Source organism: Arthrobacter sp. AB6 (genome assembly GCF_031844545.1).
Lineage (GTDB): Bacteria > Actinomycetota > Actinomycetes > Actinomycetales > Micrococcaceae > Arthrobacter.
Map to the genome: position 1 here is coordinate 167683 of NZ_JAUZVL010000006.1, position 44163 is coordinate 211845.

General features: G+C 66.9%; 40 protein-coding genes and 1 pseudogene (1 of these 41 only partly in view). 15 read left to right on the forward strand and 26 right to left on the reverse strand.

Annotated features, from left to right (window positions below; genetic code table 11):
- The 3 genes from Q9R30_RS07255 to Q9R30_RS07265 form a co-directional block, all read left to right on the forward strand.
- On the forward strand, window positions 1–68 hold the final stretch of the coding sequence (locus Q9R30_RS07255; protein WP_104998707.1) for a Fur family transcriptional regulator. Its footprint begins 418 nt before the window's first position; 68 of the gene's 486 nt are visible here — the last part of the coding sequence; the start codon falls outside the window, past its left edge; it ends in the stop codon at window positions 66–68.
- Between the two features lie 16 nt (window positions 69–84).
- Window positions 85–1581 (forward strand): catalase, encoded by a 1497-nt coding sequence (locus Q9R30_RS07260; RefSeq protein ID WP_311217178.1) that lies wholly within the window; start codon window positions 85–87, stop codon window positions 1579–1581.
- 128 nt (window positions 1582–1709) lie between these two features.
- On the forward strand, window positions 1710–2345 hold the full coding sequence (locus Q9R30_RS07265) for a DUF2461 domain-containing protein (RefSeq protein WP_104998709.1): 636 nt from the start codon (window positions 1710–1712) through the stop codon (window positions 2343–2345).
- 86 nt (window positions 2346–2431) lie between these two features.
- On the opposite strand, the gene Q9R30_RS07270 is transcribed toward Q9R30_RS07265, so the two are convergent.
- The 8 genes from Q9R30_RS07270 to Q9R30_RS07305 all read right to left on the reverse strand — a co-directional run bounded on the left by Q9R30_RS07270 (window position 2432) and on the right by Q9R30_RS07305 (window position 12031).
- On the reverse strand, window positions 2432–3037 hold the full coding sequence (locus Q9R30_RS07270) for a TetR/AcrR family transcriptional regulator (RefSeq protein ID WP_104998710.1): 606 nt from the start codon (window positions 3035–3037) through the stop codon (window positions 2432–2434).
- A 71-nt stretch (window positions 3038–3108) separates the two neighbouring features.
- Window positions 3109–4656: an amino acid permease gene (locus Q9R30_RS07275; RefSeq protein WP_104998711.1), complete on the reverse strand. Its 1548-nt coding sequence runs from the start codon at window positions 4654–4656 to the stop codon at window positions 3109–3111.
- A gap of 176 nt (window positions 4657–4832) precedes the next feature.
- On the reverse strand, window positions 4833–5240 hold the full coding sequence (locus tag Q9R30_RS07280; RefSeq protein WP_311217179.1) for a DUF779 domain-containing protein: 408 nt from the start codon (window positions 5238–5240) through the stop codon (window positions 4833–4835).
- Window positions 5240–6262 carry an alcohol dehydrogenase AdhP gene (gene adhP / locus Q9R30_RS07285; RefSeq protein WP_199775261.1) on the reverse strand — a complete coding sequence of 341 codons (1023 nt, stop codon included), beginning with the start codon at window positions 6260–6262 and terminating at the stop codon, window positions 5240–5242. The genes Q9R30_RS07280 and adhP overlap by 1 nt, the downstream gene beginning before the upstream one ends.
- 38 nt (window positions 6263–6300) lie before the next feature.
- Complete coding sequence (locus tag Q9R30_RS07290; RefSeq protein ID WP_311217180.1) at window positions 6301–7824, reverse strand: aldehyde dehydrogenase family protein; 1524 nt, start codon at window positions 7822–7824, stop codon at window positions 6301–6303.
- A gap of 123 nt (window positions 7825–7947) precedes the next feature.
- Window positions 7948–9297 carry a GAF domain-containing protein gene (locus tag Q9R30_RS07295; RefSeq protein ID WP_311217181.1) on the reverse strand — a complete coding sequence of 450 codons (1350 nt, stop codon included), beginning with the start codon at window positions 9295–9297 and terminating at the stop codon, window positions 7948–7950.
- A 230-nt stretch (window positions 9298–9527) separates the two neighbouring features.
- Window positions 9528–10982, reverse strand: a complete 1455-nt coding sequence (locus Q9R30_RS07300) for an FAD-dependent oxidoreductase (RefSeq protein WP_396136699.1) — start codon at window positions 10980–10982, stop codon at window positions 9528–9530.
- Between the two features lie 50 nt (window positions 10983–11032).
- Window positions 11033–12031, reverse strand: coding sequence for a DNA topoisomerase IB (locus Q9R30_RS07305; protein ID WP_311217182.1), 999 nt, complete (start codon window positions 12029–12031; stop codon window positions 11033–11035).
- A 105-nt stretch (window positions 12032–12136) separates the two neighbouring features.
- Between Q9R30_RS07305 and rarD the strand changes: the two genes are divergently transcribed.
- Window positions 12137–13177: an EamA family transporter RarD gene (gene rarD, locus Q9R30_RS07310; protein ID WP_396136701.1), complete on the forward strand. Its 1041-nt coding sequence runs from the start codon at window positions 12137–12139 to the stop codon at window positions 13175–13177.
- 40 nt (window positions 13178–13217) lie between these two features.
- Window positions 13218–14471 carry an FAD-dependent oxidoreductase gene (locus tag Q9R30_RS07315; RefSeq protein ID WP_311217184.1) on the forward strand — a complete coding sequence of 418 codons (1254 nt, stop codon included), beginning with the start codon at window positions 13218–13220 and terminating at the stop codon, window positions 14469–14471.
- Between the two features lie 93 nt (window positions 14472–14564).
- Here the strand turns inward: Q9R30_RS07315 and gabT are convergent, their stop codons facing one another.
- Both gabT and Q9R30_RS07325 read right to left on the reverse strand, forming a co-directional pair.
- Window positions 14565–15935 (reverse strand): 4-aminobutyrate--2-oxoglutarate transaminase, encoded by a 1371-nt coding sequence (gene gabT / locus Q9R30_RS07320; protein ID WP_311217185.1) that lies wholly within the window; start codon window positions 15933–15935, stop codon window positions 14565–14567.
- A 53-nt stretch (window positions 15936–15988) separates the two neighbouring features.
- Window positions 15989–17419: a gamma-aminobutyraldehyde dehydrogenase gene (locus Q9R30_RS07325; RefSeq protein WP_104999814.1), complete on the reverse strand. Its 1431-nt coding sequence runs from the start codon at window positions 17417–17419 to the stop codon at window positions 15989–15991.
- Between the two features lie 168 nt (window positions 17420–17587).
- On the opposite strand from Q9R30_RS07325, the gene Q9R30_RS07330 reads away from it, so the two are divergent.
- On the forward strand, window positions 17588–19024 hold the full coding sequence (locus Q9R30_RS07330; protein WP_104998721.1) for a PucR family transcriptional regulator: 1437 nt from the start codon (window positions 17588–17590) through the stop codon (window positions 19022–19024).
- A 79-nt stretch (window positions 19025–19103) separates the two neighbouring features.
- On the opposite strand, the gene Q9R30_RS07335 is transcribed toward Q9R30_RS07330, so the two are convergent.
- A complete protein-coding gene (locus tag Q9R30_RS07335; protein ID WP_311217186.1) occupies window positions 19104–20690 on the reverse strand; it encodes a CYTH and CHAD domain-containing protein in 1587 nt (528 codons plus the stop codon).
- 152 nt (window positions 20691–20842) lie between these two features.
- Here Q9R30_RS07335 and Q9R30_RS07340 point away from each other — a divergent pair, with 152 nt between their 5' ends.
- From Q9R30_RS07340 to Q9R30_RS07350, 3 genes are all read left to right on the forward strand, one after another.
- The gene (locus Q9R30_RS07340) at window positions 20843–22120 is read left to right on the forward strand and encodes an MFS transporter (RefSeq protein ID WP_311217187.1); all 1278 of its coding nucleotides are present in this window, start codon (window positions 20843–20845) and stop codon (window positions 22118–22120) included.
- A gap of 6 nt (window positions 22121–22126) precedes the next feature.
- Window positions 22127–22807 carry a FadR/GntR family transcriptional regulator gene (locus Q9R30_RS07345; RefSeq protein ID WP_311217188.1) on the forward strand — a complete coding sequence of 227 codons (681 nt, stop codon included), beginning with the start codon at window positions 22127–22129 and terminating at the stop codon, window positions 22805–22807.
- A gap of 113 nt (window positions 22808–22920) precedes the next feature.
- On the forward strand, window positions 22921–24171 hold the full coding sequence (locus Q9R30_RS07350) for an AI-2E family transporter (RefSeq protein ID WP_311217189.1): 1251 nt from the start codon (window positions 22921–22923) through the stop codon (window positions 24169–24171).
- A gap of 111 nt (window positions 24172–24282) precedes the next feature.
- On the opposite strand, the gene Q9R30_RS07355 is transcribed toward Q9R30_RS07350, so the two are convergent.
- Window positions 24283–24819, reverse strand: a complete 537-nt coding sequence (locus tag Q9R30_RS07355) for a hypothetical protein (protein WP_104998726.1) — start codon at window positions 24817–24819, stop codon at window positions 24283–24285.
- Window positions 24820–24974: 155 nt separating this feature from the next.
- Here Q9R30_RS07355 and Q9R30_RS07360 point away from each other — a divergent pair, with 155 nt between their 5' ends.
- From Q9R30_RS07360 to Q9R30_RS07370, 3 genes are read left to right on the forward strand one after another with little or no spacing between them, the layout of a single operon-like run.
- On the forward strand, window positions 24975–25265 hold the full coding sequence (locus tag Q9R30_RS07360; RefSeq protein ID WP_104998727.1) for a hypothetical protein: 291 nt from the start codon (window positions 24975–24977) through the stop codon (window positions 25263–25265).
- 3 nt (window positions 25266–25268) lie between these two features.
- Window positions 25269–26096 (forward strand): DUF1206 domain-containing protein, encoded by an 828-nt coding sequence (locus Q9R30_RS07365; protein ID WP_104998728.1) that lies wholly within the window; start codon window positions 25269–25271, stop codon window positions 26094–26096.
- Window positions 26097–26124: 28 nt separating this feature from the next.
- The gene (locus Q9R30_RS07370; RefSeq protein ID WP_311217190.1) at window positions 26125–27384 is read left to right on the forward strand and encodes an SRPBCC family protein; all 1260 of its coding nucleotides are present in this window, start codon (window positions 26125–26127) and stop codon (window positions 27382–27384) included.
- Between the two features lie 105 nt (window positions 27385–27489).
- Here Q9R30_RS07370 and Q9R30_RS07375 read toward each other — a convergent pair whose 3' ends face one another.
- From Q9R30_RS07375 to Q9R30_RS07405, 7 genes are all read right to left on the reverse strand, one after another.
- Complete coding sequence (locus Q9R30_RS07375; protein ID WP_311217191.1) at window positions 27490–28956, reverse strand: FAD-dependent oxidoreductase; 1467 nt, start codon at window positions 28954–28956, stop codon at window positions 27490–27492.
- A 98-nt stretch (window positions 28957–29054) separates the two neighbouring features.
- Entirely contained in the window at window positions 29055–30320 is a 1266-nt protein-coding gene (gene cobA / locus Q9R30_RS07380) for a uroporphyrinogen-III C-methyltransferase (RefSeq protein ID WP_311217192.1), read from the reverse strand.
- Between the two features lie 181 nt (window positions 30321–30501).
- Complete coding sequence (locus Q9R30_RS07385; protein WP_104998731.1) at window positions 30502–30951, reverse strand: SRPBCC family protein; 450 nt, start codon at window positions 30949–30951, stop codon at window positions 30502–30504.
- Between the two features lie 166 nt (window positions 30952–31117).
- Window positions 31118–32065, reverse strand: coding sequence for an ABC transporter permease (locus Q9R30_RS07390; RefSeq protein WP_104998732.1), 948 nt, complete (start codon window positions 32063–32065; stop codon window positions 31118–31120).
- Window positions 32055–32780 carry an ABC transporter ATP-binding protein gene (locus tag Q9R30_RS07395; protein WP_104998733.1) on the reverse strand — a complete coding sequence of 242 codons (726 nt, stop codon included), beginning with the start codon at window positions 32778–32780 and terminating at the stop codon, window positions 32055–32057. Before Q9R30_RS07395 ends, Q9R30_RS07390 begins: the two co-directional genes overlap by 11 nt.
- Window positions 32781–32808: 28 nt before the next feature.
- Window positions 32809–33969: an ABC transporter substrate-binding protein gene (locus Q9R30_RS07400; protein WP_311217204.1), complete on the reverse strand. Its 1161-nt coding sequence runs from the start codon at window positions 33967–33969 to the stop codon at window positions 32809–32811.
- A gap of 130 nt (window positions 33970–34099) precedes the next feature.
- Window positions 34100–35266 (reverse strand): RtcB family protein, encoded by a 1167-nt coding sequence (locus Q9R30_RS07405; protein WP_311217193.1) that lies wholly within the window; start codon window positions 35264–35266, stop codon window positions 34100–34102.
- A gap of 77 nt (window positions 35267–35343) precedes the next feature.
- Between Q9R30_RS07405 and Q9R30_RS07410 the strand changes: the two genes are divergently transcribed.
- On the forward strand, window positions 35344–35697 hold the full coding sequence (locus tag Q9R30_RS07410) for an SRPBCC family protein (RefSeq protein ID WP_311217194.1): 354 nt from the start codon (window positions 35344–35346) through the stop codon (window positions 35695–35697).
- 80 nt (window positions 35698–35777) lie between these two features.
- Here the strand turns inward: Q9R30_RS07410 and Q9R30_RS07415 are convergent, their stop codons facing one another.
- The 5 genes from Q9R30_RS07415 to Q9R30_RS07435 are packed head-to-tail and all read right to left on the reverse strand — an operon-like array spanning window position 35778 to window position 41535.
- Window positions 35778–37193 (reverse strand): GTP-binding protein, encoded by a 1416-nt coding sequence (locus tag Q9R30_RS07415; RefSeq protein ID WP_311217195.1) that lies wholly within the window; start codon window positions 37191–37193, stop codon window positions 35778–35780.
- Window positions 37194–38141: a sulfate adenylyltransferase subunit CysD gene (gene cysD / locus Q9R30_RS07420; RefSeq protein ID WP_104998738.1), complete on the reverse strand. Its 948-nt coding sequence runs from the start codon at window positions 38139–38141 to the stop codon at window positions 37194–37196.
- Complete coding sequence (locus tag Q9R30_RS07425; RefSeq protein WP_311217196.1) at window positions 38138–38866, reverse strand: phosphoadenylyl-sulfate reductase; 729 nt, start codon at window positions 38864–38866, stop codon at window positions 38138–38140. The genes cysD and Q9R30_RS07425 overlap by 4 nt, the downstream gene beginning before the upstream one ends.
- Window positions 38866–40611, reverse strand: a complete 1746-nt coding sequence (locus tag Q9R30_RS07430; protein WP_104998740.1) for a nitrite/sulfite reductase — start codon at window positions 40609–40611, stop codon at window positions 38866–38868. The genes Q9R30_RS07425 and Q9R30_RS07430 overlap by 1 nt, the downstream gene beginning before the upstream one ends.
- A gap of 54 nt (window positions 40612–40665) precedes the next feature.
- Window positions 40666–41535: a CbiX/SirB N-terminal domain-containing protein gene (locus Q9R30_RS07435; RefSeq protein WP_311217197.1), complete on the reverse strand. Its 870-nt coding sequence runs from the start codon at window positions 41533–41535 to the stop codon at window positions 40666–40668.
- 60 nt (window positions 41536–41595) lie between these two features.
- Between Q9R30_RS07435 and Q9R30_RS07440 the strand changes: the two genes are divergently transcribed.
- Together Q9R30_RS07440 and Q9R30_RS07445 are read left to right on the forward strand one after the other, a co-directional pair.
- The gene (locus tag Q9R30_RS07440; protein ID WP_104998742.1) at window positions 41596–42264 is read left to right on the forward strand and encodes a trimeric intracellular cation channel family protein; all 669 of its coding nucleotides are present in this window, start codon (window positions 41596–41598) and stop codon (window positions 42262–42264) included.
- Window positions 42265–42278: 14 nt separating this feature from the next.
- Window positions 42279–42704: a hypothetical protein gene (locus Q9R30_RS07445; RefSeq protein WP_311217198.1), complete on the forward strand. Its 426-nt coding sequence runs from the start codon at window positions 42279–42281 to the stop codon at window positions 42702–42704.
- A 121-nt stretch (window positions 42705–42825) separates the two neighbouring features.
- Here Q9R30_RS07445 and Q9R30_RS07450 read toward each other — a convergent pair whose 3' ends face one another.
- Together Q9R30_RS07450 and Q9R30_RS07455 are read right to left on the reverse strand one after the other, a co-directional pair.
- Window positions 42826–43416: a DUF559 domain-containing protein gene (locus Q9R30_RS07450; RefSeq protein WP_311217205.1), complete on the reverse strand. Its 591-nt coding sequence runs from the start codon at window positions 43414–43416 to the stop codon at window positions 42826–42828.
- Window positions 43417–43554: 138 nt separating this feature from the next.
- A pseudogene (locus tag Q9R30_RS07455) lies at window positions 43555–43761 on the reverse strand (type IV toxin-antitoxin system AbiEi family antitoxin domain-containing protein); the annotation flags it as partial.
- Between the last annotated feature and the right edge of the window lie 402 nt (window positions 43762–44163).

Genomic DNA, 44163 nt, shown 5'->3' on the forward strand with positions numbered 1-44163 from the left:
TCTGCCAGGACTGCCAGCAGTCCCAACAACTTCCTTCCAATCGTCCCTCTGAAGAAACACAGAAATAAGAGAAATAGGAGAACAATGACTGCCATTTCAACAACCCAGTCAGGTGCCCCCGTCACGTCCGACGCGCACTCCAAGTCAGTTGGTGCCGACGGTGCCATCATCCTGACTGACCACTACCTGGTGGAAAAGCTCGCCCAGTTCAACCGCGAGCGGGTGCCGGAGCGCGTAGTGCACGCCAAAGGCGGCGGCGCATTCGGTACGTTCACGGCCACCGAGGACGTGTCCAGGTACACCAAGGCAGCCTTCCTCCAGCCCGGCGTCGAAACCGAAATGCTGATCCGCTTCTCCTCCGTGGCCGGCGAAAGCGGCTCCCCGGACACCTGGCGCGATCCCCGCGGCTTTGCCGTGAAGTTCTACACTTCCGAGGGCAACTACGACCTCGTGGGCAACAACACCCCGGTGTTCTTCATCCGCGACGGCATCAAGTTCCCCGACTTCATCCACTCCCAGAAGCGCCTGCCGGGCACGCACCTGCGCGACGCCGACATGCAGTGGGACTTCTGGACCCTGTCCCCCGAGTCCGCCCACCAGGTCACCTGGCTCATGGGCGACCGCGGCCTGCCCGCTTCCTGGCGCGAAATGCAGGGCTACGGCTCGCACACCTACCAGTGGATCAATGCCGAAGGCGAGCGGTTCTGGGTCAAGTACCACTTCAAGTCCAACCAGGGCGTGAACTCCATGAGCAGCGAGCAGGCCGAACAGCTGGCCGGCTCGGACGCGGACTTCTACATCCGCGACCTCTCCGAGAACATCGAAGCCGGCAACTTCCCGTCCTGGGACCTGCACGTCCAGGTCATGCCGTACGAGGACGCCAAGACCTACCGCTTCAACGCGTTCGACCTGACCAAGGTGTGGCCGCACGGCGACTACCCGCTGATCAAGGTGGGCACCATGGAGCTGAACCGGAACCCGGAGAACTACTTCGCGCAGATCGAGCAGGCCACCTTCGCGCCCTCGAACTTCGTGCCCGGCATCGCCGCTTCCCCGGACAAGATGCTGCAGGCCCGCATCTTCTCCTACGCCGACGCCCACCGCTACCGCGTGGGCACCAACCACGCCCAGATCCCGGTGAACCAGCCCAAGAACCAGGTCAACAACTACAGCCAGGACGGCGCCGGACGTTACCACTTCAACGCTCCGTCCGTGCCGGTCTACGCCCCGAACACCTTCGGTGGCCCGGCTGCCCTTGAGCCGCAGAACCCGGCCGGCGGCTGGGAGAACGACGGCGAGCTGACCCTCGCTGCGCACTCCCTCCACGCCGAGGACAGCGACTTCGTCCAGGCCGGCACCCTGTACCGCGAGGTCTACGACGAAGCCGCCAAGGCCCGCTTCCTCGAGACCATCACCGGTGCCGTGGGCGGCGTCAAGCGCTCCGATATCAAGGAACGCGCCATCCAGTACTGGACCAACATTGACGCCGAACTCGGCGCCAAGCTGCGCGCCAACCTCGGTACCGCGGCCGCCCCGTCAGCTCCGTCCTCCGATGCTGAGGCTGCCAACAAGATCGGCTGATCCCGCTTCTGCCGGCTTCACTGCTTTGAGGGCACCCCGTCACGGTTTCCGTGGCGGGGTGCCCTACTTTTTGCACATACGGGTCGGCGGCCGTGTCCATCCCCGCGGAGGGTCCCTAGGATCGCTTCATGACAACTTTCCAGGGCATACCTGCCGGCGCCTTCGGGTTCTACGAGGAGCTTCAGGACAACAACAACCGGGAGTGGTGGCAGGAACACAAGGACAGTTACCAGTCCCTGGTCAAGGAACCGCTCTCGTCATTACTCGCAGGGCTGGAACCCCGGTTTGGGCCGGCGAAGCTCTTCCGACCGAACAGGGACATCCGGTTCTCCGAGGACAAGTCTCCCTATAAGACCGCCCAAGGCGCGGTGGCATCCGTCCAGGAGGGGGTTGGCTACTACCTGCAGTTAAGTGCCGGGGGCCTGCTGGTGGGCGGCGGATACCACTCGCATACGCCGGCACAGCTGGCCCGGTACCGGAATTCGGTGGACGCGTCCGGCACCGGCGAGTCCCTCCGGCAGATTGTGGAGGCTGTTGCCGCGGCCGGCTTTGCCGTGGAGGGGGAGAAGCTGAAGACGGTGCCGCGGGGGTATGCGCGGGAGCATCCGCGGGCCGAACTCCTGAAGCACAAATCCCTTTCAGCCAGCGTCAACCTTGGCCGGCCGGACTGGCTGGCCACCCCTGCCGCAGTCCAGCACATCGCCGGTCTGTGGGAGGACCTGCGGCCGTTAGTTGACTGGGTCAGCCGGCATTCTGCCCCTTGAGCGGAGCCTCCTTCCCGGATGAGGCTGCAGCCGGGCGGTGCCCCGTCTTTCCCAGCTGGATCTGTTCGTGCACGTGGTGGCGCGGATCAGCCCTGCCCGCCGCCGGCAGCGAGGCGCGTCTCCAGGTTGTTGAAGAAAACCGCCAGCATCAGCTCGAAGGCTTTGGTGGCCGCTTCCGGCTCATTCATGACCACGAAGTCGAACTGCAGCCCGTAGAAGGTGGACGTGAAGAGCCGCGCGTCAGTATCGGCAAACTCCTCCGGAATTCCCTGCACCATGAGCCAGTCCCGGGTTTTATGGTGGAGCATCCGGAAGTGCTCCTGCGACGTCCCCCTCGGTTCTGCAGCCACGATGTCCTGCGCCGTCGCTTCGAATTCCAGGCGGGTCAGGTGCCGATTCCGCTGGGCCATGGTCCACTGCCAGGAGTCCAGCAGGAAGTCCCGCCAGGCGGCGCGGTCGATGTCGCGCACATCGGTGTTGCGCATCCGGTCCAGCCGGGACTCGATCGAAACGACAATGTCGTTGATCAGCTGGTCCCGGCTGCCAAAGTGGTACACCAGCACATAGGCGCTCATCCCCAGGCCCTCAGCGAGGCTCCGGAAGGTGAGCTCGGCAAGCGTTTTGTCCATCAGGTAATCCAGGATCGCAGCCAGGAGCTCTGCCTTGCGTTCGGATCGTGTGGGACGGGCCATGTGATCCATCCTAGAAGCCGGACATGCAAATGCCCGCCCTGGCCAGGCCAGGGCGGGCATTTAGAGGGGCGTCAAGCGCGGGTGAGCTCGTCCTCGCCTTCGCGCGCTTTGTCAGCAGCCGGTCCGTTGACGGCCGTGCTGGCGTCGCCGAAGCGCTCGTTGAGGCGGGAGTGGCGCTGGCCGTAGGAGAAGTAGATCGCCATGCCGATGACCAGCCAGACAGCAAAGAAGATCCAGGTCTCCACTGCGAGGTTGGTCATCAGGTAGAGGCACAGCACGGCGGACACGATGGGCAGGACCTTGCCGAACGGTACCCGGAAGGCCGGCTTCAGGTCCGGACGCTTCTTGCGGAGCACCAGGATGCCCAGGCTTACCACCACGAAGGCGGACAGCGTCCCGATGTTGATCATTTCTTCCAGCAGGTCCACCTTGGTCAGGCCGGCCACCGTGGCGACGGCGGCCCCGCAGATGATCTGGAGGCGTACCGGCGTCGAACGCTTCTGGCTGGTCTTGGACAGTGCGCGGGGAAGGAGCCCGTCGCGGCTCATGGCCAGCACCACGCGGGAAAGGCCCATGAGGAGCACCATGATCACGGTGGTCAGGCCCACCAGGGAGCCGAAGGCAATGATCTTGGCCGCCGAGGTGTCCCCTACCGCTTCGAAGGCGGTGGTGAGGGTGGGGTTCTCGGCCTCGGCCAGCTGCGTGTAGGACACCATGCCGGTGAGGGCCAGGGATACCAGGATGTAGAGCAGGGTTACCAGGGCCAGGCCGCCGAAGATGCCGCGCGGCAGGGTCTTCTGCGGGTTCTTTACTTCTTCCGCGGAGGTGGCCACAACGTCAAAACCGATGAAGGCAAAGAAGACCAGAGCGGCGCCGGCGAAGATGCCGAGGGTGCCGTACTGGGCAGGGGCGGCACCGGTGAGGAAGCCGAAGAACGACTGCTTCAGGACGTCGGCGCCACCGTCGCCGCCGGTCGGCTGGGCGGCCGGGATGAACGGGGCGTAGTTTTCGAACTTCACGTAGGTGAAGCCCACCACGATGACAAAGAGGACGACGCCGATCTTGATCAGGGTGAAGATGTTGCCTACGCGGGCCGACAGCTTGGTGCCCAGGACCAGCAGCACGGTAAAGACGGCAACGATCAGGAAGGCACCCCAGTAGAGGTCGACCCCGCCCAGGGAGATCGCCGGCGGGATATCGGCGCCCATGAGGGCGAATACCTTGCTGAGGTAGATGCCCCAGTACTTGGCGATCACGGCAGCGGCGGTGAAAAGCTCCAGGATCAGGTTCCAGCCGATGATCCAGGCCAGCAGTTCGCCCATGGTGGCATACGTGAAGACGTACGCGGAACCTGCCACGGGGATGGCGGTGGCGAACTCGGCGTAGCACATGATGGCCAGCGCGCAGGTGACGGCGGCGATGGCGAAGGACAGGGTCACTGCGGGACCGGAGAAGTTGGCCGCAGCCTTGGCGCCAACGGAGAAGATGCCGGCGCCGACAGCAACCGCGACGCCCATGATCATCAGGTCCCAGGTACTGAGGGAGCGCTTCAGCTTGCGCCCGGGCTCATCGGCGTCAGCGATCGACTGCTCGATGGATTTGGTCCGGAGAAGGTTCATTGGGGGATCACAATCTTGGTTTCGGATGGAAACAGACCTATTAACGGTAGTGTCCATCCACTGGACGGGCCCAATTGTCCCGAATGGTGAGACGGTTACTCTGCCGAACTTTATTCCGGCAAAGCACTTGGGACCCTTCAGATGAAGGGTCCCAAGTGGTAGTTGGTCGAACGGGCCTAGGCAGGCCAGTCCATCAGGGCGGACCGGATCAGGAACCTTTTTCCTTCCGGTGCCTCGACCGAAAAGCCGCTCCCCCGGCCCGGCACCACGTCCACCGTCAGGTGCGTGTGGCTCCAGTAGCTGAACTGCTCCCGCGACATCCAGAACTCCAGCGGCTGTGGCTCCAGCCCGTCGGACAGGTCAAACAGGCCCAGCAGGACGTCGGAGCTGCCCGTGATGAACTCGCCTGCGGGATAGCACATGGGTGCGGACCCGTCGCAGCACCCGCCGGACTGGTGGAACATGAGCGGGCCGTGCTGGAGCCACAGCTTCCGCAGCAGCTGCACGGCCGCCAGGGTGAGCGCCACCCGGGAGAAGTCTTCCCCGGGCAGCGTCACTCCGGCGTCGAGCTTGTCCAGCGGCATCAGAACCTCAGGACCACGCGGCCGTCGATCTTTGCGTGCTTCATTTCGTCCAGGACGTCGTTCACCTCCGAGAGTTCCCGGACGGACACCGTGGGGTGGATCTTGCCCTGGGCGTAGAAATCCAGCGCCTCCTCCAGGTCCTGGCGGGTCCCCACGATGGAGCCGCGGACCGTCAGTCCCTTGAGCACAATCTCGAAGATCGGCGCGGGGAAGTCGCCCGGCGGCAGCCCGTTGAACACAATCGTGCCGCCCCTGCGTGCCATGCCGATCGCCTGCCCGAAGGCCGAGGGATGCACGGCGGTGACCAGAACTCCATGGCATCCTCCGGTTTCGCGCTGGATGACTTCCGCGGGATCCTCGTGCAGGGCGTTGACCGTCACCTCGGCCCCATGGGCTTTCGCAAGGGCCAGCTTGTCGTCCGCGATGTCCACCGCAGCGACGCGGAGGCCCATGGCAACGGCGTACTGCACTGCAATGTGCCCGAGGCCGCCGATGCCGGAAATGGTGACCCACTGTCCCGGCCTTGCTTCGGTCATCTTCAGGCCCTTGTAGACGGTGACGCCGGCGCAGAGCACCGGCGCCACCTCGACGGGGTCGGATCCCGCCGGTATGCGGGCGGCGAAGCGGGTATCCACGAGCATGTATTCGCCGAACGAGCCGTCTACGCTGTAGCCGCCGTTCTTCTGTGCCTCGCACAGGGTTTCCCAGCCGGTGCGGCAGTATTGGCAGTCCCCGCAGGCGGACCACAGCCAGGCGTTGCCCACCAGGTCCCCGACCGCCAGATCGGTGACACCCTCGCCCAGGGCCACCACTTCCCCAACCCCCTCGTGTCCGGGGACGAAGGGCGGCGAGGGTTTCACGGGCCAGTCGCCCTCGGCCGCGTGGAGGTCAGTGTGGCAGACCCCGGTGGTGAGGACCTTGACCAGGGCTTCCCCTGGCCCCGGGGAAGGAACTGCGATGTCCTGGACCTGCAGGTCCTTGCCGAATTCAGTTACTACTGCTGCTTGCATTGTCGTCGTCATTGGCGAAATCCTTGCGTCGGTGTAGCGGATAAGGCGTTTTAGAAGAAGCCGAGCTTGTTTTCGTTGTAGCTGACCAGCAGGTTCTTGGTCTGCTGGTAGTGGTCCAGCATCATGGCGTGGTTCTCGCGCCCGATGCCTGAGGACTTGTAGCCGCCGAACGCGGCGCCCGCCGGGTAGGCGTGGTAGTTGTTGACCCAGACGCGGCCGGCCTGGATTTCGCGGCCGGCGCGGTAGGCTACATTGCCGTTGCGGGACCAGACGCCGGCGCCGAGGCCGTAGAGGGTGTCGTTCGCGATGCCCATGGCATCGGCGTAGTCGCTGAACCTCGTCACGGCGACCACCGGGCCGAAGATCTCCTCCTGGAAGATCCGCATCTTGTTGTGCCCTTCGAACACCGTGGGCTGGACGTAGAATCCTCCGGCGAGGTCTCCCGGCAGCTCTGCACGGGCGCCGCCGGTCAGGACCTTGGCGCCTTCCTGCTTGCCGATGTCGATGTAGGAGAGGATCTTTTCCAGCTGGTCGTTGGAGGCTTGTGCGCCCACCTGCGTTTCGGTGTCCAGCGGGTTGCCCTGGATCATCTTTTCCACCCGGGCCACGGCGTCGGCCATGAAGGACTCGTAGATGTCTTCCTGGACCAGGGCGCGGGATGGGCAGGTGCAGACCTCGCCCTGGTTGAAGGCGAACAGCGCGAAGCCCTCCTGGGCCTTGTCGTAGAACGCGTCGTTGTCCTGCGCCACGTCATTGAAGAAGATGTTGGGGCTCTTGCCGCCCAGTTCGAGGGTGACGGGGATGAGGTTCTGGCTGGCGTACTGGCTGATCAGCCTGCCGGTGGTGGTCTCACCCGTGAAGGCGATCTTGCGGATGCGGGGGCTGGAGGCCAACGGCTTGCCGGCTTCAACACCGAAGCCGTTGACCACGTTCACCACGCCGGCGGGCAGCAGGTCGCCGATGAGTTCCATCAGGACCAGGATGGATGACGGCGTCTGCTCGGCGGGCTTGAGCACCACTGCGTTGCCGGCGGCGAGCGCGGGAGCAAGCTTCCAGACGGCCATCAGGATGGGGAAGTTCCACGGGATGATCTGGCCGACGACGCCGAGCGGCTCGTGGAAGTGGTAGGCGGTGGTGTCGTCGTCGAGCTGGGAGAGCCGGCCCTCCTGGGCGCGGACGGCCGAGGCGAAGTAGCGGAAGTGGTCCGCGGCCAGCGGAATGTCCGCGTTGAGGGTTTCGCGGATGGGCTTGCCGTTGTCCCACGACTCGGCGACGGCCAGCATTTCCAGGTTCTCGTCGATGCGGTCGGCGATCTTGTTCAGGATCGCGGCACGCTCGGCCACGGACGTCTTGCCCCAGGACGGTGCAACCTTGTGTGCGGCGTCCAGCGCAAGTTCGATGTCCTCCGCTGTTCCGCGGGCAACCTCACAGAAGGCCTTGCCCGTGACCGGGGTGATGTTTTCGAAGTATTGGCCCTTCACCGGGGGCACCCATTCGCCGCCGATCCAGTTCTCGTAGCGGTCCTTGAACGCGACCTTCGAACCCTCGGTACCAGGCTGGGCGTAAACAGTCATTGCTAGCTCCTTTGCTGTGCATGGGGCGGGGCCGGGTTATGGCCGCGCCGTTGCACTCAGCGTAGGAGCGTGAAGGTTGCAGTCAGGTTGCAACCCTGTGGCTCATGTCACAGGGGCTCGTTGTCAGGCGCGCAGTTCGGCTTCCAGCCGCTCGAGGTCGGCGACGACGGCGGCACGCTTGGGCGAGCGGGCAGGCAGCAGTTTCAGGGCGGCACGCCGGACCCCGACGTCGTCCCTCGCCTCCGGCAGCTCAGCGTACTTGAGCACCGTTTCGGCGCTGCCGTCCGTGAGGACGGCTTCCCTCATCAGGGACGAGACCCTGTCCCGAAGATCGATGATGCCGGGAGCCTCGGACTTAGGCAGCACGGCGCCGCGGTAGATCTCCAGCGCGATCCGGTGGGCGCCGCGCTGCAGGCAGTTAAGGACCTGACCGCTGTCCGGCACCAGGTCCAGGGGCAGCCTGTACGGCCGCGAGCCGGGAACGGCGGCCGGGTTGAGCTGCTGAAGGACCTTGCGCAGCCGGACCATTTCGGCGCGCAGGGTCATGGTGGACCCTTCGCCCGGGTACAGGAGGACGCTGAGTTCCTCGGCGCTCAGTCCATCCGGGTGCGAGCTCAGCAGGGCGAGGATTTCGCTGTGCCGGGCGGACAGCACCACGGTTTTGCCTTCAATGCTGAGCAGGGCCTGGTCGCGGCCCAGCAGCTGGAGGCTGTTGCGGTACAGGCTGCCTTCCTTCACTCCCGCCCGCGGCGACCGGGAGGCGGTAGCCGCCGGCCGCCGTCGTGCTGGCCTGCTGGCAAGCTCGGCCGCGAGCTGCAGCCGTTCAACGCGAAGCTGCGCCTGTGCCGCCGCGACGGTGGCTTCCACGAGGGACAAAGTGTGGGGTGCCACCGCCATGTCCGTGCCGGTAATGTCCACCACGCCCAGGACAGCGCCGGAATCGGGATCGTGGAAGGGAACGGCGGTGCAGCTCCAGGGATGGACGGTGCGCTGGTAGTGCTCGGCCCCGGCGATCTGGATTCCGCGGCCCAGGGCCAGGGCGGTTCCAGGGGCACTTGTTCCCACCGTTGCTTCGGACCAGTCGGCGCCCGGGACGAACATCATGCCCTCGGCGCGGCGCTGCAGCACAGGGTCCCCGTCCACCCACAGGAGCCGGCCCACCTCATCGCCCACTGCCACCAGCAGGCCGCTGTCGTGGCTGGGCTGGACCAGGAGCTTGTTGATGACAGGCATGATGGCGGCCAGGGGGTGCTGGCTGCGGTAGTCCTCCAGCACATCCCGGTCCATGGCGAGCGGGGCTGCCGGGCTGTCCGGGTTTGCCTTGAAACGGGCCGAACGCTGCCAGGACTCTTTGATGAGCTTGCGCAGGCCTGGAATCTCCGGGGTGCCTGCAGCGGCACCGTCCAGGTACTCATGCCCGGCGAGGGCTGCCCGCTGGTGCGGCTCGGCGGCCGGCTGGATCAGGTTCGTCATCGAACTCCCATGATGGTGCGCGGCATTCGTTCTGCCAGCCCGGCCATTGTACCCCTCGGCCAGCTGAACGGCGGGCCGCAAATGCGTTGCTTTTGGCGCCCGTGGCAGGCGGCAGTCACCGGAACGGCGCGGTTGCGGGGACCAGGTGCCTGCAAAAGTTACGCAAACAGGGACGCGTCAACCGTGTTGGCGCGAAGCTCGAATAACACCCCAATACAGAGCGTGAACCGTTAGCCGCGGGAGATACGGATCATCTCCTCGCGCGGCACCACCTTGATGCGTTCGCGGACCACGTGGTCCAGGCCTTCGGGTCCGGTCCAGGCAGCACCGAGGCCTGCTTCGTGGGCGTCGAGCCTGTTCCAGCCCTCCCACGTGGTGTACTCGATACCGCGCTCTTCCAGCAGGTCGATGATCGCCTGCGGGTCAGGGTTCTTGGCCGGCGGCAGGGTCAGCCGGTCCTCGAGCAGGAAACCGATGGTTTCCAGGGCGTCGCCCTTGGTGTGGCCGATCAGGCCAACCGGTCCGCGCTTGATCCAGCCGGTGGCGTAGATGCCGGGTACCGGGCTGCCTTCAGCGTCTAGGACGCGGCCGCCTTCGTTGGGGATGACGCCCCGCTTGGCGTCGTACTCGAGTTCGTCCAGGGCTGAGCCGTGGTAGCCGATGGCCCGGTAAACGGCCTGGACCGGGTACTCGATGTACTCCCCCGTGCCCTTGGCATTCCCGGTCCCGTCGAGCTGCATGCGCTCGAACTTGATCCCGCCCACCTTGCCCGCGCCGTCATCGAGCACCTCTACGGGGCTGTGCAGGAAGTGCAGGTGCAGCCGCCGGGAGGACGGGTTCTCGGACTCGGTGTGCTCTTCCACCAGCCAGTTGGTGAGCGTATTCACCATGGTTTTGATCTGGTTGTTGCTGCGGATGGCGTCATCGGAGGCTTCGTCGAACTCGAAGTCCTCGGGGTAGAGCACGATGTCCACGTCGTTCATGTGGCTCAGTTCCCGGAGCTCCAGGGGCGTGAACTTTACCTGGGCCGGGCCCCGGCGGCCGAACACGTGCACGTCCGTGACCGGCGAGGCCTTGAGTCCCTGGTACACGTTGTCCGGAATCTCGGTGCTCAGCAGCTCCTCGGGGTGCTTGACCAGCATGCGGGCCACGTCCAGGGCCACGTTGCCGTTGCCGATCACCGCGATTTCCTTGGCGTCCAGCGGCCACTCGCGGGGGACGTCCGGGTGTCCGTCGTACCAGGACACAAAGTCCGCGCCGCCGAACGAGCCCTTCAGCTCGATGCCGGGGATGTCCAGGTCCGCGTCCTTGACAGCGCCGGTGGAGAAGATCACGGCATCGTAGAAGGCACGGAAATCGTGCAGGGTGAGGTCCCGGCCGTAGGTGACGTTCCCCAGGAACCGGATGTCGCCGCGGTCCAGGACCTTGTGCAGGGCGTTCACGATGCCCTTGATCCGGGGGTGGTCCGGCGCAACGCCATACCGGATCAGGCCGTAGGGCGCCGGGTAGGCCTCGAACAGGTCGATGCTGACCTCGAAGTCGCCGTCCTTGACCCCGCTGGACTTGGTGAGGATGTCCGCAGCGTAGACACCGGCCGGCCCCGCGCCCACAATGGCGACACGGAGGGGACGGGAGGAGGCGGATTCGCTGTGGTTGGACACCGGAAGCCCTTCTGAACTGGCCATTTGAGGAAAATGCGCCGGAACAGGTAGCGCACAGTCCCCTATTCTAGGCCTCAGCCGCTCTTCGCCAGCGGCACCACGTCACCTTCGCGGTACAGGAGGGCCCGGAGTTCGGCCTCGGCGGAGTCGGGCCGTTTGGGATCGATGGTTTCGCCCTCGTGGTAGTGGTCCACCACACGGGGATCCACGTAGCTCTTGCGGGCGATGGACGGCGTGTTCCCCAGCACCTCGGACGCTTCCATCATGGCCCGGGCGATGGCCCTCTTGCGTTTGGCGGCCGTCCGCTGGGCGCCCGTGCGGGCCAGGCTGGCAGCGGCCGCAACCGTGCCCCGCAGGGTCCGGAAGTCCTTGGCCGTGAAGTCGGATCCGGTCCGTTCCTTCACGTAGGCGTTGATGTCGGCACTGGTGACGGGCTTCCACTGCCGTCCCTCTTTGTACGCCAGGAGCCGGGCATTGGGGCCGCGCCGCTTGAGCAGCCGCAGCAGGACGGCGAGGTCTGCATCGCGGAACTCCGACTCCCAGTCCTTGCCGCTCTTGGCGGGGAACCTCAGGAGGATGCGGTCCTTGCGCACCGTCACGTGGGCGCAGAGCAGGGTGGCGAGCCCGCGGCTGCCGTTCTCGTTGGTGTACCGTTCAGACCCCACCCGCAGCGACCCGCTGTCCAGCATCCGGAAGGCCCCGGCCAGGACCCGGTCCCGCGAAAAGCCCTCACTGCGCAGGTCCATGGTGACCCTGCGGCGCGCCGCCGGCAGCGACTCCGCCAGCTGCAGGGAACGGTCGAACTTCACCCTGTCCTTCCGTTCCCGCCATTCCGGGTGGTAGATGTACTGGCGCCGGCCAACTGCATCCACACCCGTTGCCTGGATGTGGCCGTTCTCGAACGGGGCAATCCATACATCGGTCCACGCCGGCGGAATGCCGATGCTTTCCAGCCGGTCCCGGACCGGGCCGGGCGGCAACGTGGAGCCGTCCAGGTCCCGGTAGCTGAAGCCTTTGCCGGCAGCAACACGGCGGTAGCCCCGGCCCGAGGCGTTGCTGCGGCGGAGCCTCATGGGGCCACGTCCGGCCGCTTGGCGAAAATCATAAAAGCAAGCCTACTGACTATTTGCCGGGTTGCGTGCCCTGCCTGCAGGAATACCTGCCCCCGGGGTGGTGTTATTGGTTCCGTGCCCACTCCCGATGGATCCTCCCCCGCCAGCGCCCCGGCTCCCGCCGCTGCGCCCCCTCCTTCCCCGGCAGCCGGCCCCCAAGCCGTCGGTCCCAAGGCCGTGGACAAGGAGACGACGGCGGGCATCCTCTTTGGCATCGGCGCTTACGGGCTGTGGGGGCTGCTCCCGCTGTACTTCTTCGTCCTCATGCCGGCAGGCGCCGTCGAGATCGTGGCCAACCGGGTGGTGTGGTCCCTGCTCTTCTGCGCCCTCCTCATCACGGCCACCCGCTCATGGTCCGCCCTGGCGCAGGCCCTGCGGAACCACGCCGTGTTTGGCTCGCTGGCCCTGGCCGCCCTCCTGATCGCCGTCAACTGGCTGACCTACACCTACGGGGTGACCACCGGGCAGGCCGTTGAGGCGTCCCTTGGCTACTTCATCAACCCGCTGGTGTCCGTCCTGCTCGGTGTGTTCGTCCTGAAGGAGAGGCTGCGTCCGCTCCAGTGGACCGCCGTCGGCATCGGTTTTGTGGCGGTGGGCGTCCTCACCTACTCCTACGGCAAGCTGCCGTGGATCGCACTGACCCTGGCCTTCAGCTTCGGCCTCTACGGTTTCGTCAAGAAGCGGGTGGGGTCCAGGGTGGACGCCGTCACCAGCCTCACGGTGGAAAGCATGGTGCTGGCCCCGTTCGCGGCTGCCACGATGGTCTACCTGGCAGCCGCCGGAACAGCCACGCTCACCACCCAGGGCCCGGGCCATTTCTGGCTCCTGCTGGCCTCCGGCGTGATCACGGCGGTACCGCTGCTGTTCTTCGGAGCCTCGGCCCGCCGGCTTCCCCTGACAACCATCGGGCTGCTGCAGTACTTCGCGCCAGTGCTGCAGTTCATCCTGGCGCTGGTGGTATTCAGGGAAGCGATGACCCTGGACCGCTGGATCGGCTTCGGCGTGGTGTGGGTGGCGCTGCTGGTCCTGACCGTGGACATGCTGCGCACGGCCCGCAAGGCGTCCGTGGCCCGGCGACGGAACCGAGCGGCCCTCAAATCCTCCTAGCCCCCTGTTGCCGGGAACCCCGGTGGAGTAGGTTGCTCGGATGGAGGACTCATATCAGGTCATCGTGATCGGGGCCGGATTCGCCGGCACCGCTGCAGCCAGGGAACTTGGCCGCAAGGGCGTCCGCGTCCTGCTTATCGATTCGAACAACTACCACCAGTTCCAGCCCCTGCTGTACCAGGTGGCCACCTCGCAGATCGGTGTGTCCGCCATTGCCCGTCCCATCCGGTCCATGTTCCGGCGGATTCGCAACGTGCGGGTCCTGACCGCGGAAGTGGCCTCGGTTGATGTTGGAAACCACACCGTCACCACCGACGAGGGCGACACGTTCCGCGCCAAAGTTTTGGTGATCGCCGTTGGCGCCGTTCCCAACTTCTTCAATACGCCCGGGGCGGAAGAGCATGCCTTCCCGCTGTACTCCGTGACCGACGCCACCAGGCTTGGAACCAACGTGACCCGGCTGCTGGACCGGGCCGACCGCGAGCCTGGAACCGAAGTGGACATGGTGGTGGTGGGCGGCGGTCCCACGGGGGTGGAGACTGCCGGCGCCCTGGCGGAAAACATCAAGTTCGTTGTGGCAAAGTACTTCTCCCCGGAACTGGCGGCACGGTGCCGCGTGCACCTGGTGGACATGGTGCCGAGCGTGCTTGCCATGTTTTCTTCCAAGTCCCAGGAGTACACCCGGCAACGCCTGGCGAAGATTGGTGTCCAGATGCATATGGGGGTGGGCGTCACTGAGGTCAGGGCCGACGGCGTGACGCTGGCTGACGGGGCGGTCATCCCCGGCGGGATCGTTGTCTGGGCCGGCGGGCTGAAGGGCGGGCACCTCATCGCCGGCTCGGGCCTGCCGCAGGGAAAAGGCGGGCGGATCGACGTCCGGGCGGACCTGACGGCCCCTGGCGCGGAAGGCGTGTTTGTCATCGGCGACGCCGCCAACATCACCGATTCAACCGGTGCGAAACTGCCGCAGCTCGGTTCGGTGGCCCAGCAGGCCGGGAAGTGGGCGGCGCGCAACATCCTTGCCGACCTCAACGGCGGAACCCGGCAGCCTTTCCGCTATGTGGACAAGGGATACATGGCGATGATCGGGCGGGGTGCGGCCGTGGCTGAACTGGGGCGCCGGCGCGTCCAGCTCCAGGGTCCGCTGGCTTTTCTGTCCTGGCTCCTGGTGCACCTTGCCCTGCTGTCCGGATTCCAGCAGAAGGTCCGCGCCCTGTTTTCCTGGCTCAACGGTTACGTCCTGCACAGCCCTGCGCAGGTGGTCATCGGCGAACCGGACAAAGCCCAGAGGTAGCGGCGCCTTAATCCCCTGAGGCCCCGGAACAGTAGTTCCGGGGCCTCAGGTTGTGTTCGCGCCGTTGCGAGGGGACGCTAACTCTGCGGACTGCTAGGCGTTCGCCTTGATGGCGGCGGCCAGGACCTCCAGGCCGTCGTTGAGCAGCTCGTCGGTGATGACCAGCGGCGGCAGCAGCCGGATGACGTTTCCGTAGGTGCCGCAGGTGAGGATGATGACGCCTTCCTTCAGGCACGCGGCCGCCACGGCCTTGGTCAGTTCCGGGTTCGGTTCCTTGGACCCGGCCTGGACCAGCTCGATGGCGAGCATGGCACCGCGCCCGCGGACGTCGCCGATGACGGCGGTTCCGGCACCGGCCAGCTCGGCCTGCAGCGCGCGGAGGCGGGTAGTGGCCAGGGCTTCGATGTGGCGGGCCCGGCCGGCGAGGTCGTATTCCTCCATGGAACCGATGGACGCCAGCGCGGCAGCGCATGCCACCGGGTTTCCGCCGTAGGTGCCGCCCAGGCCGCCGGGGTGCACGGCGTCGAGGAGGTCTGCGCGGCCGGTGATGGCGGAGAGCGGCATGCCGCCGGCGATGCCCTTGGCCAGGGTCATGATGTCCGGAATTACGCCCTCGTGGTTCACGGCGAACCATTCACCGGTGCGGCAGAAGCCGGACTGGACCTCGTCGGCGATGAACACGATGCCCTTTTCCTTGGCCCAGGCAGCGAGCGCGGGGAGGAAGCCCTCGGCCGGGACAATGAACCCGCCTTCACCCTGGATGGGCTCGATGATGATCGCGGCAACCTGGTCCCCGCCGATCTGCTTCTCGATCATGGTGATGGCGCGCTGGGCGGCCTCGGCACCCGTGATGGCGGGGTTTTCCTCGCGGTACGGGTAGCTCATGGGCATCCGGTACACCTCGGGTGCGAAGGGGCCGAAGTTGGTCTTGTACGGCATGGCCTTCGCGGTGAGAGCCATGGTGAGGTTGGTGCGGCCGTGGTAGGCGTGGTCAAAGGCGACGACGGCGTCCCGGCCGGTTGCCAGGCGGGCCACCTTGACTGCGTTTTCCACTGCCTCCGCACCGGAGTTGAAGAGGACCGTGCGCTTCTCGTGGTCGCCGGGGGTTAGGCGGTTCAGCTGCTCCGCTAGGGCTACGTAGCCCTCGTACGGGGTGACCATGAAGCAGGTGTGCGTGAAGTGCTCCACGGCTTCCTTGACGGCACCGACGACGGCGGGATCGGAGGCGCCCACGCTGGTCACCGCGATGCCTGAGCCGAGGTCGATGAAGGAGTTGCCGTCGACGTCGTGGATGATCCCGCCGTCGGCGTCTGCCACGTAGACGGGAACAGCGGAGGCGACGCCGGCGGCAACTACCGCCTTGCGGCGCTCGGTCAGTGCAACCGACTTGGGCCCGGGGAAGTCGGCCTGGACCCGGCGCTTCTGCTCCAGGCGGAAAGTGATGTCTGATGCGGTGGTGGTCATGGGGAGCCTTTCTGGAAAGCCTGGGGGTTCGGTGCGGAGGTTTGGAGGCGCGGCTAGGCGTCGAGTGCACTCATGACGTGCTTGATGCGCGTGTAGTCCTCAACGCCGTACATGGAGAGGTCCTTGCCGTAGCCGGACTGCTTGAAGCCGCCGTGGGGCATTTCGGCGGTGAGGAGGATGTGGGTGTTGATCCAGACGGCGCCGAAGTCCAGGTCACGGCTCAGGCGCATGGCCGTGCCGTGGTTGGTGGTCCACACGCTGGAGGCGAGGGCGTAATCCACGTCATTAGCCAGTTCCACAGCTTCTTCCTCGGTGCTGAATTTCTGCACGGTGATGACGGGTCCAAAGGTTTCCTTCTGGACAATGTCATCGCTCTGCCTGGCGCCGGTGACGATGGTGGGTTCGAAGAAGTAGCCCTTCTCCCCGGCCCGGTGGCCGCCAATTTCGATCCGGCAGTTGGCGGGCAGGTTCTCCACCACGGAGCTGACGGCGTTGAAGTGGTTGATGTTGTTCAGCGGGCCGAAGTAGTTGTCCTCATCGTTCTGAGAGCCGGTGCGCAGGGTTTTGGTGTGCTCCACCATGGCGGCGACGACGTCGTCGTGCACGGAGTCCTCCACCAGCACGCGCGTGATCGCGGTGCAATCCTGGCCTGCGTTGAAGAATGCGAACTCGGCGATCGCCGCAGCACTCTTCTTGATGTCGGCGTCCTTGAAGACGATGGCCGGCGCCTTGCCGCCAAGCTCCAGGTGGGCACGCTTGAGGCCCTTGGCGGCACCGGAGGCCACAGCGATGCCGGCACGGACGGAGCCGGTGATGGACACGAGGCCGGGCACCTTGTGGTCAATCATCAGGGCACCGGTCTCACCGGTGCCGAGCACAACGTTCAGGACGCCGGCGGGCAGGATGTCCCCTGCGAGGCGGGCCAGCACCAGCGTGGATTCGGGGGTGGTGTCCGAGGGCTTGAGGACCACGGTGTTGCCGGCGGCGAGCGCCGGGCCGATCTTCCAGATGGCCATCAGGAAGGGGTAGTTCCAGGGCGCAACCTGGGCCACGACGCCAATAGGTTCGCGGCGGACATAGGAGGTGTGCCCCTCGAAGTATTCGCCGGCGGACTTGCCTTCAAGGATGCGGGCTGCGCCGGCAAAGAAACGGAGCTGGTCGGCGCCGGCCGCCACTTCCTCGGAGGCGATCAAGGAGCGCACCTGGCCGGTATTGCGGTGCTGGGCCTCCACGAGCTCCTCGCTGTTGGCCTCGACGGCGTCGGCGAGCTTGAGGAGCATGAGCTGGCGCTGCCCGGGGGTGACGTGCTTCCAGGTCCTGAAGGCGTCCTTGGCTGCGGTCATCGCGGCGTCCACATCGGCCTGCACGGAGACGGGCGACTGCGCCACCACTTCCCCGTTGGTTGGGTTCACGATATCCAGCAGGGTGGTGCCGGCAGGGGTGACGAACTTCCCGTTGATGAAGTTCTGCAAGGTCTGGACCACGGTGTGCAACCTCTTTCGTAGGGGCCACCCGCGCCCGGGCGGAGTTCGGAGCGGATGGATGGAACTGCCTTGAGCCTATGCCAGCCCCCTTGCGCAGTGAATAGCCACCTGCACACCCTTCAGGGAACTGTTTAGTGCGGTTGCCCAGCGCCCGTTTATCCTTGACCCATGGCCATTTCCCTTGCCGCCCTGCTGGGCGTGAACTCCCTGAAGCTGTCCAAGGCCGGGGTGGCCGAGACCACCTGGCATCAGGACATCAACTGGGTGGCAGTCACGGAGTTGGAGGATCCGCACCGGTTCCTCAACGGCGGGGAACTGATCCTCACCACCGGCCTGCGCCTGCGGTCCGCGCCGGAGCAGCGGCGCTTTGTCCGGCAGGTGCAGCGCGCCGGTGCCGTGGGCATCGGCTTCGGCGTGGGCCTCTCGCACGAGACGGTCCCCCAGGCCCTGCTGGCGGAGGCGAACCGGTGGGGCCTGCCGGTGGTGGAGGTTCCCTACGAGACGCCGTTCATTGCCATCGGCAAGCTGGTGGCCGATGCCCAGTCCGCGGACCACTACGCTAAACTCGAGCGGCTGATCGCCGGGCACCAGGTGCTGGCCCGGGCCCTGCTGACCGGTGGCGGGCTCGCCGAACTCCTCAAGCACCTGGGCAGCATGCTGCGCACCGATGTTGCCCTCACCCAGTTCACGGCCCAGCTCTACAACAGCGGCGCCGATTCCCCGTCCGCGGACACCTGGTCTTCCTACCCCGTCCCCACGGGCCGGCGGGATGCCTGCACCCTCTGGGTCCGGCAGCCCTTCGAGGACTCGGGCATCATCGGGTACGCCCAGAGCCTGATCAGCGTGGAGCTGAACAACATGGTCAAGCAGCGCCAGGCCCAGCGCGCCCTCTGCGGCCAGGTCCTGGAAGACGTGATCCACGGGGCGTTGGAAACCAGCGAGGCCCAGCGCCGCCTGGCCGGAGTGGGCGTCAACAGCACCCGGAAGAACGTGGTGCTGCTGGCCGTGTCGGCCGCCCACAACAAGGCCCTGGTGAGTACCTCGGTGCCGCGCGAACTGGAAAAGGCGGTGGCCGCCGTCGTGGGCAAGGACCTGGTGCTGGTCATTAATGACGACGGCGGCGGCGCACCTGCCCTTGCCCGGAAGCTGAGCGACCACCTGGCAGAGGCCGGCATCCACGCCACGATCGGGATCGGCGGCGCGTACACCAAGCCGAACGGCCTGCGCTGGAGCTACTTTGAGGCCCGTGACGCGGCAAGCCACGGCCTGCCCGTCAATGAGCCGGAGCGCCTCAGCCTGACATCGCTGCTCCTGGCCAGCGAGGACGTGCCGCTGGCGGACATGGCCAACGAATCCCTGGACCCGCTGCGAACCTTTGACGCCGCCCACGGCTCGGAACTGATGGCCACGCTGGAGAGCTACCTCAACAACAACGGCTCTGTGGCCGCCGTCGCCGAGCAGCTCACCCTGCACCGGAACACGGTCCGGTACCGGCTGGCGCAGATTACCGAGCTGACCGGGTACGACCCCGCCGTCACCGCGGACCGCGTGCAGCTCTGGCTGGCGCTGGCCGTGGCCCGGCTGTCCGCGCGGCAGGGGAAGTAACGCCAACGCGGGGTCACTTCCCGCCCCATAATTGCCCCTTATTGGGCGTGAAGTGACCCCGCGTTGCCCTGACTTGCCGCTACCCCACCCCGCGGCGCAGCAGGTTCCGGGACTTCTTGCGGGCTTTCCGGTACTTGGCCTCGGAGCTTCTGATCAGCTCGTCCTCCCGCGCCTCCAGGGCAGCATAGGCCGCCGCGGCCGCCGTCGGTTCCTGGCGTGAGCCCACCGTGGCCAGCAGGTCCCGGGCGATCACTGCGTCGTGGAAATTGCCCAGGATCTTTTGCTGCCGGTGCGCGGCCTTGGCCACTTTGGGCCCACGTTTGCCAAAGACCTGGGCGGCAGATTCCGCCACGTGCCGCAGCCGCTTGGCATCCTTGCGCACCTGATGGAGGGCGGTCTCGTGGTCGGTTCCGTGCCGGGACCGCGCCGCGGCCTTGTGCGAGCGCCGCAGCCGCCTGGCGGCCTTGGCCACGGCTTTCGCGGCAACCCGGCGCCCCGGCGCCACGGGGTCCGGACGGACCGGCGGTTTGTCCCGGAACGCCTCCAGGTCATCCAGGAGCCGGAAGTAGCGGTCCGAGCGCAGCGCCTCCTGCAACTGCCGGTAACCGTCGTCATACGCGCCGCCCACTTTGCGCTCCACCTTGGCCTTGACGTCGTCCACGCCTTCCCCCGGCGGAAGTTCGTCGAGGTGCCCGCGGAGCCTGTCCAGCAGGACCTCGGCATCCCGCGGCGCGCCGAGCAGCTGGCCCAGCCATTTCAGTTCGTCGCGCAGCCGGCGAACCGGGGCGGGCACATACAGTTTCCGGTAGGCGGCGAGCACCGAGCGGACCCGGCGGAGCGCGGAGCGCATGTCGTGCACCGATTCGGGCTCCTCCAGCCTGACTCCCGGGTCCTGGGCCAGGATCTCCGCGATCGGCCCGCTGAGGTAGGCAGTGACGACGGCGGCTGCCGGGGCCTTCTTGCCGGCAGCCAGGGCAGGGGTGCTTCCGTTCCGGGACGGGCCAGCGTCGGGGAGCGCTCCGGCAGCACCGCCCAGCGCCCGGGCAAGCTTCGAGGCGTGGCCGGCAGGACGGGCTCCGGCCTTGGCCAGAAGTTCCTCTGCGGGGCCGAAGAGGCCGGGATCGCCGTGGACGAGTTCCAGTTCCCATTCACGCCAGTGCTGTTTCTCCCCACCCCCCGACGCTCCTGACTTGTGTCCGGGGTGCAGGCGCTCGGCCGTCACCCGGTCATCGGCGAGGTCTGCCAAGTGCACGCCGTCCTCGCCGTACAGGGCGTGCGTGGTGCGGCTGGTTTCCAGCCGCACCACCGGCGCCACTTCAGCCCCCCGGAGGTATGCCTGCAGGTAGGCCAAGAGGCCGTCAGGCACAACATCGGGCTGCCCCAGCGGGGCGTGCAGCTCCCGCCGCTGCCGGGGTTCCGCCCCGGAAGCAGCGCCGTCCAGCGGCGGCAGCTTCAGGTGCCAGCCGGCATCGGTTCCGCCAGTGCGGCGGCGAAGGGTGATCCGGTGGGACGCCAGCGTGTAGCGCTTCGTGTCGAAGTAGACGGCCTCGAGCACCTCAGTATGGGGAAGACCCGCCCTGGTGACCCCGGGCAGCCCCTCCAGCGGAGGCACTGCGGCGTCCTCGCCGACGTCGTACTTCTTTTCAATCTCCGTTTGTTGGCTCACCAAAACAGGCCGTCCTTCCGCGTCGTTGCGGCGGATCCGGGCCTGGCTGGCCCGGCGTGCCGTAACCGGATTCTATGGCGCGAAGGTTAACGGGCGGGAGAGGTTCCCCACAGAACTGCAGACATCAAACGTCTAACCTTTAGACTGGCAAGATGCCCGAGTCGCATCCTCCCGCCGCCAACGCGCCCGCTGCCGCCGTTCCAGCAACCCCGGCCGTCCCGGCCGCCGCTTTGCCCGGGAGGGGCACCCGCCCTCGGTCCGCCGTCGTTTTCGGCGTGGTTGCACTGGTGCTGATCGGGCTGAACCTCCGCGCGGGCATCACCGGAGCATCCGCGTTGCTGCATGACCTCCAGGCGGTCCTCGGGTATGGCGCGCTGGTGGCCGCCGTCATCCCGTCCATTCCCACGCTGTGTTTTGCACTGGCGGGCGCGGGGACATCCTGGCTGACCGGGCGCCTTGGCGTGGAAAAGGCGATCCTGCTGGCCCTGGCCATGCTGGCCGGAGGCCTCCTGCTGCGCGGCATTCCAGCCACGGGCATGCTGGTGGCCGGGAGCGTCCTGGGCATGTCCGGCCTGGCCGTCTGCAACGTGGCCATGCCCTCCTTCATCCGGGAACACTTCGCGCACCGCACGTCGCTCATGACCGCCGTCTATACGGTGACCATGACCACGGGTGCCACCGTGACCGCCGCCGCCGTGGTTCCGCTGGCCCACGCACTGGGTTCGCCGTCGGCGGCCGTCGGTGCCATTGGCATCACCGCCATCGCGGCCCTCCTGGGCTTCCTGCCCGTGGCACTGCACGCCCACCGCAACAGTCCGCGGAAGCCAGCCGCCCGCGTCTCCCCGTGGCCGCTGCTGCGGACCCGCAAAGGGCTGCTCCTCACAGTAATCTTCACGCTGCAGGCCCTGCTCGCCTATGCGCTGTTGAGCTGGTTCCCCTACATGCTGACCACCATGGGCATGAGCGCCTCGGACAGCGGGCTGATGTTCGGGCTGATGCAGTTGGTCTCCGTGCCGGCCGGCATGGTGCTGATCGCGATCGGCTCCAGGCCCCGGATGCTGCGGCCGGCGTTCTACCTGGTCAGTGTCACCATGGTGGCGGGCCTGGTGCTGCTGCTGGTCCTCCCGGTGGGGCTGGCCGCCGTCCCAGCCGCCCTACTGGGGTTCGGCCTCGGGATTTTCCCGCTGGTGATGGTGATGATCAGCCGCAGCGGGGCGAGCACCGCCGAAACAACCGCACTGTCCACGCTTGCCCAGTCCACGGGCTACCTCCTGGCCACGGCCGGGCCGTTCGGGATGGGACTGCTGCACAGCGCCACCGGTGGCTGGACCCTGCCCCTCCTGCTCCTGCTTGGCCTGGCGCTGGCCCAGATCGTGGTGGCCCACCTGATCACCGGCAGGGCCATGACCAACGCCATCGGAAGGAAGTAGCACGCCATGGCCCTGAGCCCTTCCGCCCGCCCGCCGCTCGTTGACGAAGTCACCGCCAAGCTGCGCGCCATGGTCCACTCCGGCGAATGGGCCTTGCACCAGCGCATCCCGTCCGAAACCGAGCTGATGGCCGGACTCGGGGTCTCGCGCGGCACCCTCCGCGAGGCCGTCAAGGCCCTTGCCCACAGCGGAATGCTGGAGGTCCGCCGCGGCGACGGCACCTACGTCCGGGCCACCAGCGAAATTTCCGGCGCGGCGCGCCGGCTGTACCAGGACCACACCGAGGAGCACATCCTGGAAGTCAGGCTGGGCCTGGATACCCAGGCGGCCCGGCTGGCGGCGAGGAATGCCACGGCCGACGACGTCACGGCCCTGCGCGCCCTGCTCGCCACCCGGGACCAGGCCTGGGGGGCCGGCGATCACGAGGCCTGGGCGCGCGCCGACTGGGGTTTCCATGAACGGGTAGCCCAGGCCACCGGCAACCCCCTGCTGCACGAGCTGTACATCAGCTTTGGCGCCGCCTTCCACCAGGACCTCCTGAAGCAGCAGGGCCGGCCCGGTTTCGACGGGCGTCCGCATGAGGGGCACGGCCTGCTGGTTGATGCCATTGAACTCCGCGACGGGGACGCCGCCGTGGCCACCGTGAACCGGAACCTGAATTCCTGCGCCGAATGGCTCGCAGGATAGCCCAGCGGGGTTTCACCCCGGCCCAATCCGTCAGTAGGCTTACTATCTGAGAAGGTAGTAAGCCTGTCCGTCATTCCGGCGCGGCAGGCACCCGCCGACGATGAGGAGTTCCCATGGCGCGTTCATCACGCCTCACCGAGCACGACGTGAGCCACGAGCCCCCGCAGGAGGCCACGGCGCAATCACCGGCTGCCGCCGCCGCTGCCGCGCTGGGGGAGCCCGGCGGCGAGGGCCAGCGCCCCCCTGCTGCCCGGAAGCCCAAGGAACCCAAGTCCCCCTCCGAGCTCTGGGGTGACAGCCTGGGCAGGGTGGGCATCCGCGCCGCCCAGGTCCTGTTAATCCTCACCGTGGCGGTTGTGTCTGTCTACGCGCTGATGCAGATCAAGCTTTTGGTCATTCCAGTCCTGATAGCGCTGATCCTGGCCGCGGCCATCGGCCCGTTCGTCAACATGCTCCGGCGCCGGGGAATGCGCGGAGGACTGGCCACAGGCATCGCCTTCATCGGTCTTTTGCTGGTGCTGGGCGGCGTGTCCACCGTCATCTACTTCTCCGTGCGCAACCAGTGGGGCGAGCTCGCGCAGCAGGCCTCCTCCGGGCTGGATGAGCTGGAGAAGTTCCTGTTGACCGGCCCCATCCCTCTTGAACAGGAGCAGCTGGACCAGGCCCGGCAGGGCATCGTTGACTTCGCGGCCAGCAGCCAGGTCCGCTCCGGCGCCATCACCGGATTGTCCGTGGTCACCGAGTTCATCGCCGGAGCCGGCCTGATGATCGTCATCCTGTTCTTCTTCCTGAAGGACGGCGCCAAGATCTGGAACTTCTTCCTCCGCCCGTTCAGCGGAGCCCGTGAAGCCAAGCTGCGCCGCGTTGGCCGCCGCACCCTTGAAGTGCTGGGCGGCTATGTCCGCGGTACCGCGATCGTCGCCCTGGTGGACACTGTGGCCATCGGCGCGGCACTGCTGATCCTGCAGGTGCCCCTGGCCATCCCGCTGGCCATCATCGTCTTCATCGGCGCCTTCGTCCCGCTGGTGGGTGCAACGGTGGCCGGGATCCTTGCCGCCCTGGTGGCGCTGGTGGCAAACGGGCCGGTGGTCGCCCTGATCGTGGTGGCCGTGGTCATTGCCGTCAACCAGCTCGAGGGCGACCTCCTGCAGCCCATCGTCATGGGCAAGTCCCTGCAGCTCCACGCACTGGTGATCCTGATGGCGTTGACGGCCGGAACCATCCTCGCCGGCATTGTGGGTGCGGTGCTGTCCGTGCCGCTTGCCGCCGTTGCCTGGGCCATCGTCCAGGTATGGACGGCCGAGGACCCGAACCTGGAGGACATGAACCCGAACCTGCCGCCGGCGGGCACCAAACCGATCTAGGCCCCGCCTGCAGGGCACCTCCCCAGCCCCGCGCACGACGACGGTCCGGCACCTAAGTGCCGGACCGTCGTCGTGCGTTGCTGCCTTACCCCGGGGCGGGCACCCGGCTGGCTAGGAGCGCAGGCCCGCGAAGACGTTCTTGGGACGCTGCATCTCGCCGTGCTTCGCGCCCAGGATAACCACCAGCCCGGCCAATGCCGGGATGGCCCACTGCAGCACCTTCAACTGCTGCTGGGCAGCCTTAAGTTCATCAGAGGCATCCGGCCGGGGCTCCGTGGCACCTTCGGCGCCCTGGTCCGCAAGCTTCTCCACCTTCTTGCCAAGGATGCCGGAGTACAGGGTCACAGCGGCACCCACCACCGTCACCGCCGTCTTGATCACGGTGTCCCGGCCCACGCCTTCCTGCTTGGCGATTCGTCCCTTGTTTTCCCAGGCGATGGCGAGGTCCGCCACGAGGTGCGAGGCGAAGGCCGCCGTCTGGAACGGCGCCCACTTCATCCAGCCGGCACTGGAAAGCCTGGTCCGCTCGGAGGGGTCCTTGGCTGCCGCCGCTGCCCCGTTCAGGCCGATGGCACCCATCAGGGATCCACCGAACCACGCCGCTGCGGTCAGATCGTGAACGGACCGGGCAATGAGATTTCCTGCCATGATGTGCATTCCTAACGTCGAAAAGGTTGCGGGATGCCGCTCGTGCGGTCTTCGCTTGCCGTATCCCTGCAGGGTCTTGGCCCGCCCATGGTAAGCACACTTACTAATGTTACGAAAGCCCGTCTTCCCAGAGCAGAACGCGTAACATCGTCGCCATGGGAAACACAGGGACTTTGTTTGGCTGGGCTTTTGGGGACCCGGCCCGTGAAGGCGAGAAAGCGTATGTAAAAGGCCTGCAGAACGAGGCACTCGGGAACGCCCGGGAAACGGCCAAAGCCAAGGGGGTGGCCGTGGTGCCGGACTCGCAGGTGTTCACCGTCCTGAGCGCGGACGACTCCCTGGTGGAACTGGAGAACGCCCCCGGGAAGCTCGTGGTCCGCTGCACCGTGCATGTCGAGGGGCCCGGCGCCGAAAAGCTGCGGGCCGAAGGACCAATGAACGGCTGAGCCATGTCTGACGGGGAATCCCCCATCCGCCAGGCCGCGGACGCTGTCGAGGAGGCCTCCAACCACAAGGCCCTGGACGTCCTGGCGCGCACCGGCTTCGCCGTGATGGCCCTGCTGCACGTGATTATCGGCGCCATTGCCATCGCCGTGGCGTTCGGCCAGCCCGGCGAGGCGGAACCCACCGGGGCGATCGAGCAACTCGCCGCCAATGCCTGGGGCCCGGCCGTGATGTGGGCCTGCGTGCTGGCTTGCCTCGGCCTGGGGCTGTGGCAGGCCAGCGAGGCCACCCTGCGGGCACGCCGGCTCCCCCGCAAGGAGCGGGTGTCCAAGCTCATTTCGTCCGGCTTCCTGGCCATCGCGTACAGCAGCGTGGGGTTCAGCTTCGCAGGGTTCGCCGTAGGGCTGCGCGGTGATTCCAGTGACAGCACCCGGGATTTCAGCGCCTCGCTGATGGCTACGCCGCTGGGGCTGTGGACGCTGGTGGCCCTCGGCCTGACGATCATTGGGATCGGCATCTACTTCGTGGTGAAGGGGGTGCGCCGGGGGTTCAAGGAGGAGCTGTACTTCTTCGACGGCATGCGGCGCGGCAGGCTGATCGACGTCCTGGGAGTCGGCGGCCACATTGCCAAAGGCGTAGCCCTGGTCCTCACCGGACTGCTCTTCGTCATCGCCGCCGCCAAGCACAGCCCGGACGAATCCACCGGGCTTGACGGCAGCCTGAAGGCCCTCCAGGACCACCCCCTCGGGCCGTACCTCCTGGTGGCAATCGGCGCCGGATTCATCGCCTACGGGATTTTCGCCCTTGTCCGGTCGCGGTTCGGAAGCATGTAGTTCCGCTTTTTCGGGGTAGGAAGGAAGCATGACGGACCACCTTGTGAGTGACCAGCCAGCCGCCGGCGGCGCGGAAGCCTTGAGTACGACGGCGGGTGGGGCCTTAAGTGCGGCGGCGGGCGGAGCGTTCGCGGGCATTTTCCGTGTCCTCAAACTGGCCCGACCTGATCGGCCCATCCATCCGGACGGGGTGGGCCTCGCCGGGGACCTGGCCAGGACCGGCAACCCCGGTGAGCCGAGCGGGCTGGACTGGCTGGACCAGCCCGGCACGGACACCGTCGAGGCGAGGTTCTCGCGGTCCGTCGGCCTGCCCCAGGGACTTCCGGACATCCTGGGGCTAGCGCTTCGGGTCACCCCGCCCGGCGGTCATGCTCCCGGCGGCCCGGCTGACGTCCTCTTCGCGTCCACGGGCTGGCGGCTGCCCGGCAGGTTCCTGCTTCAACCCAAACTCGACGTCGCCAGCGCCGCCCTGACCACCCTCATGCCGTACCGCGGCCGGAAAGGGCCGGTGCTGCTGGGCCTGCGGACGGAGCAGCTGCCGGACGGGTCGCTGGCCTCCGGCGAATGGGTGCTTGGACTGTATTGGGCCAGGCCAACCGGGCAGTGGCGTCAGTGCGGCGAGGCGCGCCTGCGCGCTGCCCCCGAACCGCGGGACATTCACCTGCGCTTCGACCCGCTCGCAAACCAGCCGCCCGGAGCACAAACGTATGCCTGGGCGCGACGCCTCCGGGAGCGCTCCTACCTGGCGGCACAGCGGCCGGCTCCTGCCGCCGTCGTGAACGCTCCCACTGCGGCTCCCGCCGCGGCGGGGAACCCTGCCCATTCCATCACCACAGGAAGGAACACTATGTCCACCGTGTCCCAGCTGTTCAACTCCCCCGCCGCCGACATTTGGAGAGTCATCGCCGACGGCTGGCTGTACTCCGGCTGGGTGGTGGGGGCTTCCCGGATCAGGGCCGTGGATGACACATGGCCGCAGGCCGGCGCGCGCCTGCACCACTCCGTGGGCGCGTGGCCGCTGGTGATCAACGACAGCACCCAAGTGACCGGCGTCGAACCCGGTAAATCCCTGGAACTTGTGGCCCGCGGCTGGCCCATGGGCGAAGCGAAGGTGGCCATCACCCTTGAGGACCGGGGCGATCAGTGCCTGGTGACCATCGCCGAGGACGCCATCCGCGGCCCCGGCAAGCGGGTGCCCAAGGTACTGCGTGACCCCGCAATCTCAGTGCGCAACCGCGAGACCCTCAAGCGGCTGGAACTTATGGCAGCAGGCGGGGCCGGCAGATAGCGCGCACGGGTTAAAGCAACGCGGGGTCACTTCCCGCCCAATAACGTCGGATTATCGGGCGGAAAGTGACCCCGCGTTGCCGTGTGCGTTAGGGGTGCGTGGTCGTCATACCTGTGCGGCCACGCCGTCACGGGAGATGTCCACCATGTCCTCGCGCGGCACCACCTTGATGCGCTCGCGCTTGACCTCCACGCCGTGCGAACCGCCGGCCTCGGTGGCGGCTGCGCCGAGGGCAAGCTCATGGGCGTCCAGCGCCAGCCAGCCTTCCCAGCTGGTGAACTTCACGCCGCGGGCGTCCAGGAGTTCCACGACCGCGTCCTCTGCAGGAACGCTGGCAACCGGAAGGTTTTCGCGGTCTTCCAGCAGGTAGGTCACGGTCTCTAGGGCGTCGCCCTTGGTGTGGCCGATCAGCCCGACAGGTCCGCGCTTGATCCAGCCGGTGGCGTAGATGCCCGGCACGTGGGTGCCGGACGCGTCCAGGACGCGGCCGCCGTCGTTCGGGATGACACCCTTGGTGTGGTCGAACTCGATCTCCGGCAGGGCGGAACCGAAGTAGCCGATGGCGCGGTACACGGCCTGGACCGGGTAGTCCACGAACTCGCCGGTGCCGCGGGCGTTGCCCGTGCCGTCCAGCTCGGTACGCTCGAACCGCATGCCGGCCACCTTGCCCGGCGTCTCGGCGTCGTCATAGATCTCCACCGGGCTGTGCAAGAAGTGCAGGTGCAGGCGGCGGGAGGCCTTGAGCTCGGAGAGGTCCTCGGGCTGCTCGGCGATCCAGTTGGTGAGCGTACCCACCATGGTCTTGGTCTGGTTGTTCGTCTGGATCTGGCGGTCGGATTCCTCGTCGAACTCGAAGTCCTCCGGGTAGAGGATGATGTCCACGTCCTTGGAGTGGGACAGCTCGCGCAGCTCCAGCGGGGTGAACTTGACCTGGGCGGGGCCGCGGCGGCCGAAGACGTGCACGTCCGTGACCGGGGAAGCCTTCAGGCCGGCGTAGACGTTGTCCGGGATTTCGGAGACCAGCAGGTCGTCGGCGTGCTTGGACAGGACGCGGGCCACGTCCAGGGCCACGTTGCCGTTGCCGATCACGGCGATTTCCTTGGCCTCGAGCGGCCATTCGCGGGGGACGTCCGGGTGGCCGTCGTACCAGGAGACGAAGTCGGCGCCGCCGAAGGAGCCCTCCAGCTCGATGCCGGGGATGTTCAGGTCCGCGTCCTTGATGGCGCCGGTGGCGAAAATGACGGCGTCGTAGTGGGTGCGGAGGTCCTCGATGGTGAGGTCGGTGCCGTAGTCCACGTTGCCGAAGAAGCGGATGTCGCCGCGGTCCAGGACCTTGTGCAGGGCGTTGACGATGCCCTTGATGCGGGGGTGGTCCGGGGCAACGCCGTAGCGGATCAGGCCGTAGGGTGCCGGGTAGCGGTCAAAGAGGTCGATGCTCACGGTCAGCTCGCCGCTCTTCACGGCCTCGCTCTTGGTGAGGATGTCCGCGGCGTAGACGCCGGCCGGGCCGGAGCCCACGACGGCGACGCGCAGCGGACGTTCGGCAGAACCTACGGTGGTGCTTGATGACACGGCTGTGTTCCTTTTCTTCGGTCCGTCCCAACTAGGTAGCGCTAAGTGTCGTTATGAGGGCTCAAAACGACACTTGGCGCTACCTAGTTGGGTGGGGGCTAGGTTGTGAGGACTCGGGGCTTGCGGGGGCTGTTCGGGGTGGTGGTGCTGTAGTCAGCGGTTTTGAAGTGCGACGGCGCGAAAGGGCTCACGCGCACCACGTCACCGATGACAATCACTGCGGGATTTGCGACGCCGGCGGCTTCCGCCTGGTCGGCAATGGAACCAAGGGTGCCAATCGTCACGCGCTGGTCCGGCAAATAGCCGTTTTCCACAATACCAACTGGCGTCCCGTCAGGCAGCCCGGCTTTGCCCAGGGCGGACGCGGATTCGCGCAGCTGGCCCACGCCCATGAGCAGGACGATGGTGTGGTCGGGGCGGGCGGGGATCTCAGAGAGTTCCTCGTGGCCGGTCACCACGCTGAAGCCCTTGGCCAGGCCGCGGTGCGTCACCGGGATGCCGGCGGCGGCGGGAACGGAGATCGCGGACGTGACGCCGGAAACCACTTCAACCTCGATGCCGTGCTGCCGGCAGTATTCGGCTTCCTCGCCGCCGCGGCCCAGGACGTACGGGTCGCCGCCCTTGAGCCGGACCACGCGGTTGCCGTTCAGGGCCTCCTCGACGAGGATCCGGTTGATCTCCGCCTGCGGCACGGGGTGGTGGCCGGGGGTTTTCCCGACTTCGATGATCCGGACGTCCGGGGCAAGTTCGTTCAGGAGTCCACGCGGGCCCAGGCGGTCGGCCACCACGACGTCGGCCTGGCCAAGGAGCCGGCGGCCGCGGACGGTGATCAGCCCGGTATCGCCCGGTCCCCCGCCCACCAGGGCAACGGACCCGCGGTGGGCCCGGCGGCGGCGCAACGGAAGATCGCCGGTTTCGAGGGCGGTGGCAACGGCGTCGCGGACGGCCATGGCCCGGCGCGGGTCTCCCCCGGCGTTCACGGCGATTTTGACGTCGTCCACTTCGGCAACAGCGGGAGTCCAGGCTGCGGACGCTTCGTGGTCGGAGGCGTTGACGCACCAGACGCGCTGCGACTCGGCGTCCTTTGAGACTTGGGCGTCCACGGCGGAGTCGCCGGTAGCGGTCTGGACGAACCAGACGCCGTCGACGTCGGACGGAAGGTAGGTGCGCGGCTCCCAGGTGAGGAGGCCGGCGTCGGCCAGTTCCCGGAGCGCGGCGGAGGCAACGGGAGCGACGACGGTAACCTGGGCCCCGGCGTCAAGCAGCCCCTTGGCGCGGCGGGCTGCAACGGGGCCGCCGCCAACCACCAGCACGGGGCGGCCGAGCAGGCGCAGTGCTGTGGGGTAGATATCCTGAATTGCCATGAAACAACGGTAGGGCCGCGTCACAATCACCCACAAAGGCCGAGCAACACCAGTTCACGCAAGGTAACGCTGCGTCACAAAGGCAGGCGGCCGCCGTCGTCCGCCTTTGCGGGGCACGTTGGCTGGGGCCAGGGCCGTCCAGGCCGAGAGCCCCGGCGTGTCCGTGCCGATGTGCCCCGGTTCAGCTGCTGATGCCGGCGAGGAACCGGCCGCGGTCCCGGATCAGGCGCTGCAGGTACGGTCGCAGGACCAGCTTCTCGGCCAGGCGGCCAAGGGGCCCGAACGGCGCGCTGAACTCCACCCGGTCCGTCATGATGCAGCCGCCGGGCGTGGCCTCGAATTCATGGACGTGGCGGAAGGACCGGAACGGGCCGCGGACTTGCTCGTCCGTGAAGCTCCGCGGGTAGTCCATCTGGGTGACGCGGCTGGTCATGGTGAGCGAAAGCCCGAAATGCCGTGCCCGCCAGGTGACTTCCTGGCCCTCACCGATCAGCCCGGACGTCACGCCGCCCACGGCCCGCTCCCCCGAGCCTTTCTGGGATTCCACGTGGGCGTCGATGCTGCGGGCCAGGTCGAACAGCCGCTCCGGTGGAAGGGAGCTCTCGGTGCGGCACGCAAAACTGGCAGTCATGGGGCCAGTCTGCCACCCAGGTCCTGACCATCCGGGCCCATTTCACAGCTGGGGCGGGCCGTAAATGCGTAACTTTTGGGTCTGGCGCAGGTCAGTACCCGCGACATTGCACGGCGGGGGCCAACCGCGGGCGGGTAGAAGTTACGCAGTTGGGTCGCAGGGGTGCTTAGCGGGTGCTGCCGGCCAGGAGCCCGCGGCTGCGGAGGAGGCGCTTCTCGATGGGCCCGAACACCAGAAGTTCAATCAGGATACCGACGGCGAGGATCAGCAGGATTGCCGACATCACCACGGTCATGTCGGACAGGATGCGGCCCTGGTCCAGCAACGAACCCAGGCCGAAACCAATGGTGCCGCCCACGGCGATGATTTCCGCGGCCATGAGCGAGCGCCAGGAGAAAGCCCAGCCCTGCTTCAGGCCGCCCAGGTAGCCGGGCAGCGCGGCGGGAAGGATGATCTGCAGCGCCATCTCCAGGCGGGACGCGCCCAAAACCGTGCCCACGCGCCGGTACTGCGGCGGGATCTGGTCCACACCGGAAATCAGGCCGTTGATGATGGACGGGATGGCGCCCATGAACACCACGAAATAAACAGTGGCGTCGGTCAGGCCGAACCAGATGATGGCTGCCGGGACCCAGGCTACGGACGGGAGGACCTGGAGGCCGGAAATCAGCGGGCCGAATGCGCGGCGCAGCGGAGCGACCTGGGCCAGCAGCAGGCCCACCGGAGTGGCGATTGCCACCGAAATCAGGAAGCCCACCAGCCCGCGCTGCAGCGAGGTCCATACGGCTTCCTGGAGCTTGCCCTCGTTCCACAGGACACCCACCTGCATCGCGACGTCCAGCGGTCCGGGAACCAGGTCGCGCCGTTTCAGGCCGAGCGAGACATAGAACTGCCACGCCAGCACCAGCACCACCAGGGCGGCGATGGGCAGCAGGATGCGGCTCCAGTCCACCCGGCGCTTCCGGTCGGCGTCGGACTGCAGGGAGTCCAGCCCGGACTCGAGTTCGCGCAGGTCCTCGCGCCCGGTGGAGGACCGGGTGAGCGCGGCATGGATATGGCGGGGCTCCGAGGGCTCGGAGGGTGCTTCGGCAAGCGGCGTTGGGTTACTTGGCATGGCGGCGTATCTCCTCCCGGAGCCGGGCGGTGATGACCCCGGTCAGCTGGCCGGCGAGCCCGGCGTCGGTACGGTGTTCCTCGGTGACAGCCCATTCCTGGACCACCCGTCCGGGGCGCGAGGACAGCAGCAGCACGCGCTGGCCCAGCCGGACGGCCTCGCGGACGTTGTGGGTCACGAAGACGATGGTCCGCCCGGTTTCTTTCCAGATCCGCTCCAGCTCATCATGCAGCAGGTCGCGGGTGATGGCGTCGAGGGCGGCAAAGGGCTCGTCCATCAGGAGCAGCTGCCGGTCCTGGGCCAGCGAGCGCGCCAGTGACACGCGCTGCCGCATGCCGCCGGAGAGCTCGTGCGGGCGCTTGTCCCCGGCCGAGCCCAGGTGCACCAGCTCCAGGAGTTCCTGGGCCTTGGCCTTGCGCTCGGCTTTGCCCACGCCGCGGAGTTTCAGGGCCAGCTCGATGTTCTCGCGGGCGGTCAGCCAGGGGAACAGGGCAGCGTCCTGGAACATGAAGGCGGCACCGTCGCTGGGCACCTCGAGGGCGCCCGACGACGGCGGCTCCAGTCCCGCGATGATGTTCAGCAGGGTGGATTTGCCGCAGCCGGAGGCACCGAGGAGGGCAACGAACTCGCCCTTCCCGATGGTGGCGTTGACGTCGTCCAGTACCGGGGCGCCGTCGCCGAAGCGCTTGCCCAGGTGTTCCAGTACGACTGGCATGGTGCCGTCCTTAAGTAGGTGGGTGGGATCAGTCCTGGCCGAGGCCGGCTGCTGAAATCTTGGTGCTGCCCTGGCTGCCCTGGCCGGCGGGGCTTGAGCTGGCGGCCACGTCGTTGAGCGGGCGCAGGTCGAAGAGCCCGTTGATGTCGGCCTGCTTGGTGGTGCCGGCCTCGACACCGTCCTGCAGCAGCCGCGGGTAGCTTCCGGCCAGCGGGTCCAGCGTGTAGGTGATGTTGGCCAGGGACCGTGCCAGGACGTCCCCGGCGAGGGCCGCGCCCGCGGATTCCTGCAGGGCCGAGTTGATGACGGAAGCCTTTTCCGCGGCGGGGGCCTCGTTCAGCCAGGCCACCGACTTCGCGTGGCCGGCCAGGAGTGCGTTGACGGTTTCCGGGTGGTCCGCGGCGAACTTCTGGTTCACGATCAGCACGGTTGTGGGGAATTCGCCAGGCTTCCCGGTACCAGTCCCGTCCCACAAGTCCTTTTCGTCCACCAGCACCTTCGCACCGGCCTGGAGCACCAGGCGTGACGCCCACGGCTCAGGCAACCACGCGCCGTCGAGCTTTCCGTCCTGGAACAGCTTCAGTGTCTGCGCATTTTCCGTGGGGTTGATGGCAACGTCGCCGCTGCCGTCAACGTTCGTCTTGTAGCCCTGGTCGGCAAGCCAGGCGCGGAGGGCAACGTCCTGCGTGCCGCCCAGCTGCGGGGAGGCGAGGGTCCTGCCCTGGAGATCGGCGGCAGAGTTGATCCCCGGCTTGACTACCAGCTGCGCGCCGCCGGCGGCGGCACCGGCGATGATCCTGACGGACTCGCCCTGGCTCTTGACATACGAGTTGATGGCCGGGTTCGGGCCGATGTACGCGGCATCGATGGCGCCCGCGTTCAGGGCCTCGATGGCTGCGGGTCCGGCGTTGAAGGTTTCGGTGCTCAGGGACGTGCTGCCCAGGGCCTCGGCCAGGAAGCCTTCCTTAATGCCCACCAGGGCGGGGGCATGGGTGACGTTGCCGAAGTAGCCGAGCTTCAGCTCAGCGGCGGGGCTGGGTTCGGCGGCCTGCGCCTCCGTGTTCCGCGAAACGGTGGACGCCACCACGGCCCCGACGGCGATCAGCAGGACCAGCCCGATGGCCAGGGCAGCCTCGATGGCACGCTTGCGCTTGGGTGCTGCGCTTTCGCCTGCCACGATGCGGATCATCCCGGGCTTGGAACTAGTCATTGTTTCACCATAGGGAGAGTCATATTCCCGTTCAATGAAGCCTAAACGGGGGGTCACGCACGTTCATCTAGCGTCACATTCGGCCGCACTGCCACCGGAATTCCGCGATTCAGTTGCCCTTCACATTGACCAGCTGCCGCAGCTTGTGCCGCACCGAGACCAGGTCCGCGGCGTCATGCATCACCTGGTCAATGGGTTTGTAGGCTGCGGGAATCTCGTCAATGAAGGCCTCCGACGCCCGGAACTCAATCCCCCGCATGGCCTTCTTCAGCTCCTCCAGGGAAAACGCCTTGCGCGCGGCGTTGCGCGAGTACTCACGGCCCGCCCCGTGCGGCGAGGAGTTCAGCGATGCGGGGTTGCCGCGGCCTTCCACCACGTAAGACGCCGTTCCCATGGACCCGGGAATGAGTCCAGGATCGCCGGGCCCGGCTTTGATGGCGCCCTTGCGGGACACCCAGACCGACTTGCCGTAGTGCGTCTCCTGCTGGGTGAAGTTGTGGTGGCAGTTGATCCGTTCCAGCTCGCGCACCCGGCCGCGCACCCAATGGCCGAATTGCGTGGTAACGCGGTCCATCATCTCCTCGCGGTTCAGCAGCGCGAAGTGTTGGGCCCAGCGCAGCTCCGCGATGTACCTCTCGAACTGGGGCGTGCCCTCCTCGAGGTATGCAAGGTCCGGGTCCGGGAGGTGGACCCGGCTTTTCGTCACCACGCGCCGGGCGATGCCGATGTGGTGCTGGGCGATCTTGTTGCCGATGCCGCGCGAGCCGGAGTGCAGGAAGAGCCAGACCGCGTCGGATTCGTCTGCGCAGACCTCAATGAAGTGGTTGCCCGAGCCCAGGGAGCCCAGCTGCAGCTCCCATTTTTCGACGTACTGACCGGGATTGAAGCCGGCTTTCGCGGCCAGCCTTTTCAGCTCCGCGATCCGGGGCTCCGCTGTGGGAAGCACTGTCCGGTTGTTGTGCCCCGCGGAAAGCGGGATGGCGCGTTCGATGTCCTCGCGCAGCGTCTTCCGGTCCTTGGGGAGGTCCTTGAGCCCATACTGCGTCCGGACCGCGATCATGCCGCACCCGATGTCCACCCCCACCGCCGCAGGGATGATCGCGCCGAGCGTGGGGATGACCGAGCCCACGGTGGCACCCTTGCCCAGGTGCGCGTCCGGCATCAGGGCAAGGTGCGGATAGATGAAGGGCAGCTGCGACGTCATCACGGCCTGCTCGCGGGTCTTTTCATCCAGGATCGAAGCCCAGTTCAGAAGCTTCGGACTGATGGTCTCCATGCTCCGCCTCCCGTGCACCGCCGAGGACTACTGTGAGTCCTAGGCTAACCCCGCCCCCTTCCGGAGGAGGCGCAGCAATGGTCAACGTCCAGACCGAAATCCACATCAACAGGCCACGCGCCGAAGTTGCCGATTACGCCGCCAACCCGGACAAGGCGCCGCAGTGGTATGTGAACATCCACAGTTCGCAGCGGCTGACCGACGGTCCCATTGGAGCTGGTTCCAAGGTGGCTTTCACCGCGAAGTTCCTGGGCCGGGAGCTGAGCTACACCTATGAGTTCGTGGAGTACGTCCCTGGCGAGAAGCTGGTGATGCGGACAGCCCAGGGCCCGTTCCCCATGCAAACCACCTACACGTGGACGGACGACGACGGCGGCACGCGCATGAGCCTCGGCAACACCGTGAGCCCCTCGGGTTTCTCGCGGCTGTAACAACGAAAACCGCGGCTTGTTCGCGAATCAGAACCTTCACGGTCCGGATCTGCGAACAAGCCGCGGCTTCGGGGACAAACTCAGATGCTGTAGCGCTCGTCCTCGTGGTCGCCCGGGTGGTCCTTGACCAGGCCGGCGGCGAGGGTGTTGCCGTCCAGCGGGTCGATCACCAGGAACGCTCCCGTGCGGCGGTGGTGCAGGTAGTTCTCCAGCGGCAGCGGCGCGGCGAGCCGGAGCTGCGCGTTGCCGATGTCGTTCAGTTCCAGGGTGGACGCCGGTTCCAGCTTGAAGGACGCGAGGTCCAGCTTGCCGCCAACATTGCGGACCAACGCCTGGACGGTGCGGGTGCCGTGCTTGACCAGCACCTTCTGTCCCTCACGGAGGGGCTTCGGGGACAGCCAGCACAGTGACGCGTACAGGTCTGCCGATGCCTCGCGGACGGTGCCCGCGGCGGCGATGGTGTCACCGCGTGCGACGTCGAACTCCTCCGCCAGGCGGATGGCCACGGACTGCGGGGCGGCGGCTTCCTCCAGCGAGGCGCCGGCGAAGTCGATGCCCACCACCGTGGTGGTGCGCGGGCCCTGGCCGGGGGTCAGGACCGAGACCTTGTCCCCCACCTTGACCGAGCCCTCGGTGATCTGGCCGGCGTACGCGCGGTAGTCGCGGTAAGCTTCCACGTCCAGTCCGGCAGCCACGGCGTCCGGGGCGAGGGCGCCCTGCGGGCGGATGACCAGCTGCACCGGGAAGCGGAAGCTCTCCAGGTGGCTTTCCAGTTCGTCGGCGGCCGGCAGGGTCTCGAGGACCTCCAGCAGGGCGGGGCCGGTGTACCAGGGGGTCCGCTCGGAGCGCTCCACCACGTTGTCACCGTCGAGCGCGGACACGGGCACCACCAGCAGGTCGGTGATGCCGTCGGACCCCAGCCCCAGCTCGCGGCCCACCTGCTGCACGTCGGCTTCGATCCCGCGGAACACGGATTCGCTGAAGTCCACTAGGTCGATCTTGTTCACGGCCACGATCACGTGCGCCACACGCAGCAGCTGCAGCACGGACAGGTGTCGGCGGGTCTGCTCCAGCACACCCTTGCGGGCGTCAATGAGTACGACGACGGCATCCGCAGTGGACGCGCCGGTCACCGTGTTCTTGGTGTACTGGACGTGCCCGGGGCAGTCGGCCAGGATGAAGCTGCGGCGGTCGGTGGCGAAGTAGCGGTAGGCCACGTCGATGGTGATGCCCTGCTCGCGCTCGGCACGCAGGCCGTCCGTCAGCAGCGCCAGGTCGATCCCGCCGGCAGCCCCGCCGAAGCCGCGGTCCGCGGAGGTGCGGGCAACGGCGTCGAGGGTGTCAGCCAGGATGGCCTTGGAATCGTGAAGGAGGCGGCCCACCAAAGTGGACTTGCCGTCGTCGACCGATCCCGCGGTGGCGAAGCGGAAGAGCGTTGTGGGCAGGGCAGCCTCGAGGTCGCCGGCCGCGCCGGACAAAACTGTGTCGGTGCTCATTTAGAAATACCCGTCCTTCTTGCGGTCTTCCATGGCGGCCTCGGAGATGCGGTCATCTGCACGGGTGGCGCCACGTTCGGTCAGGGTGGAGGCAGCGACTTCAACCACGACGTCGGACACGGTGTACGCGTCCGATTCGACGGCGCCGGTGCAGGACATGTCCCCCACAGTGCGGTAGCGGACGGTCTTGGTGATGACTTCCTCGTGCGGCAGCGGCTGGGAAACCTCGCCCACCGCGCGCCACATGCCGTCGCGGGCGAAGACTTCGCGCTCGTGGGCGTAGTACAGGCCGGGCAGCTCGATGTTCTCACGCTCGATGTAGCGCCAGATGTCGAGCTCGGTCCAGTTGCTGATGGGGAACGCGCGGACATGCTGGCCCACAGTGTGGCGGCCGTTGTAGAGGTTCCACAGCTCGGGCCGCTGGTTGCGCGGGTCCCACTGGCCGAACTCGTCGCGGAGGCTCAGGATGCGCTCCTTGGCGCGTGCCTTGTCCTCGTCGCGGCGGCCGCCGCCGAACACGGCGTCGAACTTGTTCCGCTGGATGGCGTCCAGCAGCGGGACGGTCTGCAGCGGGTTGCGGGTGCCGTCGGCACGCTCGGCGAGTTCACCGCGGTCAATGAACTCCTGCACGGAGCCCACCACGAGCTTCAGGCCCAGCCGCTCGACGGTCCGGTCACGGAAATCGATGACCTCCGGGAAGTTGTGGCCGGTGTCCACGTGCAGCACGGGGAACGGGACCTTGCCCGGCCAAAAAGCCTTCGTGGCCAGGTGCAGCATCACCACCGAGTCCTTGCCGCCGGAGAACAGCAGCGCGGGCTTCTCGAACTCGGCGACAACCTCGCGGATGATGTGGATGGCCTCGGATTCGAGGGTGTCCAGGCTGCTCAGTCGGGTTGAGACGGCGGAGTCGGTCACCTGGGTAGTCTCCTCGGTTAGGAAAGTGCTCATACGTGTAGTCCGCATTCTGTCTTGTCGGTCCCTGCCCAGCGGCCGGCGCGGGGGTCGTCGCCGGGCGCCACCTTCCGGGTGCAGGGCTGGCAGCCAATGGAGGGGTAACCCTGGGAAAGCAGCGGGTTGACGGGCAGGAGGTTGTCGTCCGAGTACTGGACCAGCTGGTCGAACGTCCATGCGGCCACCGGGTTGACCTTGACCAGGCCGTTCTTCTCGTCCCAGCCGACCAGCGGAGTGTTGGTGCGGGTGGGCGCCTCATCGCGGCGGACGCCCGTGAACCAGAGTTCGTAGCCGGCGAGGGTGCGCTGCAGCGGAGCCACCTTGCGGAGGGCGCAGCACTGGGCGGCGTCACGGGCGAAGAGGTCCTTGCCCAGGAGCCGGTCCTGCTGCTCCACGGTGTTCTCGGGAAGCACGTCCACCACGCTGACGCGGAGGTTTGCGGCCACCTCGTCGCGCGTGGCATAGGTTTCCGGGAAGTGGTAGCCGGTCTCCAGGAACAGGACGTCGACGCCGGGCATCTGGTCAGCAACCAGGGCAGGCAGGACGGCGTCGGCCATGGAGCAGGCGACGGCAACCGCGGGCAGGTCGAAGTTGCGCTCCACCCAGGCGATGACATCGCGGGCGGGGGCGTCCCAGCCGAGCTCGGCGGCGCCGGCTTCTGCCAATGCCTTCAGCTCTTCCACGGGACGCTTGGCAGGTGCGGGTGCGAGGTGTTTTGCCATTACTGCAGTGCCTCCTCGTCTGCTGCGTGGGCCCACTCGGCGAAGGTCTGGCCTTCGGAGCGCTGGGCCACGAAGGTGCGGACAACGCGCTCCACGTAGTCCGGGAGATCGTCCACGTAGACCTTGAGGCCGCGGACGGTCCGGCCCAGGCCCGCTTCCTCGCGGTCCTTCGAAGCCAGCCCGCCGCCCAGGTGGACCTGGAAACCCGGGGAGGGGTCGCCGTCGGGCGTGGGAAGCATCATGCCCTTGAGGCCGATGTCCGCCGTCTGGATGCGGGCGCAGGAGTTGGGGCAGCCGTTGATGTGCAGCGACAGCGCGTGCGGCAGTTCGCCGGACTCGGCGAGGTCCGCCAGGCGGCGTTCCAGCTCGGCAACTGCGGTTGCTGCCGTGTGCTTGGTTTCCACGATGGCCAGCTTGCAGTACTCGATGCCGGTGCAGGCGATCGTGCCGCGCCGGAACACGGACGGACGGGCGGACAGGCCCAGCGCGTCCAGCTCAGCCACCAGCGGCTCAACCTGTTCCTTCTCGACGTCCAGGACCACGAGCTTCTGGTGCGGCGTGGTGCGCAGCCGGTAGGAGCCGCGGGCCTCGAGGGTGTCCGCCAGCTTGACCAGCGCGGCGCCGGACAGGCGGCCGGCCAGCGGGGTGGCGCCGATGAAGAACTTGCCGTCCTTCTGCTCGTGCACGCCGATGTGGTCACCGGGCGTGGTGGGCTTGGGCGCGGCGGGGCCGTCGGCCAGCTTGTAGCCGAGGTATTCGTCCTCGAGGACCTGGCGGAACTTCTCCGGACCCCAGTCAGCCATCAGGAACTTCAGGCGGGCCTTGGTGCGCATGCGGCGGTAACCGTAGTCGCGGAAGATGCTGGTGACGCCGAGCCACACGTCGGCGGCCTGCTCCGGCTTCACAAAGGCGCCGAGGCGCTTGCCAAGCATCGGGTTGGTGGACAGCGCGCCGCCGGCCCAGAGGTCGTAGCCGATGCCCAGTTCCGGGTGGCGGACACCCACCAGGGCGAAGTCGTTGATCTCGTGGACCACGTCCTGGCTCGGGTGGCCGGTGATGGCGGTTTTGTACTTGCGCGGCAGGTTGGACAGCAGCGGGTTCCCGATGAACCGCTCCCCCAGCTCCGCGATCAGCGGCGTTGGATCGATGATCTCGTCCTTGGCGATGCCGGCCACGGGCGAACCCAGGATCACGCGGGGAACGTCGCCGCAGGCCTCGGTGGTGGACAGGCCAACACCTTCCAGGCGGGTCCAGATCTCGGGGATGTCCTCCACGCGGATCCAGTGCAGCTGGATGTTCTGGCGGTCGGTGAGGTCGGCCGAGTCGCGCGCGAAGTCCACGGAAATCTGGCCGATGACGCGCAGCTGCTCGGTGGTGAGGGCGCCGCCGTCGATCCGCACGCGGAGCATGAAGTACTTGTCCTCGAGCTCGTGCGGCTCAAGCGTTGCGGTCTTGCCGCCGTCGATCCCGGGCTTGCGCTGGGTGTACAGGCCCCACCAGCGGAACCGGCCGTGCAGGTCCTGGCCGGGGATGGCGTCGAAGCCCTCTTTGGAATAGATGGTCTCGATACGCTCGCGCACGTTGAGGCCGTCGTCTTCCTGTTTCCAGGTTTCGTTGGCGTTCAGGGGCGTTTTGCCGTCCACTTTCCACTGCCCGTGCGGCTTCGCGGCGGGTCGGGACGTGCGGGCCGGGCGCTTGGAGGCAGCGGAGTCCGCGGACGCTCCGGCTAGAGCTGTATCAGTCATGCATCGACTGTAGGTCCCGCCCGAAGAGCGTCACAAAGGCCCGGAAACGCTAAGTCACCTAGGGAAATATTTCGTCACGAAACGCCGGGCAGCCTTGAAGAAGCCACCTTCCTGTGTTTCGGGCTCCGGTTGTGCGGGGGTTTCCTTGGGCGCGGGGGCGGCGGCCGCGGCCGGCACCTGGGCGGCGGTTTCGCGGGCCTTTGCGACGGCGGCGTCGTACCGTTCCAGCGCGATCTCGGCCAGCACGGGGGACGGCAGCAGGGGTTCGGTCACGAGGTCAGCACCCGCCTTGGCGAGCTGGTCGTGGAAGTAGCCCGGCGCCAGGAGGTAGGAAGCAATCACCACGCGCCCGCCGACGTCGACAGCCCCCGCGGACTCCCCCGCGCCGGCACCGCCTTCCAGTTCCTCGCGAAGCATAGCGACGGCGTCGGGCACGGACGGCTTGGCCGAAGCACCATAGGCGGCCACTATCCGGTTGGACCGCAGCTCCCGGAGCTGGCCGAGCAGCTCCTCGACGCTGACGGCCGCGTTGGGGTTGGAAGAGCCCGCGGCGGCCAGGACGATCACGTCATTGTCCGTGACGCCGGCCTCCCGCAGCCGCTGGTCCAGCAGCGCGGCCAGGCGCGGATCCGGCCCCAGCGGCGCGGCGGCAGCACTGCCCGGCCGGCTCTTCACGGCCCTGGCGATGTCCACCTTGACGTGGTAGCCAACGCTGAGCAGCAGCGGAACCACGACGGCGGATTCCCCCTCGGGCAGGCCCGCCACCACGTCCACCAGGTCCGGCTGCTGGACGTCCACATAGGCTTCCCGGACGTCGAGGCCCGGGCGGAGGGCGGCGATGGCCGCGCGCAGGGCGTTGACCTCCGCGGCTCCCTGTGTGTTGGACGTCCCATGGGCGCAGGCGATCATGATGGGGCTGTTCATAGGGGCTAGCGTAACGTTGGAGCCGCCCTGTCCGCCCTCTTTAAACCGCCGGGACGCTCCATGACATTCCCTTTTGACATCGCCCTGGTATGGCTGGACCTGGCCGGCATCTTTTTCTTCGCGGTGTCCGGCTCGCTGCTGGCGGCCCGGAAGCAGTTCGACATCGTCGGCTCGCTCCTGCTGGCCTCGCTGGTGTCCCTCGGCGGGGGCGTGATCAGGGACATCATCCTCGCCGTCATCCCGGCGGCGTTCACCAACCCCGCGTACCTGGTCCCGCCGGTGCTGGCTACGGTCCTGGTGTACTTCCTGTTCCCCGCCTTCCAGCGCTTCACGTCCCTGCTGGTGCTGTTCGACGCCGGCGGGCTGGCCCTCTTCTGCATCACCGGCACGCTGAAGGCGCTGTCCTTTGGCGTGAACCCCCTGGCCGCAGTCCTGCTGGGTGTCACAACGGCGGTGGGCGGCGGGCTGCTCCGGGACATCACGGCCAACGAGGTGCCGCAGCTGTTCAACCCCGCGGACCTGTACGCGGTGCCCGCGTTTTGCGGGGCCGCGCTGACCGGCGTGCTCTGGGTGACCGGAACGTTCAATGCGCTCACCGCATGTGCCGTTGCCGCCGTCGTGTTTGCCTTCCGGGTGGCGGGCTGGCGGCGGTCCTGGCGCATCCCCCTGGCCGTCCACGGCTGGCACCGGGCTGAGGCCGACAGCGGCGAATTGCGGGGCCGCGATTAGCTAGGATAAGAGCCATGACTGACATGTTCCTCGAGAAGTTCCGCGCGCTTGTTCCGAAGTATCTCGAGGATGAATGGCAGGAAGAGGACGGGCTGTCCGTCGAGGAACTGGACAAGGCCCTGGCCGACCACCAGTTCCAGATTCCCCTGGTCCTCCGCGAGTTCTACCTGGCCCTTGGCGGCTGCGAGGACCTGATGGAGGCGTACCACTACTTCTGGGATCCGGACGAACTGGAAGTCGACGACGAAGGCTTCCTGATGTTCCTCGAGGACGAGGAAGAGGAATACACCTGGGGTTTCCGTGTGGGAGACCTCAGCGTCCCTGATCCCATCGTGTACCGCCGCAACAACGCCCGCGGCCAGTGGAAGTCCGAGGAAGGCACCTTCTCGGAGTTCGTGTTCGACATGTTCGAGTGGGCCTTCGAGGACGACGAAGGCTAGGTTTCCAGCCAAAACGGGCACTTTGATACGGACGCGCGGCCGGAAAGGCGTGACTTATGGAGCAGGCACCCTGACAGGTCCCTGAGTTTCCGTGAACGGGCAGCCGTGGCAGAGCCAAAAGTTACGCACTTTCGTCACCGCCATCGGCAGGACGCGCCGGAAAGACACCTCTGCGCCTCAACTCAAGGACAGACAGGACCTCAGCGACCATCGCCCCCGGCGAGTACACGACGTCTTCGTAGTAGTAGCGGAGCACCAGATAACCGCCCAGAATGCTCCGGTTGTTCCGCCGCTGGTCCTTCTTGACTGAACGTGGTTCAAAGTGGGTTGAGCCGTCGGTCTCCACAACGAGGCACTCCTCAATAAGGAAGTCCACCTCCCCCACCCCGGGAATCAGCACGTGCCTCCGCACCCTGAGCCCAGCTCTGGCAAAGTGCGTATTGGCAAGCACTTCGAGCACTGAATCCGCCCTGGGAATTACCAGGTCCAGAAGCTTCCGTGCCTTGCCATTGCGCTTGCCACCACAGCTGGCATAGAGGAAGTCGAGAGAGATGTCGCCGCGTCCGGTAGCAGACTGGATCAGTATCAGGGACTCCAGCTCGGGTAGACAACGCATGCTGTGCAGCAGGACGTCTGCCAGACCGGCAACAGGGAGCCAGCCGTGCCTTGGATGCTTCGGCCGCCCGTGCTCCACCACTCCCGCGGTACGCACGGGATGACTGCGGCAAATGTGCAAGGCCGAGTCACTCTTCAAGGTCCACAATCCGTAGACGGGTGCAGCAGACACACAGGTCAGAAGCCCTCCCCGATCCATGGCCTGCTGAAGGGGACTTGCTGCTGGAATGGCGTAGACGCCGCGGCTGGACTTCACGATCCGGCCGCTGGCCACGGCACTCCTGACGGCTGCCCGTCCAAATCCGGCCTTTTCCAGGTGTGATGTCCGGGCCACGCCTCCGCGGCGCTGAAGATAGTCGCTGATGTCCACCGAGCCAGCGTCACCCGGGAGCAGCCCGATCCGCGAGACCGGGCAGGAGCTATGTGGACGAAGACGGAGCATCACTCAAGGAAGGCGGTGCCATACGCGTATCTTTTGGCCCGTTGCAAAGGCAGAACCCTTGCGCTTCCGGGGATCACCGTTCCCATTGCGCCCAAAAGTCACGCTTTTCAGCCCTCGACCACCGGCCCGCGTTAGCCGGGAAAATCCTGTGACAGCAGAACTAACAAACAGCTTGCGCTTTGTGACAAAGCTGTCATAGACTGTTCACGGATCCGCTAAACGCCTCCGGCGGGTCTGATGCGAACGGAGAGATAGCCTCGGTTCAAAGCAACGTATGACTCGTATCGTTGCGGAGAACCGGGGCTATCCCGTTTAACCCATCGATTGCTCCGCACCTGCCGTTATGTGGCGCGAAAACGCCATCTGCACAGCAATCGATGACACGGAAAAGCCCGGCACCTT

Excerpts from the sequence above, each read along its gene's own strand:
- Q9R30_RS07415 (WP_311217195.1), bottom strand. The coding sequence starts at position 37,193 with ATGAGCACCGACACAGTTTTGTCCGGCGCGGCCGGCGACCTCGAGGCT.
- Q9R30_RS07270 (WP_104998710.1), bottom strand. The coding sequence starts at position 3,037 with ATGGCCCGTCCCACACGATCCGAACGCAAGGCAGAGCTCCTGGCTGCG.
- Q9R30_RS07300 (WP_396136699.1), bottom strand. The coding sequence starts at position 10,982 with ATGGCCAGTTCAGAAGGGCTTCCGGTGTCCAACCACAGCGAATCCGCC.
- gabT (WP_311217185.1), bottom strand. The coding sequence starts at position 15,935 with ATGACCACCACCGCATCAGACATCACTTTCCGCCTGGAGCAGAAGCGC.
- Q9R30_RS07385 (WP_104998731.1), bottom strand. The coding sequence starts at position 30,951 with ATGACTGCCAGTTTTGCGTGCCGCACCGAGAGCTCCCTTCCACCGGAG.
- Q9R30_RS07290 (WP_311217180.1), bottom strand. The coding sequence starts at position 7,824 with ATGACTGTTTACGCCCAGCCTGGTACCGAGGGTTCGAAGGTCGCGTTC.
- Q9R30_RS07295 (WP_311217181.1), bottom strand. The coding sequence starts at position 9,297 with ATGACGAACCTGATCCAGCCGGCCGCCGAGCCGCACCAGCGGGCAGCC.
- Q9R30_RS07425 (WP_311217196.1), bottom strand. The coding sequence starts at position 38,866 with ATGGCAAAACACCTCGCACCCGCACCTGCCAAGCGTCCCGTGGAAGAG.
- Q9R30_RS07445 (WP_311217198.1), top strand. The coding sequence starts at position 42,279 with ATGACTGACATGTTCCTCGAGAAGTTCCGCGCGCTTGTTCCGAAGTAT.
- Q9R30_RS07355 (WP_104998726.1), bottom strand. The coding sequence starts at position 24,819 with ATGGCAGGAAATCTCATTGCCCGGTCCGTTCACGATCTGACCGCAGCG.
- Q9R30_RS07365 (WP_104998728.1), top strand. The coding sequence starts at position 25,269 with ATGTCTGACGGGGAATCCCCCATCCGCCAGGCCGCGGACGCTGTCGAG.
- Q9R30_RS07345 (WP_311217188.1), top strand. The coding sequence starts at position 22,127 with ATGGCCCTGAGCCCTTCCGCCCGCCCGCCGCTCGTTGACGAAGTCACC.
- Q9R30_RS07265 (WP_104998709.1), top strand. The coding sequence starts at position 1,710 with ATGACAACTTTCCAGGGCATACCTGCCGGCGCCTTCGGGTTCTACGAG.
- cysD (WP_104998738.1), bottom strand. The coding sequence starts at position 38,141 with ATGAGCACTTTCCTAACCGAGGAGACTACCCAGGTGACCGACTCCGCC.
- Q9R30_RS07340 (WP_311217187.1), top strand. The coding sequence starts at position 20,843 with ATGCCCGAGTCGCATCCTCCCGCCGCCAACGCGCCCGCTGCCGCCGTT.
- Q9R30_RS07405 (WP_311217193.1), bottom strand. The coding sequence starts at position 35,266 with ATGGAGACCATCAGTCCGAAGCTTCTGAACTGGGCTTCGATCCTGGAT.
- Q9R30_RS07315 (WP_311217184.1), top strand. The coding sequence starts at position 13,218 with ATGGAGGACTCATATCAGGTCATCGTGATCGGGGCCGGATTCGCCGGC.
- Q9R30_RS07360 (WP_104998727.1), top strand. The coding sequence starts at position 24,975 with ATGGGAAACACAGGGACTTTGTTTGGCTGGGCTTTTGGGGACCCGGCC.
- Q9R30_RS07280 (WP_311217179.1), bottom strand. The coding sequence starts at position 5,240 with ATGCCGCTGGACAAGCTCGACGCCGGAGTGACGCTGCCCGGGGAAGAC.
- cobA (WP_311217192.1), bottom strand. The coding sequence starts at position 30,320 with ATGGCAATTCAGGATATCTACCCCACAGCACTGCGCCTGCTCGGCCGC.
- Q9R30_RS07305 (WP_311217182.1), bottom strand. The coding sequence starts at position 12,031 with ATGAGGCTCCGCCGCAGCAACGCCTCGGGCCGGGGCTACCGCCGTGTT.
- Q9R30_RS07330 (WP_104998721.1), top strand. The coding sequence starts at position 17,588 with ATGGCCATTTCCCTTGCCGCCCTGCTGGGCGTGAACTCCCTGAAGCTG.
- Q9R30_RS07260 (WP_311217178.1), top strand. The coding sequence starts at position 85 with ATGACTGCCATTTCAACAACCCAGTCAGGTGCCCCCGTCACGTCCGAC.
- Q9R30_RS07440 (WP_104998742.1), top strand. The coding sequence starts at position 41,596 with ATGACATTCCCTTTTGACATCGCCCTGGTATGGCTGGACCTGGCCGGC.
- Q9R30_RS07435 (WP_311217197.1), bottom strand. The coding sequence starts at position 41,535 with ATGAACAGCCCCATCATGATCGCCTGCGCCCATGGGACGTCCAACACA.
- Q9R30_RS07400 (WP_311217204.1), bottom strand. The coding sequence starts at position 33,969 with ATGATCCGCATCGTGGCAGGCGAAAGCGCAGCACCCAAGCGCAAGCGT.
- Q9R30_RS07390 (WP_104998732.1), bottom strand. The coding sequence starts at position 32,065 with ATGCCAAGTAACCCAACGCCGCTTGCCGAAGCACCCTCCGAGCCCTCG.
- Q9R30_RS07430 (WP_104998740.1), bottom strand. The coding sequence starts at position 40,611 with ATGACTGATACAGCTCTAGCCGGAGCGTCCGCGGACTCCGCTGCCTCC.
- Q9R30_RS07370 (WP_311217190.1), top strand. The coding sequence starts at position 26,125 with ATGACGGACCACCTTGTGAGTGACCAGCCAGCCGCCGGCGGCGCGGAA.
- Q9R30_RS07410 (WP_311217194.1), top strand. The coding sequence starts at position 35,344 with ATGGTCAACGTCCAGACCGAAATCCACATCAACAGGCCACGCGCCGAA.
- Q9R30_RS07395 (WP_104998733.1), bottom strand. The coding sequence starts at position 32,780 with ATGCCAGTCGTACTGGAACACCTGGGCAAGCGCTTCGGCGACGGCGCC.
- adhP (WP_199775261.1), bottom strand. The coding sequence starts at position 6,262 with ATGACGACGACAATGCAAGCAGCAGTAGTAACTGAATTCGGCAAGGAC.
- Q9R30_RS07350 (WP_311217189.1), top strand. The coding sequence starts at position 22,921 with ATGGCGCGTTCATCACGCCTCACCGAGCACGACGTGAGCCACGAGCCC.
- Q9R30_RS07275 (WP_104998711.1), bottom strand. The coding sequence starts at position 4,656 with ATGAACCTTCTCCGGACCAAATCCATCGAGCAGTCGATCGCTGACGCC.